Genomic DNA, 56,649 nt, shown 5'->3' with positions numbered 1-56,649 from the left:
GGAACTCGGTCTCGGCGGCTGGCCGGCCGTCGCCGAGGAGTCGGTCATCGCCCGCGACGTCCTGCTCGCCGAGCACGTCGGCTCCCGCGTGCACATCTGCCACCTCTCCACGGCCGGGTCCGTCGAGATCATCCGCTGGGCCAAGTCCCGCGGCATCGACGTGACCGCCGAGGTCACCCCGCACCACCTGCTCCTCACCGACGAGCTCGTGCGCTCGTACAACCCGGTCTACAAGGTCAACCCGCCGCTGCGCACCGAAGCCGACGTGCTGGCCCTGCGCGAGGCGCTCGCCGACGGCACGATCGACATCGTCGCCACCGACCACGCCCCGCACCCGCACGAGGACAAGGACTGCGAGTGGGCCGCGGCCGCCATGGGCATGGTGGGTCTGGAGACCGCGCTCTCCGTCGTCCAGCAGACGATGGTGGAGACCGGACTGCTCGACTGGGCGGGCGTCGCCGAGCGGATGTCCTTCGCCCCGGCGCGCATCGGCGGCCTCCCGAACCACGGACGCCCCGTCTCGGCAGGTGAACCCGCGAACCTGACCCTCGTCGATACCTCGTACCGTGGTGTCGTGGACCCCGCGCACTTCGCCTCCCGCAGCCGCAACACGCCTTACGAGGGCCGTGAGCTGCCGGGGCGCGTCACTCACACCTTCCTGCGGGGCCGGGCAACGGTCGTGGACGGGAAACTGGCGTGACACCTGCAGTGATCCAACTGGCCGCCGAGGCCGCCGGACGACAGTCGGCGGAGGTGACGGACTGGGGCGCCCGCATCGCGTGGGTGATAGGTCTGCTCGTCTTCATCGCGTTCGTGTACTGGCTGATGCGGCAGGGCTGGAAATGGCGCGGCACCCTGCAGAGCGATCTGCCGGAGCTGCCCGCCGCCCCCGGCGGGCTCCCCGAGCACCGGCTGGCCCTGACCGGCCGGTACCACGGGTCCACCACCGCCGGGCAATGGCTCGACCGGATCGTCGCCCACGGTCTGGGCGTCCGCAGCCGGGTCGAGCTCACGCTCACCGACGCGGGCCTCGACGTGGTCCGTCCGGGTGCCACCGACTTCTTCGTACCGGCCGCGCAGCTGCGCGGCGCCCGCCTCGACAAGGGAATCGCGGGCAAGGTACTCACCGAGGGCGGTCTCCTCGTCGTCACATGGGCGCACGGCGACAGGCTGATCGACTCCGGATTCCGCTCCGACCGCGCGGCGGAACACGCCGCCTGGGTCGACGCGGTCAACGCGATGAACAAGACGAACCACTCACTCACCACGACGGAAGGCGCCGAACGATGACGACCTCCACCAGGGGAGCAGACAAAGCTCCCGCCGTACTCGTCCTGGAGGACGGCCGGATCTTCCGCGGCCGCGCCTACGGCGCTGTGGGGGAGACCTTCGGCGAGGCCGTCTTCTCCACGGGCATGACCGGCTACCAGGAGACCCTGACCGACCCGTCGTACCACCGGCAGGTGGTCGTGATGACCGCCCCCCACGTGGGCAACACCGGCGTCAACGACGAGGACCCCGAGTCCTCCCGCATCTGGGTCGCCGGGTACGTCGTACGCGACCCCGCGCGGGTTCCCTCGAACTGGCGCTCGCAGCGCTCGCTGGACGAGGAGCTCGTCAAGCAGGGTGTCGTCGGGATCTCCCGCATCGACACCCGCGCCCTGACCCGCCACCTGCGCGAGCGCGGTGCCATGCGCGTCGGCATCTTCTCCGGCGAGGCCGTCGCGGACGACGCGACCCTGCTGGCCCGCGTCCTGGAAGCCCCGCAGATGAAGGGCGCGAACCTCTCCGCCGAGGTCGCCACCAAGGAGACGTACGTCGTCCCCGCGATCGGCGAGAAGAAGTTCACCGTCGCCGCCGTGGACCTCGGCATCAAGGGCATGACCCCGCACCGGATGGCCGAGCGCGGCATCGAGGTGCACGTGCTGCCCGCCACCGCCACCGTCGAGGACGTGTACGCGGTCAACCCCGACGGCGTGTTCTTCTCCAACGGCCCGGGCGACCCGGCCACCGCCGACGGCCCCGTCGCGGTCATGCGGGGCGTGCTGGAGCGCAAGACCCCGCTCTTCGGCATCTGCTTCGGCAACCAGATCCTGGGCCGCGCGCTCGGCTTCGGCACCTACAAGCTGAAGTACGGCCACCGCGGCATCAACCAGCCGGTGCAGGACCGCACCACCGGCAAGGTCGAGGTCACCGCGCACAACCACGGCTTCGCCGTGGACGCGCCCCTCGACAAGGTCTCCGAGACCCCCTTCGGCCGTGCCGAGGTCTCCCACGTCTGCCTGAACGACCAGGTCGTCGAAGGCCTCCAGCTGCTCGACCAGCCGGCCTTCTCCGTCCAGTACCACCCCGAGGCAGCTGCCGGCCCGCACGACGCCGCGTACCTCTTCGACCGCTTCACGTCTTTGATGGAAACCGCCCAGATGGAGGCCGAGCGTGCCTAAGCGCACCGATATCCAGTCCGTCCTGGTCATCGGCTCCGGCCCGATCGTCATCGGCCAGGCCGCGGAGTTCGACTACTCCGGAACCCAGGCCTGCCGCGTCCTCAAGGCCGAGGGCCTGCGGGTCATCCTGGTGAACTCCAACCCCGCCACGATCATGACCGACCCGGAGATCGCCGACGCCACGTACGTCGAGCCGATCACCCCCGAGTTCGTCGAGAAGATCATCGCGAAGGAGCGCCCCGACGCGCTGCTCCCGACCCTCGGCGGCCAGACGGCGCTCAACACCGCCATCTCCATGCACGAGCAGGGTGTGCTGGAGAAGTACAACGTCGAGCTCATCGGCGCCAACGTCGAGGCGATCAACAAGGGCGAGGACCGCGACCTCTTCAAGGGCGTCGTCGAAGCCGTCCGCGCCAAGATCGGCTACGGCGAGTCCGCCCGCTCGGTCATCTGCCACACGATGGACGACGTCATCCAGGGCGTCGACATCCTCGGCGGCTACCCCGTCGTCGTGCGCCCCTCCTTCACGATGGGCGGCGCCGGCTCCGGCTTCGCCCACGACGAGGAAGAGCTGCGCCGCATCGCCGGCCAGGGCCTCACGCTCTCCCCGACCACCGAGGTGCTCCTGGAGGAGTCCATCCTCGGCTGGAAGGAGTACGAGCTGGAGCTGATGCGCGACACCAAGGACAACGTCGTCGTCGTCTGCTCCATCGAGAACTTCGACCCGATGGGCGTCCACACCGGTGACTCGATCACCGTCGCCCCGGCGATGACGCTCACCGACCGCGAGTACCAGCGGCTGCGCGACATCGGCATCGCGATCATCCGCGAGGTCGGCGTCGACACCGGCGGCTGCAACATCCAGTTCGCGATCGACCCGGTCGACGGCCGCGTCATCGTCATCGAGATGAACCCGCGCGTCTCGCGCTCCTCGGCGCTCGCCTCGAAGGCCACCGGCTTCCCGATCGCCAAGATCGCCGCCAAGCTGGCCATCGGCTACACGCTCGACGAAGTCCCCAACGACATCACCGAGAAGACGCCGGCCTCCTTCGAGCCGTCCCTCGACTACGTCGTCGTCAAGGCGCCGCGCTTCGCCTTCGAGAAGTTCCCGCTCGCCGACGCCACCCTCACCACCACCATGAAGTCGGTGGGCGAGGCCATGGCCATCGGCCGCAACTTCACCGAGGCGCTCCAGAAGGCCCTGCGCTCGTTGGAGAAGAAGGGCTCCCAGTTCACCTTCGTCGGCCCCACCGGCGACAAGGAGGAGCTGCTCGCCACCGCGGTCCGCCCGACCGACGGCCGCATCAACACCGTCATGCAGGCCATCCGCGCCGGCGCCACCCAGGAAGAGGTCTTCGAGTCCACGAAGATCGACCCCTGGTTCGTCGACCAGCTCTTCCTCATCAAGGAGATCGCGGACGAGCTGGCCGCCGCCGACAAGCTCCACCCCGAGCTGCTCGCCGAAGCCAAGCGCCACGGCTTCTCCGACTCCCAGATCGCCGAGATCCGCGGCCTGCGCGAGGACGTCGTCCGCGAGGTCCGCCACGCGCTCGGCGTCCGCCCGGTCTACAAGACGGTCGACACCTGCGCCGCCGAGTTCGCCGCGAACACCCCGTACTTCTACTCCTCGTACGACGAGGAGTCCGAGGTCTCCCCCCGCGAGAAGCCCGCGGTCATCATCCTGGGCTCCGGCCCGAACCGCATCGGCCAGGGCATCGAGTTCGACTACTCCTGCGTCCACGCCTCCTTCGCCCTCAGCGACGCCGGCTACGAGACCGTGATGGTCAACTGCAACCCGGAGACGGTCTCCACCGACTACGACACCTCCGACCGCCTGTACTTCGAGCCGCTCACGCTCGAAGACGTGCTGGAGATCGTCCACGCCGAGTCGCTGGCCGGCCCCATCGCCGGTGTCATCGTCCAGCTGGGCGGCCAGACCCCCCTCGGTCTCGCCCAGGCCCTCAAGGACAACGGCGTCCCCGTCGTCGGCACCCCGCCCGAGGCCATCCACGCCGCCGAGGACCGCGGCGCCTTCGGCCAGGTCCTCGCCGAGGCCGGCCTGCCCGCCCCCAAGCACGGCACCGCCACCACCTTCGCCGGCGCCAAGGCCATCGCCGACGAGATCGGCTACCCCGTCCTCGTACGCCCCTCGTACGTGCTCGGCGGCCGAGGCATGGAGATCGTCTACGACGAGGACCGGCTGTCCTCGTACATCGCCGAGTCCACCGAGATCTCGCCGACCCGCCCGGTCCTCGTCGACCGCTTCCTCGACGACGCCATCGAGATCGACGTCGACGCCCTCTACGACGGCACCGAGCTCTACCTCGGCGGCGTCATGGAGCACATCGAGGAGGCCGGCATCCACTCCGGCGACTCGGCCTGCGCCCTGCCCCCGATCACCCTGGGCGGCTACGACATCAAGCGGCTGCGCGCCTCCACCGAGGCCATCGCCAAGGGCGTCGGCGTCCGCGGTCTGATCAACATCCAGTTTGCGATGGCGGGTGACATCCTCTACGTCCTGGAGGCCAACCCGCGCGCCTCCCGGACCGTCCCCTTCACCTCGAAGGCGACCGCCGTCCCGCTCGCCAAGGCCGCCGCCCGCATCTCGCTCGGCACCACCATCGCCGAGCTGCGCGAGGAGGGCATGCTCCCGAAGACCGGCGACGGCGGCACCCTGCCGCTCGACGCGCCGATCTCCGTCAAGGAGGCCGTCATGCCGTGGTCGCGCTTCCGCGACATCCACGGCCGCGGCGTCGACACGGTCCTCGGCCCGGAGATGCGCTCCACCGGCGAGGTCATGGGCATCGACTGCGTCTTCGGCACCGCCTACGCCAAGTCGCAGGCCGGCGCCTACGGCCCGCTGCCCACCAAGGGCCGCGCGTTCATCTCCGTCGCCAACCGCGACAAGCGCTCGATGATCTTCCCGGCCCGCGAGCTCGTCGCCCACGGCTTCGAACTGCTCGCCACCTCGGGCACCGCCGAGGTACTGCGCCGCAACGGCATCAACGCCACCGTCGTGCGCAAGCTCAGCGAGGGCGAGGGCGCCGACGGAGAGAAGACCGTCGTCCAGCTCATCCACGACGGCCAGGTCGACCTGATCGTCAACACCCCGTACGGCACGGGCGGCCGCCTCGACGGCTACGAGATCCGTACGGCCGCCGTGGCGCGCGGCGTCCCGTGCCTCACGACGGTCCAGGCACTCGCCGCGGCCGTCCAGGGAATCGACGCGCTCAACCGCGGCGACGTCGGCGTCCGCTCGCTCCAGGAGCACGCGGAGCGCCTGACGGCGGCCCGCGACTAGCAGCCCGCAAGGCCCGTAGGAGGGAGGGGGACACCGGACGCGCGACACGCGCCGGGTGTCCCCCTCTTCATGAGCGCACAAGGGAACCCCTCGATGTACAAACTCTTCTTCAACCTGGTCTTCAAGCGGATGGACCCGGAGCGGGCCCACCACCTGGCCTTCCGCTGGATCCGCCTCGCCGCGGCCACGCCGGTGCTGCGCACCTTCGCCGCCGCCTCCCTCGCCCCCCGCTACGAGTCGCTGCGCACCGAGGCCCTCGGGCTGCGGATGCACGGCCCCTTCGGGCTCGCGGCCGGCTTCGACAAGAACGCCGTCGCCATCGACGGCATGTCGATGCTCGGCTTCGACCACGTCGAGATCGGCACGGTCACGGCCGAGGCCCAGCCGGGCAACCCGAAGAAGCGGCTGTTCCGGCTCGTCCCGGACCGCGCGCTGATCAACCGGATGGGCTTCAACAACGAGGGCTCCGCGGCGGTCGCCGAGCGGCTGGCCGCCCGCAACCCGGTGTTCCGGACGGTCGTCGGCGTCAACATCGGCAAGACCAAGGTGGTCCCGGAGGAGGAGGCGGTCGCCGACTACGTCGCCTCCACCGAGCGGCTCGCCCGCCACGCCGACTACCTGGTCGTCAACGTCTCCTCCCCGAACACCCCCGGACTGCGCAACCTGCAGGCCACGGAGTCGCTGCGCCCGCTGCTGACGGCGGTACGCGAAGCCGCGGACCGCGTCGTCACCGACCGCCGGGTCCCGCTGCTCGTCAAGATCGCCCCGGACCTGGCCGACGAGGACGTGGACGCGGTCGCCGACCTGGCCCTGGAACTGGGCCTCGACGGCATCATCGCCACCAACACGACGATCGCCCGCGAGGGTCTCGGCCTCACGTCCTCCCCGTCCCTGGTCAAGGAGACGGGCGGACTGTCCGGAGCCCCGGTCAAGGAGCGCTCCCTGGAGGTCCTGCGCCGGCTGTACGCCCGTGTCGGGGACCGGCTGGTCCTGGTCGGTGTCGGCGGCATCGAGAACGCCGAGGACGCCTGGCAGCGCATCCTGGCCGGTGCGAGCCTGATCCAGGGCTACAGCGCCTTCGTCTACGAGGGCCCCTTCTACGCCCGCGCCATCCACAAGGGCCTGGCGGCGCGCCTGGCCGCCAGCCCGTACGCGACCCTCGCCGAAGCGGTGGGCGCCGAGACCCGAGAGGCCGCCCTGTGACCGCTGTGACCCCTGTGATCCCCTTCGGTGCCCGTCTGCGCACGGCGATGGACGCCCGTGGTCCGCTGTGCGTGGGCATCGACCCGCATGCGGCGCTGCTGGCCTCCTGGGGCCTGAACGACGACATCGCGGGCCTGGAGAAGTTCTCCCGCACGGTCGTCGAGGCGCTGGCCGACTCGGTGGCGGTCTTCAAGCCGCAGGCCGCCTTCTTCGAGCGGTTCGGGTCCAAGGGCATCGCGGTGCTGGAGCAGACCGTGGCCGACGCCCGGGCGGCGGGCACGCTGGTCGTGATGGACGCGAAGCGGGGCGACATCGGCTCGACGATGGCCGCCTACGCGGAGACCTTCCTCTCGCCCTCCTCGCCGCTCTTCTCCGACGCGCTCACCGTCTCCCCGTACCTGGGCTACGGCTCGCTCGCCCCGGCCGTCGAGCTGGCCCGCGCTTCCGGGGCGGGACTGTTCGTCCTGGCCCTGACCTCGAACCCGGAGGGCGCCGAGGTCCAGCGGGCGGTGCGCGAGGACGGCCGGACCATCGGCGCGACGATGCTCCGGCACCTGGCGGCGGAGAACGCGGGGGCCTCCCCGATGGGCTCCTTCGGGGCCGTCGTGGGCGCGACCCTCGGGGACCTGTCCTCCTTCGACCTCGACATCAACGGGCCGCTGCTGGCGCCCGGCATCGGTGCGCAGGGTGCCACGGCCGCGGACCTGCCGCGGGTGTTCGGCGCGGCCGTGCGCAATGTCGTGCCGAACGTCTCGCGCGGCGTCCTGAAGCACGGACCGGACGCGGCCGCGCTGCGCGCCTCGGCGCGCGCCTTCGCGGACGAGGTCCGCGAAGCCGTCGCGGCGTAGCCCGCCGCGGGCCCCGCCGTATCCCCGGGCCCGGGCGGAGCCCGGGGAACGGCGGGAGGGCCGGTGGGGAGGGGGACGCGCAGGCTTCGTCGCGCGGCGCCGGTTTCCTTCGCTCCTGCACATCCGGCCCCGGTTCGACCGCACTCCGCCCGCCGGGCCCTGCCCGAGGACGGCGACCCCGTCAGTCGGGCCCGGGGCCGGGATCGAGGGCTGCCGGCCCCAGTGTGACGCGGATCACCGGCGCCCCCGCGGCCCGTCCGGGCGCGGCCGGAGCGCCGCCGTCCGGTACGCGCCCGCTTCCTTCGTCGCCGGGGGCCGTCGCGCGGCGGCCGGGACGGCGCTGGTCAGGGATCCGTCCGCGCAGCCGGGGATCCCCGACGGCCCGTGTCCGGCACTCGCCGCCCGCGGAACCGGAGCGTTCGGGGACGACGTCGGGCCGGCTCGTCGCACTGTCTGACGAAATTCGAACGTCTTCCACCGGACAAAACCGGGGTACTTTGTCCGTGATGTACGGTTCAGTGGAGGCTGACCAGGACTTTTCGTCCGTTCTCGCTGACTGGAGCGGTCATGGCCGCTAGTCTCCGACCAGAGTGAACGAGCAGCGATCGAGCAACACCGCTGTTCGGGCGCTTCCCTGGTGTGGTGCCCATGTGCTCCCCACCGGTCCGTATCCGACAGTTCGACATCCGAGGTGACGTAGGCGTGGCTCTTCCGCCCCTTACCCCTGAACAGCGCGCAGCAGCGCTCGAAAAGGCCGCCGCGGCTCGCCGGGAGCGGGCCGAGGTGAAGAATCGACTCAAGCACTCCGGCGCCTCCCTCCAAGACGTCATCAAGACGGGCCAGGAGAATGACGTCATCGGCAAGATGAAGGTCTCCGCACTTCTGGAGTCCCTGCCTGGCGTGGGCAAGGTGCGCGCCAAGCAGATCATGGAGCGCCTCGGCATCTCCGAATCCCGGCGTGTCCGAGGTCTCGGTTCCAACCAGATCGCTTCTCTGGAGCGTGAGTTCGGCACTCCTGCCGGCTGACGCGTCGCCTGAAGTTCGACCGGCGTTCTCAGGCAGTCCCGAGAAGCTGGATAATCGCTCTATGGCAGCAGAGGTTCGTCCGCGGCTGACCGTGCTCTCCGGCCCTTCGGGGGTCGGCAAGAGCACGGTCGTCGCGCATATGCGCAAGGTTCACCCCGAGGTCTGGCTCTCGGTGTCGGCCACCACCCGCAAGCCGCGGCCCGGTGAGCGACACGGAGTCCACTACTTCTTCGTCAACGACGACGAGTTCGACAAGCTGATCGCCAATGGCGAGCTGCTGGAGTGGGCCGAGTTCGCGGGCAACCGCTACGGCACACCGCGCGGCGCGGTACTGGAACGCCTGGAAAGCGGCGAGCCGGTCCTGCTGGAGATCGATCTCCAGGGCGCCCGGCTCGTACGCGAGTCGATGGCCGAGGCACAGCTGGTCTTCCTGGCGCCTCCGAGCTGGGACGAGCTGGTCCGCCGGCTCACCGGCCGGGGCACCGAATCGGCGGAGGTCATCGAGCGGAGGCTCGCCAGCGCGAAGATCGAACTGGCTGCCGAATCCGAGTTCGATACGACCCTGGTCAACACCTCGGTCGAGGACGTGGCGCGCGAGCTGCTAGCCTTGATGAATGTTGTTTGATCGTTGATCGATGTTTCAGTCGATCGGTGTTCGTCAACGGATCTTTCAACCCATCTTCGGAAGGTAGAGCGTGTCCTCTTCCATCACTGCGCCCGAGGGCATCATCAACCCGCCGATCGACGAGCTGCTCGAGGCCACGGACTCGAAGTACAGCCTCGTGATCTACGCGGCCAAGCGTGCCCGTCAGATCAACGCGTACTACTCGCAGCTCGGTGAGGGCCTGCTCGAGTACGTCGGCCCGCTGGTGGACACCCACGTCCACGAGAAGCCGCTTTCGATCGCGCTGCGCGAGATCAACGCGGGTCTGCTGACCTCCGAGGCCATCGAGGCCCCGGCTCAGTAGGGCACGAGTTTTCTCTTCACCACAGGCCCGGCAGAACATCTGCCGGGCCTGTGGTGTGTCATAGGTGTCATAGGTGACTGCGGGTCCAGCCGAAGGGGCGTGTGTGGTGGGTAAGCCGAAGGTCGTGCTCGGGGTCAGCGGCGGGATCGCCGCTTACAAGGCGTGCGAGCTGCTGCGCCGCCTGACCGAGTCGGGACACGACGTACGGGTGGTGCCGACGGCGGCGTCGCTGAACTTCGTCGGCGAGGCCACCTGGGCCGCCCTCTCCGGGAACCCGGCGTCCACCGCGGTCTGGGACGGCGTCCACGAGGTGCCGCACGTGCGCATCGGGCAGTCCGCCGACCTCGTCGTCGTCGCCCCGGCCACCGCGGACCTGCTCGCCAAGGCCGCCCACGGCCTGGCCGACGACCTCCTCACCAACACCCTGCTCACCGCGCGCTGTCCCGTGGTGTTCGCACCCGCGATGCACACCGAGATGTGGGAGCACCCGGCCACCCAGGAGAACGTGGCCACCCTGCGCCGCCGGGGCGCCGTCGTCATCGAGCCGGCCGTCGGCCGGCTCACCGGCAAGGACACCGGCAAGGGGCGGCTGCCCGATCCCGGGGAGATCTTCGAGGTCTGCCGTGGCGTGCTGCGCCGGGGCGCCCTGCCCGGCGGTACCGGCGGGCCCGACCTCGCCGGCCGGCACGTGGTGGTCAGCGCGGGCGGAACGCGCGAGCCCCTCGACCCGGTCCGCTTCCTGGGCAACCGCTCCTCCGGCAAGCAGGGCTACGCGCTGGCCCGGACCGCCGTCGCGCGCGGTGCCCGGGTCACCCTGGTCTCCGCCAACGCCGCGCTCGCCGACCCCGCCGGGGTGGACGTCGTGCGGGTCGGCACCGCCCTGCAGCTGCGCGAGGCCGTTCTGAAGGCGGCCGCGGACGCGGACGCCGTCGTCATGGCCGCGGCCGTCGCCGATTTCCGGCCGGCGCGGTACGCGGGCGGGAAGATCAAGAAGAAGGACGGGCAGGACCCCGAGCCGGTCGCACTCGTGCGCAATCCCGACGTCCTCGCCGAGATCTCCGCCGACCGGGCCAGGGAGGGCCAGATCGTCGTCGGATTCGCCGCCGAGACGGATGACGTCCTCGCCAACGGGCGCGCCAAACTCCTTCGCAAGGGGTGCGACCTCCTCGTGGTGAATGAGGTCGGCGAGGCCAAGACCTTCGGTTCGGAGGAGAACGAAGCGGTCATCCTGGCCTCCGATGGGAGCGAGGTGGCCGTACCCTACGGTCCGAAGGAAGCGCTCGCGGACCTGGTGTGGGACCAGGTGGCGCCGCGCATCGGATCGCGACGCGCCTGAGTTGCGCCTCTTTCCGCCGGCAATTCCTTGCGTCAGAATGGAGTGCCGCAGGTCACACGCCTCCCACAGGGCGAGACGGGTGGTCCGGCGGACGGTGGCGACCGATAAACTGCATCCGGAACGTGATCGGGCGCAGCCTCCGATGTGGTTCCGCCAATGATTCAGCCAGCAGCCGCTGCAACCCCAGGGAGCGTTGTGTCCCGTCGCCTTTTCACCTCGGAGTCCGTGACCGAGGGTCACCCCGACAAGATCGCTGACCAGATCAGCGACACCATCCTCGACGCGCTCCTCACCGAGGACCCGACCTCGCGCGTGGCCGTGGAGACCCTCATCACCACCGGTCTCGTCCACATCGCGGGAGAGGTGACGACGAAGGCGTACGCGCCGATCGCGCAGCTCGTCCGCGACAAGATCCTGGAGATCGGCTACGACTCGTCGAAGAAGGGCTTCGACGGTGCCTCCTGTGGCGTGTCGGTGTCCATCGGCGCGCAGTCCCCGGACATCGCGCAGGGCGTCGACACCGCCTACGAGCAGCGTGTCGAGGGCGATGAGGACGAGCTCGACAAGCAGGGCGCCGGCGACCAGGGCCTGATGTTCGGCTACGCCTGCGACGAGACCCCCGAGCTGATGCCGCTGCCGATCCACATCGCGCACCGGCTCTCCAAGCGGCTCTCCGAGGTCCGTAAGAACGGGACCATCCCCTACCTGCGTCCCGACGGCAAGACCCAGGTCACCATCGAGTACGACGGCGACAAGGCCGTCCGCCTCGACACCGTCGTCGTGTCCTCGCAGCACGCCGCGGACATCGACCTGGACTCGCTGCTGGCCCCGGACATCCGCGAGTTCGTCGTGGAGCACGTCCTCGCCCAGCTCATCGAGGACGGCATCAAGCTGGAGACCGAGGGCTACCGCCTGCTGGTGAACCCGACCGGGCGCTTCGAGATCGGCGGCCCGATGGGCGACGCCGGCCTGACCGGCCGCAAGATCATCATCGACACGTACGGCGGCATGGCCCGCCACGGCGGCGGCGCCTTCTCGGGCAAGGACCCGTCCAAGGTCGACCGCTCCGCCGCCTACGCCATGCGCTGGGTCGCGAAGAACGTCGTCGCCGCGGGCCTCGCCTCGCGCTGCGAGGTCCAGGTCGCCTACGCCATCGGCAAGGCCGAGCCCGTCGGCCTCTTCGTCGAGACCTTCGGCACCCACAAGGTGGACGTGCAGAAGATCGAGGACGCCATCGGCCAGGTCTTCGACCTCCGCCCGGCCGCGATCATCCGCGACCTCGACCTGCTCCGCCCGATCTACGCCCAGACCGCCGCCTACGGCCACTTCGGCCGCGAGCTGCCGGACTTCACCTGGGAGCGCACCGACCGCGTCGACGCGCTGCGCGCCGCCGCCGGCCTGTAAGCGGCACAGCTCGTGACGGAAGGCCCCGGACCTCGCGGTCCGGGGCCTTCCGCGTGCCCGGGGAGAACCGGCCGGGCGACGCCGGGCCCGGCCGTTGTCGGTGGGGTTTGGTAAGAATGCGGGTGTGAGCAGCACGAACGAATCCGGGCATCAGGGCGGGGACGGGCCCGGCGGCCCGCCGGAGCAGCTCGCGCTGATGCGGGAGATGGTCGCCGAGGCGAAGGCCAAGGCACCCAAGGCGAAGCCGCGGACCTGGCGCGGAGCGGCCCTGGCCGATGAGCTGCCCGTCGCCCGGATCCTCGTCAACAAGGGTGTGCTCCACCTCGACCAGCTGTGGGACTACGCCGTCCCCGCCGAGCTCGCCGAGACCGCCCGGCCCGGCGTCCGGGTCCGCGTCCGCTTCGGGGCGGGCTCCCACCAGGTCCACGGCGGCCGCCGCGAGGGCGGCGGGCTCATCGACGGCTTCATCGTCGAGCGTCGCGCCGAATCCGACTACGACGGCGCGCTCGCCGCCATCGCCCAGGTCGTCTCGCCCGAGATCGTCCTGGGGCCCCGCATGCTCGCCCTCGCCCGGGCCGTGGCCGACCGGTACGCCGGCAGCCTCGCCGACGTGCTCCAGCTCGCGCTCCCCGCGCGCAGCGCCCGCGCCGAGGCCAAGCCGTCGCCCGAGCCGCTGCCCCCGCCCGCCGCCCCGGAGCCCGCGGGCTGGGAGCGCTACGGCGCCGGCCCCGCCTTCCTGCGGGCCCTGGCCGCCGGCTCCGCGCCGCGCGCCGTGTGGACCGCGCTGCCCGGCCCGGGCTGGGCCGACGAACTGGCCCGGGCCATGGCCGCGACCCTGGCCTCCGGCCGCGGCGCCCTCGCCGTGGTTCCCGACGGGCGTACGGCGGCACGCGTCGACGCCGCCTTGACCGCGCTGCTCGGCGAGGGACGGCACGCGCTGCTGACCGCCGAGTCGGGGCCGGAGAAGCGATACCGGCAGTGGCTCGCCGTCAGCCGGGGCTCGGTGCGGGCCGTCGTCGGCACCCGGGCCGCGATGTTCGCGCCCGTACGGGACCTCGGACTGGTCGCGATCTGGGACGACGGCGACTCCAGCCACAGCGACGACCACGCCCCCTTCCCGCACGTCCGGGAGGTACTGGAACTGCGCGCGGTCACCGACGGCTGTGCCTTCCTGGCCGGGAGCACGAGCTGCACCGTGGAGGCCGCCCAGCTCGTCGAGTCCGGCTGGGCGCGTCCGCTGGTGGCCGACCGCGGGACCGTGCGGGCGTGCGCGCCCCGGATCCGGACCGTCGGCGACGAGCTGCTGGCCCGGGACGGGGCGGCGCGGGCCGCGCGGCTGCCGAGCCTGGCGTGGGAGACCGTACGGGAGGGGCTCAAGACCGGGCCCGTCCTCGTCCAGGTGCCCCGGCGGGGCTACGTGCCCCGTCTGGCGTGCGAGCGGTGCCGGACGCCCGCCCGGTGCACGGTGTGCGCGGGCCCGCTGGAGGCCCCCGACGAGCGGGACCTGCACTGCGGATGGTGCGGCCGGCAGGAGAGTGCCTGGCACTGCGAGGAATGCGGGTCCTTCCGGCTGCGGGCCCAGGTGGTCGGCGCCCGGCGCACCGCCGAGGAACTGGGGCGGGCCTTCCCGGCCGTGCCCGTACGGACCTCCGGTCGCGACCACGTCCTGGACGAGGTGCCGGACCGGCCCGCGCTGGTGGTGTGCACGCCCGGGGCCGAGCCGGTCGCGGCGGGCCCCGGGTACGCGGCGGCGCTGCTGCTGGACGGCTGGGCCATGCTGAGCCGGCCCGACCTGCGGGCGGGCGAGGACGCGCTGCGCCGCTGGATCGCGGCGGCCTCGCTGGTGCGGGGCGAGGGGCAGGTCGTGGTGGTGGCGGAGCCGACCCTGCGGCCGGTGCAGGCGCTGGTGCGGTGGGACCCCGTCGGGCACGCGGTGCGCGAGCTCGCCGAGCGGTCCCAACTGGGCTTCCCGCCGGTCTCGCGGATGGCGGCCGTGGCGGGGCGCGGGGAGGCGGTCGAAGCCTTCCTGGCGGCGGCCGGCCTGCCGCCGGACGCCGAGGTCCTGGGCCCCGTCCCGCTGCCGGGGCGGCGCGGGCAGCCCTCGCCGGGGGAGCGGGCGCTGGTCCGCGTACCCCCGGGCAGCGGGGCGGCGCTGGCCGCGGCCCTGAAGTCGGCCCAGGCCGCCCGGCTGGCGCGGGGCGTCCCGCCGTCCGAGGCGGTCCGGGTCCGCATCGACCCGCTGGACATCGGCTAGGCCGTCTCGAGGAGTGGAAGCAGGTCGCGCCCCCGACCGGCTGGTGCTGTGCCCCCCCGCGGCGACCTGTCGCACCGAAGCCCCCGCCGGGGCGGGGGCTTCGGTGGGGTCGGAGCCGTCGGGGGTCGGCGTCCCGGCGGTCTCGGGTCAACCGTTGCGCGGGCCGGGCAAGGCGGCGGGACGGGCCCCGGCCGATGCGGCGTGGGATTCCTCGCGCAGCGGCTGCGGCGGGACCGAGCGGGCCGCCGGGACCGTGGGCAGGGGCCCCAGGGTCCGGGGGGCGGAGCCCTCCGCCAGCGGCTCGCGCTCGACGGTCTCGGCGCTCTGCGCCCGCCGGGCGCCGTAGCGCCGGTGCACGGCCTGCTTGGTGACGCCGAGCGCCGAGCCGACCGCGTCCCACGAGAAGCCGAGCGAGCGGTCGAAGTCCACCGCGGCGGTGACCAGCGTCTCGACGCTGTCCCGCAGCTCCTGCGCGAGGCGGACGGTGGGCGCGGGCGCCCGGCCATAGACGACGAAGCCCGTGGAGGGGCCTGAGCGACGGGGGCGGTAGACGTTGCCGAGCTGGGCGGTGAGCGTACGCAGAGCATCCACCTGCCGGCGAACCCGCTCGATGTCCCGCACCAGGAGGTGCAGGCTGGCCCGTGCTTGGGCGTCGTGGGTGGCGTGGTCGGCCATGAAGAAGCCTCTCGAACCGGTGCTGAAGAGCGGATAGGGCCGCAGACACCGTTCTGTTTCGCGGCCCGTTTCGGTCAATCTCTCTTGACCAACGCTCCACCCGGCGGGCAGGTCACGCTGTGGGGGCGTGTCGGCATATGCGAGGAGCGCGCGTGTGTGCGTACGCCCCCTCGCACGGGCGCCGCATCGCAGGTGGGGCGCCCGTGCGACAGACCATAGACTGGTGCGCTGCTGACAGCCGAGATAGCGAGGTAGACCCCAGTGAAGCTCGTCTTCGCAGGCACCCCCGAGGTCGCCGTGCCCGCCCTGGACGCTCTGATCGCCTCCGGGCGCCACGAGGTCGCCGCCGTCGTGACCCGGCCGGACGCACCCGCCGGACGTGGCCGCCGCCTCGTCGCCAGCCCCGTCGCCCAGCGCGCCGAGGAAGCCGGCATCGAGGTCCTCAAGCCCACCCGGCCGCGCGATCCGGAGTTCCAGGCCCGGCTGCGGGAGATCGGCCCGGACTGCTGCCCGGTCGTCGCGTACGGCGCGCTGCTCCCCAAGAGCGCCCTCGACATCCCCGCGCACGGCTGGGTCAACCTGCACTTCTCGCTGCTGCCCGCGTGGCGCGGTGCCGCGCCCGTACAGCATTCGATCATGGCGGGCGACCAGCTCACCGGCGCCTCCACCTTCCGGATCGAGGAAGGGCTCGACTCCGGCCCCGTCTACGGGATCCTCACCGAGGAGATCCGCGCCACCGACACCAGCGGGGACCTGCTGACCCGCCTCGCCTTCGCGGGATCCGGCCTGCTGCTCGCCACCATGGACGGCATCGAGGACGGCACCCTGCGCGCCGTCGAGCAGCCCGCCGACGGGATCTCCCTCGCCCCGAAGATCACCGTCGAGGACGCCCGGGTCGACTGGACGGCGCCCGCGATGCGCGCCGACCGGCTGGTGCGCGGCTGCACCCCGGCGCCGGGCGCATGGACGGTCTTCCGGGGGGAGCGGCTCAAGCTCATCTCCCTCGCACTGGTCGGCGACCGCACGGACCTCGCACCGGGCGACCTGGGCGTGGGCAAGAACAACGTCTACGTCGGCACCGGGTCGCACGCCGTGGAGCTGCTCTGGGTGCAGCCGCAGGGCAAGAAGCCGATGAAGGCCGCCGACTGGGCGCGCGGGGTGCGGATCGCTCCCGGCGAGCGCCTGGGCGCCGCCGACGTAGGCTGATCCGGTCCCCGTCGGGCCGAGGTCCGCGGACTTCCGCGGCAGCCGCCCCCGGCGCCGCTTCGTTCCATCCCCAGCGTTACGTAACCCCGGAGCACCTTTCACGTGAGCGAACAGCCCCGTAGCCGACCGGCAGCCACCTCGGGCAAGGGCGGCGGCAAGCCGGCCAAGTCGGGCAAGCCGTACCGCCGGCCGCAGAAGGACCCCGTCCGGATGCTGGCCTTCGAGGTGCTGCGGGCGGTGGACGAGCGCGACGCCTACGCGAACCTCGTGCTGCCACCGCTGCTGAAGAAGGCCCGTCAGGACGAGAGCTTCCAGGCGCGGGACGCGGCACTGGCCACCGAGCTGGTGTACGGGACGCTGCGCCGCCAGGGCACGTACGACGCGGTCATCAAGGCGTGCATCGACCGGCCGCTGCGCGAGGTGGACCCGCCGGTGCTCGACGTGCTCTCGCTGGGGGCGCACCAGCTGCTCGGCACCCGGATCCCCACGCACGCGGCGGTCTCGGCGAGCGTGGAGCTGGCCCGGGTCGTGCTCGGGGACGGGCGCGCGAAGTTCGTGAACGCCGTGCTGCGGAAGATCTCCGCGCACGACCTGGACGGCTGGCTCGAGAAGGTGGCGCCCCCGTACGAGGACGACGCCGAGGAACACCTCGCCGTCTACCACTCGCACCCGAGGTGGGTCGTCAGCGCCCTGTGGGACGCGCTGGGCGGCGGGCGGGCCGGCATCGAGGACCTGCTGGAGGCCGACAACGAGCGGCCCGAGGTCACGCTGGTGGCGCGGCCCGGCCGGTCGACCACCCAAGAGCTGCTGGAGGCGGTCGGCGAGGACTCGGCGCTGCCGGGGCGCTGGTCCCCATACGCGGTGCGGATGGCGGAGGGCGGCGAACCGGGCGCGCTGGAGGCCGTCCGCGACGGCCGCGCCGGCGTCCAGGACGAGGGCAGCCAGCTGGTGGCGATGGCCCTGGCGGCCGTACCGGTCGAGGGCCGCGACGCCCGCTGGCTGGACGGCTGCGCGGGACCCGGCGGCAAGGCCGCGCTGCTGGCCGCGCTGGCCGCGGAGCGCGGGGCGTTCCTGCTGGCCTCCGAGAAGCAGCCGCACCGGGCGCGGCTGGTCGAGCGCGCGCTCGCCGGCAACCCCGGCCCGTACCAGGTCATCACCGCGGACGGGACGCGGCCGCCGTGGCTGCCGGGGTCCTTCGACCGGGTCCTGATGGACGTCCCCTGCTCGGGCCTCGGCGCGCTGCGCCGCCGCCCGGAGGCCCGCTGGCGCCGTCGGCCGGAGGACCTGGAGAGCTTCGCGCCGCTCCAGCGCGGGCTGTTGCGCGAGGCCCTGTCGGCCGTCCGGGTGGGCGGCGTCGTGGGCTACGCGACGTGCTCGCCGCACCTGGCGGAGACCCGGGTGGTCGTCGAGGACGTACTGAAGGGCCGCGGCGCGGGCGCCGCCCCGATCGCGGCGGAACTGATCGACGCGCGGCCGTACATGCAGGGGGTGCCGGCGCTGGGCGACGGCCCCGACGTGCAGTTGTGGCCGCACCTGCACGGGACGGACGCGATGTACCTGGCGCTGCTGCGCAGGACGGCTTAGGCCGACTCTTCCGGACGGCCGCCGAGGCCCGGCGGCGGGAGCGGGCGGGAGGCGTACGGGCCCGCCGCCGGGCCGGTCCTCCCGCCGGGGACGGGAGTTTCGGGGTAGTGGCCGGAACCGTTCGACGGCATGGCACGCTTGGGGCATGGCCGTTCAGATCAATCCCAGCATCTTGTCCGCCGACTTCGCCCGGCTCGCCGACGAGGCGAAGGCCGTCCAGGGGGCGGACTGGCTCCATGTCGACGTCATGGACAACCACTTCGTCCCGAACCTCACGCTCGGTGTGCCGATCGTGGAGTCGCTGAGCCGGGCGACGGACATTCCGCTCGATCTGCACCTCATGATCGAGGACCCCGACCGCTGGGCCCCCCAGTACATCGAGGCGGGCGCCGGGTCGGTCACCTTCCACGCCGAGGCGGCCGCGGCGCCCGTGCGGCTCGCGCGGGAGATCCGGGCCAAGGGTGCTCGCGCCTCCATGGCGCTGAAGCCCGCGACGCCCATCGAGCAGTACGAGGACATCCTCCCCGAGCTCGACATGCTGCTGATCATGACGGTCGAGCCCGGCTTCGGCGGCCAGCCCTTTCTCGACATCATGCTGCCCAAGATCCGCCGTACCCGGGAGCTGATCGCCAAGCACGGTCTGGAGCTGTGGCTCCAGGTCGACGGCGGGGTCTCCGCCTCGACCATCGAGCGGTGCGCCGAGGCCGGCGCGGACGTGTTCGTCGCGGGCAGCGCGGTCTACGGAGCGGTCGATCCGGCGTCCGCCGTGCGCACGCTGCGTGAGCAGGCGGGTGCGGCCATCGCGGCGGCCCCCTGGGCTTGCGACCACTGAGACAAGGCTCGGTGAACAGCTCGGTGAACGGGAGCTGTCCAGGCTGATCAACGGCCGCCGTATCTGACAGGATGAACGGCGAGTCGAGAGTGTGAACAGCAGTGAGGAGAACGCGGTGTCTGCAATGTCGGCGGGACGGTCAGCCCTGCGGATGGGACCCGCGGAGCTGGTGCAGGCGGCGGCCATGGCGCGCCGCTTCTACCTGGAGGGAAAGTCCAAGATCCAGATCGCCGAGGAGTTCGGCGTGAGCCGCTTCAAGGTGGCCAGGGTCCTGGAGACCGCCCTGGAGCGCGACCTCGTACGCATCGAGATCCGGGTGCCGGCGGAGCTGGACGCGGAGCGCTCGGACGCGCTGCGGTCCCGCTACGGGCTGCGGCACGCCGTGGTCGTCGAGTCCCCGGCCGATGCCACCGAGGACGCCCCGGACCCGGAGAACCTGGGCGCCGTGGCGGCCGACCTGCTGGGGGAGCTCGTCAACGAGGGCGACGTACTGGGCCTCGCGTGGGGGCGCTCCACCATCCACATGGCCGCCTCCCTGCACCGGCTGCCCCCCTGCACCGTCGTCCAGCTGACCGGCGTGTACGACGCGGGGACGGCCGAGCGCGGGTCCGTGGAGGCCGTACGCAGGGCCGCGCAGGTGTCGGGCGGGGACGCGCACCCCATCTACGCGCCGATGCTGCTGCCCGACCCCGCGACCGCTGCCGCCCTGCGCAACCAGACGGGCATCGCGCGGGCCTTCGAGTACTTCGACAAGGTGACCGTCGCCGCGGTCTCCATCGGGTCGTGGGAGCCGGGGATCTCGACCGTCCACGACATGCTGAGCGACGAGGAGCGGGCTCACTACGCCTCGCTGGGCGTCGCCGCCGAGATGTCGGCCCACTTGTTCGACGCGCAGGGCCGCCGGGTCGGGCGGGACCTCGGCGAGCGCTGCATCACCGTGGAGGCCGATCGGCTGCGCCGGATCCCCGAGGTCGTCGCCATCGCCGGCGGGCTGCGCAAGGCGTCCGCGATCGGGGCGGTGCTGCGGTCGGGACTCGTGACCAGCCTCGTCACCGACACCGCCGTGGCGGACTACCTGCTCACGGAATCCCAGCCCGGGCTGCGGCCCGCCCTGGAGCGGGCCGACCCCGACGAGTGATTGTTCGGATTGGTCCGATTGGCCGGACGAACGGGGGCCGAACACGCGCCGCGGAGGTTCCCCGGTGCGGATGGTGCCGTAATTGAGATCCGAACGGCGGACCGTTCGACGGCCTGCGGGGCGCATACTGGGTGCAATGACAAAGTCCGCAGTACCTCGCCGCCATTTGCCGTCCAGCCCGTTCAAGGCCCCCGTGGAAGCGCCCCTCCGGCACTTCAGCGTCGGCGACCGGGTTACTCACGATGAGCACGGCCTCGGCCGTGTCGTCGCCGTTGAGGAGGGGATCGCTGTCCTCGTCGAATTCGGGCCGGAGGTCCGCAAGCGCATCCTGAGCCCGTACACCAAGATGGCCGCGCTCTGAAGAGAGCGCGCGATTCGCGGGCGAATCGGATATTTGGCACGATCGGTGCATGATCTTTCGGAACGTGCCCCGATCGTTGCTGCGTGTACTGGGGGCCGTGTTCCTTTGTGCGGCGCTGGTCGGCGCGGTGGGTTGCGGCGGGAAGAAACCCGCGCCTACCGCCGCCAACACCGGTGCCGCTAGTCCCGGCGCCCCGGTAGGTACCGCCCCGAGCGGGGCGGAGAGTTCCGCCGTGCCCGTGCCGACGCCCGGGTGGGCGAAGGGGATGGCCACCGTACGGGCCGACGCGCTGCCGCGGCAGGCCCGGGACGTACTCGCGCTGATCGACAAGGGCGGGCCGTACCAGTACCGCCAGGACGGGACGGTCTTCGGCAATTTCGAGAAGATCCTGCCCCGGCAGAAGCGCGGCTACTACCACGAGTTCACCGTGAGGACGCCCGGTGAGCGGGACCGCGGGGCCCGCCGGATCGTGACCGGCGAGGGCGGGGAGTTCTTCTACACGGACGACCACTACAAGACCTTCAAGGCGGTTATCCGATGACCCTGGACCCGCAGCCGCTCGCCCCCGCGCTCGAAGCCGCCGAAGCCGCGGGCTGGGCGACCGTCCGGCTGGACCTGGACGGCGTACGGAGCAAGGCGGAGCTGATGCGGCGGTGCGGCGGGGCGCTGGGGGCTCCCGACTACTTCGGTGGGAACTGGGACGCGCTGGCCGACGCGCTGCGCGACCTGTCGTGGCTGCCGGACGCGCCCGGCCGGCTGGTGGCGGTGACGTCCTGGCGGGGGTACGCGATCGAGCGGCCGGACGACTGGGAGACGCTGCGGGAGATCCTGGAGGAAGCCGTCGACTTCTGGCGCGAGGACGACGGGACCGCCCTGACCGTGCTGCTGGCCGAGCCGCCGGACGGCACGGTGCGTGGCAAGGCCGGCGGCGGGCACTGAGCCGGGCCCCGTGACGCCGGCGGGGCCGAGAGCGGGTGGCGGCTGGGGACGCCGCGGGCCCGGCAAGATCCGAAAGAGTCGGCCCTAGCCCTTCGGGGTCCAGGGCGGGGTCTGCCCCCAGGACCAGACGGGGATCGGGGCCGCGTCGACCGGGGGCGGGTTGGGCCCCGAGTAGATCAGGGCCATGCGGGTGCCCCACTCGATGTAGTACGCGAAGACCGCGCGGAACTCCGGGTCGCCGGGCAGGCCCACCTCGTCGGCGGTGTCCATCAGCAGGTCCACCCAGCGGCGCCGCTGCCGTTCGGTGATCGCGCGGCCCAGGTGCTTGGTGGCCATGTGCCGGTGACCGCCGTGCGAGGCCGTGTACCGCGCCGGGCCGCCGAAGACCTCCGCCAGCCAGACCGCGACGTGCCGGGCGTGCCCGGGGTCCATGCCGGCGAAGACCGGGGCCAGGACCTCGTCGCGCAGGACGTGGGCGTAGAAGGCGTCCGTGAGGCGGTTCATCGCCTCCTCCCCGCCCATCCACTCGTAGATCGTGGGCGTGGTGCCGGGTGTGGTGCTCATGAGGGGATCGACGCCTTTCCGGGGCCGGCCACCTCGGTGACGACGTAGTGCTGCATCTCCTCGATGGCCGTCACGTACGGACGGATCGCCGAGAAGAACGCCGGGAAGTGCTCTCCCTTGCGGAATCCCGTGAGGTGGGCCTCGACCGAGGTCCAGCGGATGCGCAGGATGTAGAGCTCGGGCTCTTCCTCGCAGCGGGCCAGCTCGTAGTCGATGCACTCCGGGGAGGCCGCCAGGGCGTCGGCGGCCCTGGCGTAGGCGCCCTCGAAGGCCGGTCGGTCGTCCAATGCGATCCGGTAGCGGATGTATTCGACGGAGGTGGTCATGGTGTGCGTCTCTCCCTGGGGTCGGGCGTCGATCGCCGCCGGTCCGGGTCGGCGGCGCGTGATCATGCGCGGAAGCGGAGGTGTTGCGGCGTTACGGCCCGGACTCCTCGGAGTCGGCGACGTCCGGGCCCTCGGCCCGCACCTGTCGGACCCGGTCCAGGGACTCGCGAAGGTCCGCCAGCCAGGTGTCGGTGTTGCGTCCGACCAGGCGGACGCACCAGGCCAGCGCGTCGGCGCGGCTGCGGGCGACGCCGCCGGCGACCAGGGTGTCGAGGACCTGGCGCTCGGGCTGGCGCAGGCGGGTCATGACCGGGACCGCGAGGTGGGTGAAGAGGGTCGTTTCCTCGCCCGACCGGACGGCCCAGGACACCTTGCGGCGGTAGAGCTCCTCCGCCTCCCGGGCGACCTCGACCCGTTGTTCGCGGGTGCGCTCGCGGAACGCGGCGACCGACTCGGCGGCCGGGAGGGTTCCGACGACCGTGATCTCCTCCCGGTCCACCGTGACGGACAGGAGCGACTCGTAGACGTCCACCGGCAGGCGCTCGGCGAACCACGCCCGGAGCTGTTCGTTCTGCTCGGTTGTAATCATGTAATCAACGGTGCGTCCGGTGCCGCCTTGATCGCAAGGGCCCGGGCCGTTTTCGTGGTGTTCGGGAAGCTCTTCGTCAGCGATGGCCGGATCTGGCGCCCGGTCGCCGGATGCGGCGGTGGACTCCCGATATCTGGGTAACGTGTGAGGCGAGGGCGGGCTGGTGGACTCCCCGTGTGCGGACCGCGCGGCCGCCTTCTCGATGGTCGGGCAGGTTGTCGGATCCAGCTGGTCGCGGGGGAGGCCCGGATGGCTCGCTTAGTCCTGCCGGAGGAATCCGGCAAGGAGATCGCCGCAGTGATCGACGCGTCGATCTCGCTGTTCTTCGAGTCCTTACCCCGGCGGGACCAGCGGAACTGGGCCCGCGTCTACCTCGACGGCCTCGTGCGCACCAACGGGAAGAAGACCATCCGCAACATCGCCGGATCTGGGGCCGGTTCCGTCGAACAGAGCCTCCAGCAGTTCATCAGCAAATCCCCCTGGGACTGGGCGCCCGTCCGACGCTCCCTCGCACAGCACCTCGAACGCGCCGTCCAGCTCCCGCTGGCCTGGGTGGTCCAGCCGATGGTCATCGAAAAGGCCGGCGACCGCTCGGTGGGGGTCGGCCGGCAGTTCGTCCCCCAGCTCGGCCGCACGGCCAACTGCCAGCAGGCAGCCGGCGTCTGGCTCGCCTCCGGCGACGCGGGCTTCCCCGTCGAGTGGACGCTCACCCTCCCCGGACCCTGGACGTCGGAGGTCCCGCGCCGGCGGCGGGCCGGCATTCCCGACACGGCGCGCTCGCTCACCCCCGCCCAGGACGCCGTACACGCGGTCCGCAGGATGGCCGCCACCTGGCAGCTCCAGCGCAGGCCCGTGGTGATGGAAGTGGCCAACACCGAGATCGGGCGGTGCGTCGAGTCCTTCGCGCTCCAGGACATCCCCTTCGTGTTCAAGGTGGACGGCACCCTGCCCGTCTCCTTCGCGGGGGCCGGTCGGCTCAGGCCCGGACCCCACACCGCGCCCGCCCGGGAACTCGTCGACTCCCTGCGCTCGCGGCGCCGCGCCGTCGAATGGACCCCCTACGGCCGCGCCGGATCAGCGGTGACCCTGCTCGCCTCGGCCGCCGTGTCCGCGAGCGCCGGGGAGGAGGGGCCCCTCGCGGCGCCGAACACCCCGCTGCTGCTCGTCGGAGCGTGGTCCGAGGCGGCCCCGCTGCCCTCGGAGTTCTGGATCACCAACATCGGCGACCGGCCGCTCGCACAGCTGTTCCTGCTGGCCAAGCTCACCGACCGGGTCGCGCTCGACTTCGCCGAGGTGTGCGAACCCGCCGGCATCCGGGACTTCGAGGGCCGGTCCTTCCGGGGCTGGCACCACCACGCCACCCTCGCCAGCGTCGCCCACGCCGCGATGCTGCTCGGAGTCCGCGGGCGCGGGCCCGGGCCGTACACCGGTCAGGCCCGCGGCGTCCACCCGGCCGTCGCGCGCCAACGGCCGCGCCGCTCCGCTCCGGCGGGCCGTCGGGACTAAGGTCCCGTAGGAAACGACCACACGGCCCCGTGCGTCCTGGACGATCAGCCCGGACGTGTAAACACCGGGCCGTGGGAGAATGAAGTACGTGCGTTTCCTCGGCTGCCCTGACGTGGGTAGGACGGGCTCCTCCGATTCGACTGGGATGTTCTGCACGTGCGTTTTCTCAATGACCTGAAGCCGCCGTACGACCTGACGTACGACGATGTGTTCATGGTGCCGAGCCGCTCCGCGGTGGGTTCCCGCCAGGGCGTCGACCTGTCCGCCCCCGACGGCACCGGCACCACCATTCCGCTGGTCGTGGCCAACATGACCGCCATCGCCGGCCGCCGGATGGCCGAGACGGTCGCCCGCCGCGGCGGCATCGTCGTCATCCCGCAGGACATCCCCATCGAGATCGTCACCGACGTCATCTCCTGGGTGAAGACCCGCCACCTCGTGCTCGACACCCCGATCACGCTGGCGCCCACCCAGACCGTCGCCGACGCACTGTCCCTGCTGCCCAAGCGGGCGCACGGCGCCGGCGTCGTCGTGGACTCCGAGGGCCGCCCGGTGGGCGTCGTCACCGACCACGACCTGACCGGCGTGGACCGCTTCACCCAGCTCTCCGAGGTCATGTCGAAGGAGCTCCTGCTCATCGACGCCGACATCGACCCCCGCGAGGCCTTCAACAAGCTCGACGCCGGCCACCGCAAGCTGGCCCCGGCCGTCGACGAGGACGGCAAGCTCGTCGGCATCCTCACCCGCAAGGCCGCGCTGCGCGCGACCCTGTACACCCCCGCCACCGACGCCGACGGCAAGCTGCGCGTCGCGGCCGCCGTCGGCATCAACGGCGACTTCGTGCAGAAGGCCAAGCAGCTGCTCGACGCGGGCGTGGACACGCTCGTCATCGACACGGCGCACGGCCACCAGGAATCCATGATCAGCGCGATCAAGGCCGTTCGCGCGCTCGACCCTCGGGTCCCGATCGTCGCCGGCAACATCGTCGCCGCCGAGGGCGTCAAGGACCTCATCGATGCCGGCGCCGACATCATCAAGGTCGGTGTGGGCCCCGGCGCCATGTGCACCACCCGCATGATGACCGGTGTGGGCCGCCCGCAGTTCTCCGCGGTGCTGGAGTGCGCGGCCGAGGCGAAGAAGTACGGGAAGCACGTGTGGGCCGACGGCGGCGTCCGCCACCCGCGCGACGTGGCGATGGCGCTGGCCGCCGGCGCCTCGAACGTCATGATCGGCTCCTGGTTCGCCGGTACCTACGAGTCCCCGGGCGACCTGCAGCAGTCGGCCGACGGCCGCCTGTACAAGGAGTCCTTCGGCATGGCCTCGGCGCGCGCGGTGCAGAACCGCACGTCGGAGGAGTCGGCGTACGACCGTGCCCGCAAGGGGCTCTTCGAGGAGGGCATCTCCACCTCGCGGATGTTCCTCGACCCGGCCCGTCCGGGTGTCGAGGACCTGATCGACTCGATCATCGCCGGTGTCCGTTCCTCCTGCACCTACGCGGGTGCGGGCTCCCTCGCGGAGTTCGAGGAGAAGGCCGTCGTGGGCGTCCAGTCCGCGGCCGGCTACGCCGAGGGCAAGCCGCTGCACGCCAGCTGGAGCTAGTCCCCCCGCCCGGGACCCGCGTTGCGGCCCCGGTCCCCGTCCTTCCCGGACGGGGACCGGGGCCGTCGTGGCTTCCGGGTCCGGGCTTCCGGGTCCGGGCTACGGTTCGGTCCCCAGGTCCGGTCTCCAGGTTCGGTCAGCGTCGGGGGAGCCGACCCTCCGGTGCTGAACTGTGCACTCCTGCACGGTACTTGGGAACGCGCACGGTGATCTTCATGCCGGCCCCGACGCCCGTTTCGATGACGAGCCCGTGGTCGTCGCCGTAGACCTGGCGCAGCCGCTCGTCGACATTGGGCAGCCCGACGCCCGAGGAGGAGCCCGCGTGCTCCCCGGCCAGGATCCGGCGGAGCAGCGCCGGATCCATCCCGACGCCGTTGTCCTCGATGGTGATCAGCGCCTCCGCGCCCGCGTCCCGGGCCGCGATCGTGATCCGGCACTCCTCGGTGGAGTCCTCCAGCCCGTGCTTGACCGCGTTCTCCACGAGCGGTTGCAGGCACAGGAACGGAAGCGCCACGGGCAGCACTTCGGGTGCCACCTGCAGGGTCAGCTTCAGACGCTCCCCGAACCGGGCCCCGGCCAGCGCCAGGTACTGCTCGATGGAACGCAGCTCCTCGGCCAGCGTCGTGAAGTCCCCGTGCCGGCGGAAGGAGTAGCGGGTGAAGTCCGCGAACTCCAGGAGCAAATCCCGGGCCCGCTCCGGATCGGTGCGCACGAACGAGGCGATCGCCGCCAGGGAGTTGAAGATGAAGTGGGGGGAGATCTGCGCGCGCAGCGCCTTGATCTCCGCCTCCATCAGCCGGGTCCGCGAGCGGTCCAGCTCGGACAGCTCCAGCTGTACGGAGACCCAGCGCGCGACCTCGGTCGCGGCCCGCACCAGCACCGCCGACTCGTGGGACCCGTAGGCCACCAGTGCGCCCAGCATCCCGTCCTCACCGGTCAGCGGGGCGACCACCGCCCACTTCAGCGGGCAGTGGGGCCGCTCGCACTCGGTTCGCACGCTCTGGCTGCGACCCGATTCCAGCAGGACCGCGACCCGGGCCATCACCCGCTCCTCGTGGTGGTCGGCGCCGGGGCCGTCCCAGGCGAGGACGTGTCCGCGGTCCGTGAGGCACAGGGCCTCGGTGCCGAGCAGGGAGCGCAGACGTTTGGCGGCCTTGCGGGCCGCGTCCTGAGTGAGGCCGGCGCGCAGCGGGGGAGCGGCCAGCGAGGCGGTGTGCAGGGTGTGGAAGGTGGCCCGCTCGACGGGGGTGCCGAGGTCCAGGCCGAGGGCGCGTTCGCCGCGCCGGGCCTGCCACCGGCCGCCTGCCCAGCCGGCGCCGAGCAGCAGCGCGGCGGCGGTCGCCGACAGGACCGAGAGCACCGCTCCGGTCACGGAGCACCGCCCTTGCCGCTGCCCGCGCCGCCGCCCACGCGGGCCGGCGCCTCACCCGCCACGTCCTCCGGCAGGTGGAGCCGGGCCAGGATCGCCGCCGTCCCCGCCGGGATCCGCCCGCGCGTAGCCAGCGACACCCCCACCATCGTCACGAACCCCAGCGGCACCGACCACACGGCCGGCCACGCCAGCAGCGTGTTCGCCCAGCCGGCCGGAGCCAGCCCGGCCCGCGTCGCCAGCACCGCGCCGAGTGCCGCCCCGCCCCCCGTCACCAGCCCGGCCACCGCCCCCGGCGCGGTCAGCCCGCGCCACCAGATCCCCAGTACCAGCAGCGGGCAGAACGAGGACGCCGACACCGCGAAGGCCAGCCCCACCGCGTCCGCCACCGGCACGTCCGTCGCCGCCACGCTCCCGACCAGCGGTACCAGGATCGCCACCAGCACCGCGACCCGGAAGCTGCGCACCCCCCGCGAAGGCAGCACGTCCTGGTGCAGCACGCCGGCCACCGCCATCGTCAGCCCCGACGCCGTCGACAGGAACGCCGCGAACGCGCCCCCGGCCAGCAGCGCCCCCAGCAGCTCCCCCGCCGTCCCGCCCACCATCCGGGCCGGCAGGACCAACACCGCCGCGTCGGCCTCGCCGGTCAGGGCCAGCTCGGGGGCGTAGATCCGGCCCAGCACCCCGTACACGGGAGGCAGCAGGTAGAAGGTGCCGACCAGTCCGAGCACCACCAGCGTGGTCCGCCGCGCCGTCCGCCCGTTCGGGCTCGTGTAGAAGCGCACCGCCACGTGCGGCAGCCCCATGGTTCCGAGGAAGGTGGCCAGGATCAGCCCGTACGTCGCGTACAGCCGCAGCTCAGGCCGGTCCCCGGACAGCGGCTGCGACCAGCTCGACACGCCGGGTCCGGCCTCGGTGCGGGTCTGCGGCACCGGTGAGTCCGGTGCGAAGGCCAGGCGCGTGTGCGCCCGTACGGAATGCTGCCCGGAGGCGAGGGTCACGGGCTCGTCCTCGTACGCGTGCCCGTCCACCCGGCCGGTCACCGTCACCGTCAGCGGCGCGTCCACGGACAGCCGTACGTCCTCGGCCAGGGTGACGGCGGTGTGCTCGCGGAAGACCGCTGGGGCGTCGAAGCCGGCGCGCGGCGCGCCGTCCCCCGCCCAGGCCGCCAGCAGGAAGAACACCGGGACCAGCAGGGCGGTCAGTTTCAGCCAGTACTGGAAGGCCTGCACGAAGGTGATGCTGCGCATGCCGCCGGCCGCGACCGCCGCCGTCACCACGCAGGCGACGACCACCCCGCCCACCCAGTGCGGGGCCCCGGTCAGGATCTGCAGCGTCAGGCCCGCGCCCTGGAACTGCGGCAGCAGGTACAGCCAGCCGACCCCGAGCACGAACAGCACCGCGATCCGCCGCACGGCCTGCGATTCGAGGCGGGCCTCGGCGAAGTCGGGCAGCGTGTAGGCGCCCGAACGGCGCAGCGGGGCCGCCACGAGCACCAGCAGGACCAGGTACCCGGCCGTGTAGCCCACCGGGTACCAGAGCATCTGCGGACCCTGGAGCAGGACCAGGCCGGCCACGCCGAGGAAGGAGGCCGCGGAGAGGTACTCGCCGCCGATGGCCGCGGCGTTGAGGCGGGGGCCGACCGTGCGCGAAGCCACGTAGAAGTCGGAGGTTGTCCGGGATATCCGCAGGCCCAGCGCGCCGACCAGCACCGTGACCAGGACGACGACGGTGACCGCGGTCAGCGCGTACGTGTGGTTCACCGGTCGGGTCCCTTCGGCTGGGGGCCGCGGGGCGGCGGGGCGGGGTCACGGGAGTCTACGCATGCCCCCGGGCCGCTCGACAGGCCCTCGCGCACGCCTTCCCGGCCACGGCGCCAGTGCCTGTCCGAGAGGTCGCCCCTCAGCGCAAGTCCAGCTCGCCCACTGTCTGGCCTCCGCTGGTCTCACCCGTCAGACGGAACCCGAGCCCGAGGTAGAAACCCTCGGGGCCGCCCGTGCCCGGATGCCACGTCGCGGTCAGACGGGTGCCGCCGCGACGGCGAATTTCAGCGGCGACGGACTCGACCGCGAAGCGACCGTAACCGCGAGCCTGTTCGCCGGCCGCGATGTTGAGCCGCCAGAGACCCGACCGGATGTCCGTGCCCGTGCCGTCGCCCTTCCAGTCGATGCCGTGGAAGGCCATGAGGAAACCGACCGGACGGTCACCGTCGACGATGAGGCGGGGCCAGGCCATGCCGGGATGGACATACGCCTCGGCCAGAGATTTCACGACCGGCGCGACCAAGTGCTCTTGGTCCGGACGGACCCGCAGAGCGATTGCGACGTCGAAGTTGGCCGGGGTGATCTCCCGCAGAGAGAGTGTGGTCGTCATGCAGGAACCCTAGGCCAGTAGATCAACTGGATTCTGCGGCCGCCTTGAGGCTGCCGGGGACGACCCGTATCCATGAACGGGCGCGCCCCATCGGACAGCTCCCTGGTGCCGTGACCGTCAGAGCGCGGGGTCGCGGTGCTCCGCGCAGTCGCGCAGGGCGATCTCCAACTCCACGTACGACTCCTCGGCGCGCCGGAAGGCCAGCGTCAGTGCCGCCTCCGCCCGGGGCGGCACCTGCCCGCGCACGCCCTCGTGGGCCTCGTACAGTACGTCCGCCCAGCGGGCGGCCGCGCTGCGCAGGCGGGCCAGCAGGGCCTCGGCCTCGACGGGCCCGGCCGGACGTGTGCGGGGAAGCCCGGTCAACGTGTCGAGCAGCGCCTGGATTTCGGACATCTGCTACCTCCCGGGGCGGAAGATCCACGATACGCGCGGCCGGCCGGCCCCGGCGCCGGCCCCGCGACCCCTGCGGCCGACGGCCCCGGCGGATCGCCGTACGCCCCTCCCGGAACGGTGAACGGGCGGCATGAGCGCCGGACGGTCGGCAAGACCCGCCCGCCGGCCCCCGGCCCCCGCCCGCCGGCCCCCGGCCCCAACCTCAGCGCACGGCCCGGCGCATCAACAGGTCCCGCAGTTCCCGCGCGTGCCGTCGGCTCACCTGGAGTTCGGCCGGTCCGACGCGCACCGTGGTGGTGCCGGCGTCCAGGCGCAGTTCGTCGATGCGGCCCAGTGCCACCAGATGGCGGCGGTGGATGCGGACGAACCCGCGCGCGGCCCACCGCTCCTCCAGCGTGGACAGCGGTATCCGCACCAGGTGGCTGCCGTCGTCGGTGTGCAGCCTGGCGTAGTCGCCCTGGGCCTCCACGTACGCGATGTCCGCGATCGCCACGAATCGGGTGACGCCGCCCAGTTCGACGGCGATCTGGTCGGGGGCGCGGTCCGGACCGTGGTCGGCGGCCGCGGACGCGGGGCCCGCCACGGGGGCCGGCGGACGCGGCGCCGCTTCGAGGAGGGCGGACTCCGGCGGCAGCTCTGCCCGGCCGGACTGCGCGCAGGCCCGCCGCACGGCCTCGGCCAGCCGCTCCGGCCGCACCGGTTTGAGCACGTAGTCCACGGCCTTGAGGTCGAAGGCCTGTACGGCGAACCCCTCGTGGGCGGTGACGAACACGATCAGCGGCGGCCGCGCGAACCCGGCCAGCAGCCGGGCGATGTCCAGCCCGGTCAGTCCCGCCATGTGGATGTCGAGGAAGACCACGTCGATGCCGTCGGCCCCGTCCGGGCCGCTCTCCAGCGCGCGGGTGATCCGGCGCAGCGCCTCGGTGGCGTCCGAGGCACCCTCGGCGCTGCGTACGCGGGGGTCGGAGCGCAGCAGGTAGAGGAGCTCTTCGAGCAGGGGCTTCTCGTCGTCGACGGCCAGAACGCGCAGCATGGCGCGGAGTCTAGTGCTGTGGCCGGGCAGGTCCACCGGGGGCGACCCGTGGACCTCCCCGGCCACAGCACGGGCGGTATGGTGCGCGGCCCCTGCCTCGGGGGGAGGAGAGGCAGGGGCCGCGCCGTCAGGTGGTCAGGGGCCGCGCCCTCCCGGGGCGCGGAGGTGCGGCTACTTGCCGGTGATGAGCTTGCCGTCGGGGGCGACCGCGTACCAGGTGCCGCCGACGCCCTGGCCGTTGGTGTCGCCGGCCTTCTTGTCGCCGCTGAAGGTGTAGACGGGCCAGCAGTTCACCGTCTGCTGCTTCTTGCCGTCGGGGCGGTCCAGGACCAGGTAGTTCTTCTCGATGATTCCCTTGGCGTTCGCCTGGTCCACCGGCGGCACGACCGGCCACTTGGCCTCGCAGTCGCCCTCGCACTTGGAAACCATCGGCCAGGCGGTGTCGGGCTTGAACCGGTAGACGGTCATCCCGTTGCCGTCGACGATGTGGTCGCCCAGCTTGGGGTCCTTGGCCACGGTCAGCGCGCCCTCGGCCTGGTCCGCGCCGGCCGGAGGGGCGGCCGGAGCCGCGGCGGCCGGCTTCGCCGCCTTCTTGCCGTCGGGAGCGGCCGCGAACCAGGTGCCGCCGACGCCCTGCCCGTTGGTGTCGCCCGCCTTCGTGTCCTTGGAGTACCGGTACACGGGCCAGCCGGCCACCGTCAGCTGCTTGCTGCCGTCGGTGCGGACCACCTCGCCCAGGAGCGCCGGGTCGGTGCCCGCGGCGGCGGTCGCGTCACCGGCGGCGACCACCGGCCACGTCTTCGCGCAGTCCCCGTCGCAGTTCGACTTCGGCGGCTTCGCGGTGTCCTTGTCGAAGCGGTACAGGGTGAAGCCCGCGCTGTCGGTGAGGACCGGGCCCAGTTGGTCGTCCGGTGTGACGGCCAGCTGGCCCGCGGGCTTGGCGGCGCCGTCCAAGGCCGAGCCCGAGCCGGAGCCCGAGCCCGCGGCTTCGCCGTAGCCGTACCCGTCGCCGTTGCCGGAGGTCTGGGCGGAGGCGACGGCGCCGGCCGGCGCGGTGGTGTCGCCTGCCTTGTCGCCCCCGCCGCAGGCGGTCGCGCCGAGTGCGACGACGACCGCCACGGCCGCCAGGGTGGTTCCGCGCTTGATACCCATGGTGAACTCTCCCACGTGTGGTCCCGGTGTCCGCCGCTGCGCCCGTCGGTGCGGAGCGGCGGCAACTGTGTGCAGGACACGCCTCGTTGGAGTCGTTGCGTTCAACGCGTGCGGTGTGGGCTGTTTCACTCACCCCGCGTCGAACCCGGCCCGCCGCACGGCCGTGGCCACAGCGAGGCCGAGCGTGTGGTGACCGGAGTCGTTGGGATGCAGGCCGTCCGCCAGGTGCTCGGGGCCCAGCAGGTCGCGCCCCGGCAGCAGGGCGAGGCGGTCGTCCCCGGCGGCGATCCGGTCCCGGGTGGCGCGCTCCATCGCGTCGCGCAGTGCGCCGAGGGTGGCGCCCAGCTTGTTCGGGGTGCGCTCGGCGTCGGGGCGCAGTACGGGGGAGAGCAGCAGCAGCGGTGTCCGGGGGTGGCCCTGGCGGACCAGTTCGATGAACGCGCGGGTGGTCTCGTACAGCAGCGGCGCCGAAAAGGGCACGCGGGACCAGCAGTTGGTGCCGAAGGCAAGGGTGAGGGCATCGGCGGGGAGCCCGGCGATCTGCTCGGCGGTGGCAAGCTCTCCGCGGGCCGCGCCCGCGTAGCCGAGGTTGACCGTGTCCCAGCCGAGGGCCCGCCCGGCGATCGCCGGCCAGCCGTGTGCGGGCCGCGTGGACCACCAGCCCTCGGTGATCGAGTCCCCGTGCACCACCCAGCGCGGGGCGGGCGGCGCGGGGTCGACCTCGCCGCCGACCCCCCGTACGCCGAGGATCAGCGGGGACTGCGTCTCGGGCGGATGGACCGTGAACGGGCCGGAGCCGCCGGGCAGCTCGATGCGTACGACGGCTTCCGGAGCCGGCTCGGTGTACAGCTCGCGCACCACCCCGTGCCGGTCCCAGAGGGCGAAGCCGTGCGCCAGGTCGCGCAGCGCGTCGGTGGGACCGGGCACGGTCGCCCGGTAGCGGATCTCCACCGCCCGCGCGCCCCGGGCGGTGAACTCCAGGCGCACCCCGATGGGCAGGGTCGCCCGTTCGCCGGTGTCCCAGGGCAGCCGCATCGTGTCGGCGGGGTCGGCCCGCACCGGGCGGCCCCCGTCCAGCCAGGCCACGCCGCGCAGGAAGGGGCCGGGGTCCAGCCACTGCCCGCCGACGGCGCTCTCCGCGCCGGTGGCGGTGTCCGGGTGCTGCGGGATCATGCGCAGCGGGGTCCGCTCCCGGTCCGCGTCCTCGGTTTCGCGCGTGCTCACTGCTCGCCTCCGATCGTCGGGTACGGGAACTTCACGCCGACCCCGCCATCCACCACGAGCGTCTGCCCCGTGATGTACGCGGACTGCGGCGACGCCAGGAAATACAGCGCGGCCGCGATGTCCGCGGTCTCGGCGACCCGGCCCAGGGGGGCGTTCCGCGCGTTGCGCAGCCGCCCCTCGGTGCCCAGCAGCGCGGCGACCCGCGGGGTCCGCACCACACCCGGTGCCACCGCGTTGACCCGTACCCCGCGCGGGCCCAGTTCGACCGCCGCCGAGCGCACCAGTGACATCAGGCCGGCCTTCGCGGCCCCGTACGCGGCGTGCAGCGGAGCGGCGGTGAGGCCGGAAACGGAGGCGACGAAGACGAGCGGACCGCCGCCGGCCGCCGCCACGGCCTCGCCGCCGTACTGCACGGCCAGCCAGGCGTGCCGCAGCACCAGGTCGAAGTGCCAGTCCCAGTCGGCGTCGTCCAGCTCGGTCAGGGCGGCGTAGCGTGCCATGCCGACGACGTCGACGACCCCGCCGACCGGGCGGCCGCCGAGCAGCCGCGGGGCTTCGGCGAAGAGCTCCCGCATCGGGTCGCGGCGGGTGACGTCGGCCGTGTGGGGGACCCCGCCGGTCTCGGCGGCGACCGCCCGGGCCCGGTCGCCGTCCACGTCCACGCACAGCACGCGGGCGCCGCCGGCGGCCAGCGCGTGCGCGGTCTGGCGGCCGATGCCGTTGCCCGCGCCGAGCAGGACGAGGCCGCGGCCGTCGAGGCGGTGCAGGGCGGCGTAGTCGGGGACGGGGGAGGTGTCGAGGGGTGCGGGGGCGGCGGAGGTGTCGAGGGGAGCGGGGGCGGGGGAGGCGTCGAGGTCCCGCGCTTCCCCGGGCTCCGCGGTCATGCCCGCTCCCGGCGGGGCTCGTAGCGGGCCAGCTCCGGGATGACTTCCTTTCCGAGGATCTCCAGGGTCCGCAGGATCTCCCGGTGCTCCAGGTACCCCCACTGGACGTAGCAGATGAGCTGGTCGACGCCGAGGTCCGCGTACCGCTTGGCCTTGGTGACGATCGTCTGCGCGTCCCCGATCAGGATCATGTCGCCGTCGCCGAACTCCCTTACGGGTACGTTTCCCTCGAGGATCGGCGTGAGCAGCGGGAAGGTCCGCTCGCGTTCCTCGGGGCTCAGGTGCGGCAGCTCCCACTCCAGGGTGAACCGCGCGAGGTTCGAGTACCACCAGGCGACCGACTCCCATACGCGGGCGTCGGCGGCGGTGCGCGGCGGCGTCGCGTGGACCAGGGTGTAGGCGGCGACCCGGTCCGTGGTGACGTCGGTGAGCGGGCTCGCAGCCGCGGCCGCCGCCCGGTACGCGGCGACCTGGGCGGCCATCGCCTCCAGCGGCTGCATGATCGAGAAGGAGAGCAGCCCGAGGCCGTGCGCGCCCGCGACCTCTGCGGACCCGGGGGAGGTGGCCGCCATCCAGGCGGGCGGGTGCGGGTCCTGCACCGGCTTGGGGGTGACCATGCGGCGCGGGAAGCGGAAGCGCGGCGACTCGTGGGCGAAGTACTCCTCGCGCCACATCCCGGTCACGATCTCGATGGCCTCGCGCCAGTCGTCCCGCGACTTCTCGCGGTCCACCCCGAAGGCGGTCTGCTCCATGGGCGTGGAACGGCCGGTGCCCCATTCGACGCGGCCGCCGGAGAGCACGTCGACGGTGGCGACCTTCTCCGCGATGCGCTGGGGCGGCGTGAAGCCGAAGGGGGTGAGGGTCACGCCGAAGCCGAGCCGGATGCGCTCCGTGAGCCCGGCCAGGTGTCCGAGGAGCACCTCGGGGGCCGGGCAGTGCGAGCGGCCCTCGCGGAAGTGGTGCTCGACCGCCCACACGGTGCGAAAGCCCATCCGGTCGGCGAGCCGGATCTGCTCGACGGCCTCCCGGTAGGCCCGCTGCTCGGCGGTCCGCTGGCCGTGGGGATGGGCACCCGGCCAGGGCCTCGGTACGTCGATCTCGTAGAGCACGTCCAGATCCATGACGGCACGCTGCGGCAGATCTGACGAAGTGTCAATAAACGGGGTCTCGGAGGTGCTGCGCAGCGATCGATCATCCGTACGCAACAAAGGACCATCTAGGACAGATCCACGCAACGATCGTGCGCCAATGTGCAAGGATGGTGCATTACGGGCGGTATCCCTCAGCTCGTAGGCTCACTCGCTGTACGTGGAGTGGCGTGGACCGCCCGCTCGGCGGTCCCCCATGCCCAGGCAGGCTCCAGCGCTGCCTGCTCCTGCTCCGGGACCGCTGCGGTCGACGCCGACACCCCACCCGCAGTGACAAAGGAGTCCCCTCGTGCTCGATCACGGCCAGGCGCCACCGCTCACCCCCGAGCTCCGCAAGCCTGCCCACCCCCTGCTCCGCCGCAAGCCGGTGGAGCAGCTGGTCGCCGAGGGCGGCCAGGGCGAGGGCGGCGCGCTCAAGCGGTCGCTCACCATGTGGCAGCTCACCATGATCAGCATCGGCGCGACGCTGGGCACCGGCATCTTCGTCGTCCTCGGCGAGGCCACGCCGATCGCCGGCCCCGCCGTCTTCATCGCGTTCATCGTCGCGGGCCTGACGGCGCTGTTCTCCGCCCTCTCCTACGCCGAGCTGGCCGGCTCCATACCGGTCGCGGGCTCCTCGTACTCGTACGCCTACGCCACCATGGGCGAGCTCATCGCCTGGGTCTGCGGCTGGTGCCTGGTCCTGGAGTACGGCGTCTCGGTCGCGGCCGTCGCCGTCGGCTGGGGCCAGTACCTCAACGAGCTGCTCGACGGCACCCTCGGCTTCACCATCCCCCAGGGCTTCTCCGCCCCGCTGGGCGAGGGCGGCTACATCAACCTGCCCGCCCTGGTCGTGGTCCTGCTCTGCATGGTGTTCCTGCTGCGCGGGGCCAAGGAGAGCGCCCGGATCAACTCGATCATGGTCGGCGTCAAGATCGTCACGCTCGTGCTCTTCTGCGTCATCGGCTTCATGGGCATCAAGGCCGGCAACTACACCCCGCTGGCCCCGCTCGGCGTCACCGCCATCAGCACCGCCGCCTCGATGCTGTTCTTCTCGTACATCGGCTTCGACGCCGCCTCCACCGCCGGTGAGGAAGCCAAGAACCCGAAGCGGGACCTCCCGCGCGCGATCATGCTCTCGCTGCTGATCGTCACCGCCCTGTACTGCCTCGTCGCCCTGGTCGCCGTCGGCGCCATGCCGTGGCAGGACTTCGAGGGCAGCGAGGCCGCCCTGGCGCAGATCATGGAGAACGTCACCGGCCACGCCTTCTGGAGCGTCATCCTCGCCGCCGGCGCGGTCGTCGCCATCGCCAGCGTCGTCTTCGCCGTGCTGTACGGCCAGACCCGCATCCTGTTCGCGATGTCCCGCGACGGCCTGATGCCGAAGGCCTTCGCGAAGGTCGACCCGAAGACCGGCACCCCGCGGATCAACACGATCCTCGTCTGTGCCTTCTGCGGCCTGCTCGGCGCCTTCATCCCGCTCGGCGAGCTCGCCAACGCCACCAGCATCGGCACGCTCTTCGCCTTCGGCCTCGTCAACGTCGCCGTGGTCATCCTGCGCTACACCCGCCCCCACATGAACCGCACCTTCAGGGTCGCCCTCTTCCCGGTCACCCCGATCGTGGGCTTCCTCCTGTGCGGGTACCTGATGACGGAGCTGCCGGGAATCACCTGGCTGGTCTTCGGTGGCTGGATGGCGGTCGGGCTCGTGATCTACTTCTTCTACGGCATGCGCCGCTCCAGCCTGGCCACTGTGGCCGCCCCGGCCGCCCCGGCCGCGGAGGCCGCTGAATAGAAGCGATTCACCCCGTGCGACTGAACGATCTCGACGAACGCATCGTGCACGCCCTCGCCGAAGACGCCCGCCGCTCCTACGCGGACATCGGCTCCGAGGTCGGTCTCTCCGCCCCCGCCGTGAAGAGGCGCGTGGACCGGCTGCGCGCCGAGGGGACCATCACCGGCTTCACGGTCCGCGTGGACCCCGCCGCCATGGGCTGGGAGACCGAGGGCTTCATCGAGATGTACTGCCGTCACAACACCTCGCCGGACGACATCCGGCGCGGGCTGGAGCGCTACCCCGAGGTGGTGTCCGCGTCGACCGTCACCGGCGACGCGGACGCCCTCGTCCAGATCTTCGCCTCCGACATGAGGCACTTCGAGCGGGTCCTGGAGCGGATCGCGGGCGAGCCCTTCGTGGAGCGCACCAAATCGGTCCTCGTCCTGTCCCCGCTGCTGCGCCGCTTCACATCCGGTGCGCCGGCGTAGCCTCCCGGTCCGGCACGGTCGCCGCACTCCTCCCGCCCCGGACAGGGCGGGGGAGCGCGCGGCGCTCCTCCTCGGTCAGGCCGCCCCACACGCCGAAGGGCTCCTTCGTGCGCAGGGCGTAGTCCAGGCAGGCCGCGCGGACCGGGCAGCCGGCGCAGACCCGCTTCGCGGCCGCGTCGCGCTGCTCCCGGTCCTCACCCCGCTCACCGGCCGGGTGGAAGAACCGGGTCGAACCCAGGTCGCGGCAGGCCGCGCGCGACTGCCACTGCCAATGGTGGAGGGCGGAACCGGGCAACCGGGTCACGTCGGCCTTGGGTGTCCCGTGAGACGCGGGGGACACGGGGGGCGTGGCGGTCTGGGCGTTCCTGCCGGTCATGTGTTTCTTTCCCTTCGCGTTGCGGTCGACGCTCTCTTCCGCGTGTGACCGCTCCGCGCAGTGCCAAACCCTCCGTGCGCGAAGGTCTTTGTGCCACACACGGATCTCTGCCGCCCGGCCCGGAACGGTCCCGCGCCCGGTGGCAACCCGCCTCGACCGGGTCGGTCGCTCCGCGGCAACCCGCCTCGACCGGTCGGTCAGTCCTCCCTGCCCGGTGTGCGCAGCCCGATGAAGAGCGGCTCCCGGCGCAGGGTGAAGCCCATCGCCTCGTACAACCCGATGGCCGAGGTGTTCGAAGCGGCCGCGTGCAGGAACGGGCTGTCGCCGCGCTCCTCGACGGCGGCCACGACCGCGCGGATCAGCCGCCCGGCCAGCCCCTGGCCCCGGTACCCGGGGTGCGTGCACACCGCGCTGATCTCCGACCAGCCCGGCGGGCGCATCCGCTCACCGGCCATCGCGACGAGCCGGCCACCGCGGCGGATCCCGAGGTACGTGCCCAGCTCGATGGTGCGGTCGCCGAACGGGCCGGGCCTGGTCAGCCCCACCAGCTCCATCATCTCCGGCACGTCGGCGGGGCCCAGCAGCACCGCCTCGGGCTCCTCCTCGCCCCGCACCGGCCGGCCGTCCAGCTGCACGCCCGGCAGGGACAACAGGGTCTCCCAGCCGGCCGGCGGCGTCGGCAGGCCGGTCAGCCAGACCTCCTGCCCGGGGCCGACGAGCGCGGCCAGATCGGCCCAGGCGTGCGGGTCCTCGGGATCGCAGAGCGCGCCGAAGGGCGACACGCCGGAGGCGTAGCGGGCGGCCAGCCCGGCGGGGCCGGTCTCGGCGAAGCCCCGGTGCGGGCCGTCGAGCGCGGCCCAGACGGGATTGTCGAGGACCGCGTCGGGCCGGGACTCACGGGACATGGGGGTGATTCCTCCGTACGGCGCGGGCGGTCCGGACGGCCCGGGCGGCGGCGTGACCTTGTGATCATCGCCAGCCTAACCGGGGCCCGCGAGACGATAAGGACCCGGTGGACCCGGTGGGCCGGCTCGTCACACCACCCGCGTCCCCTCCCGCCCGAGCCGGTCCCGGGACCTTCGAACGGCGCCCGCGCGCAACGAATCGCCGCACCGGTCCCGCAACACGCAACGAATCGTTGCGGAGCGCAACGGTCACGGCTTGTCGGCGTCGAACGCGCGAACGTACCGTTGAAGGAACCCCCACCCCTTCTGTCACAGAGGTACGCCCATGCCCCCGCTGCGCACCGCCCTCCTGCAGAGCTCCGGACGGCTCGGCGACACCGCCGACAACCTGAAGGCGCTCGACGAGGCAGTGGCCCGCGCCGCGCAGGCGGAGGCCGGGATCCTCGTGACCTCGGAGATGTTCCTGACCGGCTACGCGCTGGAGATCGAGGACATCGCCCGGCTCGCCGAACCGGCCGACGGCATGTCCGCGCGCGCCATCGGCGAGATCGCCCGCCGCCACGGCGTGGCCGTGCTCTACGGCTACCCCGAGCGGGACGGCGAGGCCGTCTACAACGCGGCGCAGCTCATCGGTCCCGACGGGGAGCGGCTGGCGAACTACCGCAAGACCCACCTCTTCGGCTGCTTCGAGCAGGACGCCTTCACCCCCGGCGACACCGCCGTCGTCCAGGCGGACCTGCACGGTCTCCGCGTCGGCGTCATGATCTGCTACGACGTGGAGTTCCCCGAGAACGTACGGGCGCACGCGCTCGCCGGCACCGACCTCCTCCTGGTGCCGACCGCGCAGATGCACCCGTTCCAGTTCGTCGCCGAACAGCTCGTCCCCGTACGGGCCTTCGAGAACCAGATGTACATCGCGTACGTCAACCGGACCGGCCCCGAGGGCGAGTTCGAGTTCGTCGGCCTGAGCTGCCTGGCGAGCCCCGACGGCGTCACCCGGACCCGGGCCGGCCGCGGCGAGGAGCTGGTGTTCGGCGAGGCCGACCCCGAGCTGCTGCGCGTCTCGCGCGAGACCAACCCGTACCTGCGCGACCGCCGCCCCGGCCTGTACGCCTCCCTCGTCTGACCGCGGCCGCGCCGCCCCCCGCTTGCCCTTCCCCCCTGCCCCACCCGCTAGGAGTCGTACCCCATGACGTCCACGGTGCCCACCACCGCCGTCCCGCACAGCGACGGTCAGCCGCCGATCACGATGTTCGGTCCGGACTTCCCCTACGCGTACGACGACTTCCTCGCCCACCCGGCGGGCCTCGGCCAGATACCGGCGACCGAGCACGGAACCGAGGTCGCCGTCATCGGCGGCGGGCTGTCCGGCATCATCTCGGCGTACGAGCTGATGAAGATGGGCCTCAAGCCCGTCGTGTACGAGGCGGACCAGATCGGCGGCCGGCTGCGCACCGTCGGCTTCGAAGGCGCGGGCACCGAGGAACTGACCGCGGAGATGGGCGCCATGCGCTTCCCGCCGTCCTCCACCGCACTCCAGCACTACATCGACCTCGTCGGCCTGGTCACCGAGCCCTTCCCGAACCCGCTCGCCGAGGCAACCCCCTCGACGGTCGTCGACCTCAAGGGCGAGACCCACTACGCCGAGACCATCGCCGACCTCCCGCAGATCTACCGCGACGTGGCCGCCGCGTGGAACGACTGCCTCGACGAGGGCGCCGACTTCTCCGACATGAACACCGCGATGCGCGAGCGGGACGTCCCGCGCATCCGCGAGATCTGGGCGAAGCTCGTCGAGAAGCTCGACGACGAGACCTTCTACGGGTTCCTCTGCAAGTCCGAGGCCTTCAAGTCCTTCCGCAAGCGCGAGATCTTCGGCCAGGTCGGCTTCGGCACGGGCGGCTGGGACACCGACTTCCCGAACTCGATCCTGGAGATCCTGCGCGTCGTCTACACCGAGGCCGACGACCACCACCGCGGCATCGTGGGCGGCTCGCAGCAGCTTCCGCTGCGCATGTGGGACCGCGAGCCCGAGAAGATCGTCCACTGGGCGCAGGGCACCTCCCTCTCCTCGCTCCACGGCGGCGCGCCGCGTCCGGCCGTGACCCGCCTGCACCGCACGGCCGGCAACCGCATCACGGTGACGGACGCCTCGGGCGACATCCGCACCTACCGCGCGGCGATCTTCACGGCCCAGTCGTGGATGCTCCTGTCCAAGATCGCGTGCGACGACTCGCTCTTCCCGATCGACCACTGGACGGCGATCGAGCGGACCCACTACATGGAGTCGTCCAAGCTCTTCATCCCCGTGGACCGGCCGTTCTGGCTGGACAAGGACGAGGACACGGGCCGCGACGTCATGTCGATGACCCTGACCGACCGCATGACCCGCGGTACGTACCTCCTGGACAACGGGCCGGACAAGCCCGCCGTCATCTGCCTCTCGTACACGTGGTGCGACGACAGCCTGAAGTGGCTGCCGCTGTCCGCGAACGAGCGGATGGAGGTCATGCTGAAGTCCCTCGGCGAGATCTACCCCAAGGTGGACATCCGCCGCCACGTCATCGGCAACCCGGTGACCGTGTCGTGGGAGAACGAGCCCTACTTCATGGGCGCGTTCAAGGCCAACCTGCCGGGCCACTACCGCTACCAGCGGCGCCTGTTCACCCACTTCATGCAGGACCGCCTCCCCGAGGACAAGCGCGGCATCTTCCTCGCGGGCGACGACATCTCCTGGACGGCCGGCTGGGCGGAGGGCGCCGTCCAGACGGCGCTGAACGCGGTCTGGGGCGTGATGCACCACCTCGGCGGTTCCACGGACTCCACCAACCCGGGCCCGGGCGACGTCTACGACGAGATCGCCCCGGTCGAACTCCCCGAGGACTGACCCTCCCGGGCCCCTGCCCCACGGCCCCCCCCGACCACGGGCCGCCCCCGCGCACGAACGCGGCGGCGGCCCGTTCTCACGCCCGGGCCGTGCCCGCCCTGGCGGCCCGGTCTCAGCCCGTCGGGGTCAGTAGGCAGCGGCCCACCAGGCCGACGCCCGCGTCGAGGGATTCGGTGAACTCCTCGGCCAGATCGGGGGAGCGGCGCAGCGACCACAGCAGTCGGGCCGAGGCCCAGGCTCCCGCCCGGGCCCGTTCCAGGCTCCAGGCGCCCAGCAGGTGCGTCAGCGGGTCCGCGATCTCCAGGACGTCCGGACCGGGCATCAGGTCCTCCCGGATGTGCTCCTCCAGGGACACCAGGGTGTCGCCGACCCGGTCGAAGTCCGCTTCGAGCGCGGCCGGCTCGCACTCCAGGGAGCGGCACGTGGAGACCACCGCCAGTGCCAGGTCGTGGCCGATGTGCGCGTTGATCCCGGCCAGCGCGTGCTGGAGCGGCCGGATTCCCGGATGGCGGCGGTACTGCAGCAGCGGCCGCCAGCACGCCGGGGCCCGGTCCGTCTCCACCGCCGTGAGATAGCGCTCGGCGAAGCGGACGCTGAGCGTCTGCGCCCTGCGCGGCGAGGGGAAGGCCCCGTACGCGATCCGCTCGTGGAGCGTCTGGGTCACCGTGAGGTACACCCGGTTGAAGACGGCGACGCCGTCGCGCTCGGGGAGCCGCTCGTCCAGGGCGCGCATCCGCGCCAGCACCGCTTCCATGGGGACCATGGGAGGCAGCGTCCCAGCCGCGGGCCGGGATCAGGGGAACTTGGCCGTACGCTTCGCCGGTTCGGGCGAAACCGCGTCAACCCCGCTTGTCCCCGGAGTCTTCGACGGTCCCGGAGGGCCGGCCGTTCCTACCGGCCCCGTCCCCGTCCCCGTCCCCGCCGCCGTCGTCCCCGCCCTCGCCCTCGCCCTCGTCGTAGTCGGAGGTGCCGGCGTCGAGCAGCGGCTCCTGCCGCTTCAGGTGCGCGGGGGCGAAGTACCGCAGGACGTGGTAGCCGACCATGACGACGATCGTGCCGAGTGCGATCCCGCCCAGCTCGAAGCTGTCGGTGATGTCCAGCTTGACCCCGCCGATGCCGATGATGATGCCCGCCGCGGCCGGCACCAGGTTCAGCGGGTTGCGCAGGTCCACCCCGCCGTTGATCCAGATCTGCGCGCCGAGCAGGCCGATCATGCCGTACAGGATCACGGTGATGCCGCCCAGCACCCCGCCGGGGATCGCGGCGACGACCGCGCCGAACTTGGGGCACAGGCCGAAGAGGAGCGCGAAGCCGGCCGCGGCCCAGTAGGCCGCCGTGGAGTAGACGCGGGTGGCGGCCATGACGCCGATGTTCTCGGAGTACGTGGTGTTCGGCGGGCCGCCGACCGCGGTGGAGAGCATCGACGCGGCGCCGTCGGCCGCGATGGCGGTGCCGAGCTTGTCGTCGAGCGGGTCGCCGGTCATCTCGCCGACGGCCTTGATGTGTCCGGCGTTCTCCGCGATCAGCGCGATGACGACCGGCAGGGCGATCAGGATCGCCGACCACTCGAAGGCCGGCGCGTGGAAGGCCGGCAGCCCGATCCAGTCGGCCTCGGAGACCGCGGACAGGTCGAGCCGCCAGTGGTCGACGGCCGCCGTCCCGCCCGCCGTGGAGTGGATCTTGCCGAAGAGCAGGTCGAACAGCCAGGAGATGCCGTACCCGAAGATCAGGCCGAGGAAGATCGCGATCCGCGACCAGAAGCCCGGCAGGCAGACCACGGCCAGCCCGGTGAACATCATGGTCAGCAGCGCCGTCCACTGGTCCTGCGGCCAGTACGTGGACGCCGTCACGGGCGCCAGGTTGAAGCCGATCAGCATCACGACCGCGCCGGTCACCACCGGCGGCATCGCCGCGTGGATGATCCGCGCCCCGAACCGCTGGACGGCCAGACCGGCCAGGAACAGCGCCGCGCCGACCACGAACACCGCGCCCGTGACCGTCGCGCTGTTCCCGCCGCCCGCCCTGATGGCGGCCGCGACGCCCACGAAGGAGAGCGAGCAGCCCAGGTAGGAGGGGACCCGGCCGCGCGTCGCGAGCAGGAAGATGACGGTGGCGACGCCCGACATCATGATGGCGAGGTTCGGGTCCAGGCCCATGAGGACCGGGGCGACGAAACTCGCCCCGAACATCGCCACGACGTGCTGGGCGCCCAGCCCGGCGGTCCGCGGCCACGACAGCCGCTCCTCCGGCCGCACCACCGCGCCGGGAGCCGGGGTCCGCCCGTCTCCGTGCAGGGTCCAGCGCACGCCGAGGCCCATGTTCCACCGCTTTTCGTTCGTCAAGGTCCGGTAGGGCTACGTGGCCGCGGGCGGCCAGGCACCGGGCGCCATGTTACGGCTGGATAGCGGCGGGTTCGTCCTGGTTGACGGCGCCGGCAGGGTCGGCCCCCGGCGGCGGCTCCGCACCGCTCGCGGCCGCCACCGGCCGGGACCGCAGTACGGCCGCCCCCGCGATCAGCGCGAACGCCAGCAGCGTGACCAGGCCGAACGACACCACCAGCGAGGTCGCGTCGGCCACCGCGCCGATCGCCGACGGGGCGATCAGCCCCGAGGTGTACGTGATCGTCGCGACACCCGCGATGGCCTGCGCCGGGGCCGGACCGCTGCGCGCGGCGGCCGCGAAGGCCAGCGGGACCACCACGGCGATGCCGAGTCCGATCAGCCCGAAGCCGGCCAGGGCCGCCCCCGGACTGCGCACCGTGACCACCAGGATCCCGCCCGCGGTGGCCAGTACCCCGCCCGCGCGGACCGTGCGCACCGGCCCGAACCGGTCCACGACCCTGTCCCCGGCGAGCCGGGCCAGCGCCATGGTGAGCGCGAAGGCGGTGGTGGAGGCCGCGGCGAGCCCGGCGTCCGTGTGCAGCACGTCCCGCAGGTACACCGCCGACCAGTCCATGCTCGCACCCTCGGCGAAGACCGCGCAGAAGCCGATCGCCCCGATGAACAGCGCGGACTTGGGCGGCAGTGCGAAGTGCGGCGGCGCCTCGCCGTCCCCGTCGGTGCGCAGGTCCAGCACCCCCCGTACGGCGAACAGCCCGGCCGCCGTCAGGGCGAGCGCGGCGATCAGGTGGTGGAGGCGGGCGTCGGCGCCGGTGTGCGCGGCGACCGTTCCGGCGGCCGAGCCGATCAGGGCGCCCACGCTCCACATGCCGTGCAGGGAGGACATGATCGAGCGATTCAGCCGGTTCTCGGTCTCCACGCCCAGCGCGTTCATCGCCACGTCGGACATGCCGGCCGTGGCTCCGTAGACGAAGAGGGCGAAGCAGAGGGTCGCCAGGTTCGGGGCGAGGCTCGGCAGGGCGAGCGAGAGCGTCCACAGGGCCAGCAGCAGCCGCAGCGCGGTGCGCGCGCCGAGGCGGTGGTTGATCCGCCCGGCCAGCGGCATCGCCAGCGCGGCGCCGAGGGCGGGGAAGGCGAGGGCCAGGCCCAGGGTGCCCGCGCTGAGCTGCGCGTGGTCCTGGATCCAGGGGATGCGGGTGGCGAAGGAGCCGGTGACCGCGCCGTGTGCGCAGAAGACGCCGGCGACGGCGAAGCGGGCATGGCGCAGTCGCGCCGGGCTGAGGTCGGGTTCCCCGGTCATGACGCACAAACTATCAGGGACCCTGCCTGATAGTTAATGCCCGGGGAGCTCTTAAGATGACGCCGTGACTCCCGCCAACGCCCCGACCCGCGCCGCCGACGCCCCGGCCCCCGGCCCGTCCCCGTCGCCGGCCTCCCCGAGCACGGCCCGGGCCATCAACGACCGGCTCGCCCTGGGGCTGCTCCAGGACGAGGGCGCCCTGACGGCCACCCAGCTCAAGAAGCTCACCGGCCTGTCCCGCCCCTCCGTCGCCGACCTCGTCGAGCGGCTCACCCGGGCGGGACTGATCGAGGTCGTCGGGGAATCCGGCGAACAGCGGCGCGGACCCAACGCCCGGCTGTACGGGATCGTCGCGCGGCGCGCCTACCTCGCGGCGCTCGACGTCCGGACGGACAGCGCGACGGCGGTCGTAGCCGACCTCCTCGGGCGGCCGCTGGCGCAGGCGGCGCTGCCGGTGGACGCCGTGGACGAAGCGGTGGACCGGCTGGAGGAGCTCGCGCGGGAGGCGGGCGCTGACCGGCTGCACACGGTGGTGATCGGCGCGCCGGGACTGGTGGCGCCCGGCAGCGGCGAACTCGGCAACACCATCGGGCTGCCGGCCTGGCACCGGGACCTGGTGGCGGCCCTGCAGCGGCGGCTGCCGGCGGTGGTCGTGGTCGAGAACGAGACGAATCTGGCGGCCCTCGCCGAGCAGCGGGTCGGGGCGGCGCGGGACGTGGAGTCCTTCGTACTGCTGTGGCTCAGCGAAGGGGTCGGCGCCGCGGTGGTCCTGGACGGCAGGCTGCGCCGCGGCGCCTCCGGCGGGGCGGGCGAGATCGGCTTCCTGCCGGTGCCCGGCCCGAACGGGCTGCCATCGGCCACGGACTGCGCGGGCGGCTTCAACTCGCTGGCCGGGCGCGACGCCGTGGCCGCCCTCGCGGCCTCGTACGGATTCCACGGCCCGGTGGAGGAAGCGGCCGCGGGCGCGGCGGGCGACGCCTTCCTGGACGCCCTGGCCGACCGGCTCGCGCTGGGCGCGGCGGCCGTCGCGGCCCTCCTGGACCCCGGCTGCGTCGTGCTCGGCGGCGAACTCGGCCGCGCGGGGGGCGCGGCCCTCGCGGACCGGGTCGCGGGCCGCCTCGCCGCGATGTCCCCGGTCCCCACGGAGGTCCGGGCGACCGCCCTCGGGGATCCCGCGGTCCTCACGGGAGCCCGCCTGGCCGCCCGCGAGGCGGTCCAGGCGGTGCTGTTCGGCTGAGCCGACCCCGGATCGGCCGGGCCCTCAGCGGCCGTCAGCCCCCGCGAGGAACTCGGCGAAGGTCACCGTGCCCACGGCGTGCGCGGGCGTCAGGTGCCCGCCCCGCTTGAAGCCCGCGTAGGCCTTCCCGGCGAGCGGCAGGGGCACCACCCGCCGCCGTCGGCCGGTCGCCGCCAGGTACGCGCGGCCCAGCTCGGCCAGCGTGCGGATCTCCGGGCCGCCCATGTCCGCGACCCGGCCGGCCGGGGCCGGGACCGCCAGCTCCGCCAGCCGTGCCGCGACCTCCTCGACCGCGATCGGCTGCACCCGGACGCCGCTGGGCAGCGGCGCCACCACCGGGACCTTCGCCGCCGTTCCCACCAGCCGCGCCACCAGGTCGTGGAACTGCGTCGTGCGCAGGATCGTCACGCCGAGCCCCGACCGCTCCAGGATGCCTTCGACCTCCAGCTTCGCCCTGTAGTAGCCGAGCGGCACCACGTCCACCCCGACGATCGAGATGTAGACGATGTTCGTGACGGTTCCGGCCCGCCGCGCCGCCGCGACCAGGTGTCCCGCGGCTACCTCGTCACCGCCGCTCGGGCTGCTCGCGCAGTGCACGACGACCCGCACGCCGGCCATCGCGGCGTCCAGCCCGCTGCCGTCGCGCAGGTCGACGGGGTGGTCGGCGGAGTGCCGGCTCAGGACGCGCACCTCGTGGCCCGCGTCCCGCAGGCGCCGTACGACCGACGCGCCCAGGTTTCCGGTGCCGCCGGTCACGAGGATGGGGTGCTCGCTGCTCATGGTGTCCGTCCTTCGCTGAAGAGTGGGTTCACCAGCTGGGACCGGACAGGCCCCCGGAATGTGACAACTGGCGCCGGAGGAATCCCAGCTTCTCCGGGTTGAGCACCGTCCACAATCCGCTGACCAGCCCGTTCTCGAAGCGCACGAACAGGACCGCCGCCTCGCCGAGGACCAGTGCGGGTTCGCCGTTGACCTCGGCGCAGGAGACGGGGAGGTCCGCCGCGAACTTGCGCAGCACACCCAGCAGGAAGCGGGCCACGGCCTCCCGGCCGACGACCGGACGCCGCGCCGAGTTGACGACGCCGCCGCCGTCCCCCACGTACCGGGCGTCGGCCGCGAGCAGGCACTCCAGCCGCGCCAGTTCCCCGCCGCGCGCGGCCGCGAGGAAGGTCTCCACCAGGCTCCGCCACTGGGCGGGGTCCGGTGCGAAACGCCGTTCGGGCGCCGCGAGCCGTCCGGCCGCCCGCCGGTGGAGCTGGCGGCAGTTGGCCTCGGAGAGGTCCAGGAGTCCGGCGATCTCACGGTGGCCGTACGCGAAGGCCTCACGCAGCACGTACACCGCCCGCTCCACCGGCGTGAGCCGCTCCAGCAGCACCAGCAGCGCCATCGACACGCCGTCCCGCTGCTCGGCGGACTCCAGCGGACCGAGCGTCCCGTCCCCGGTCAGCACCGGTTCCGGCAGCCACGGGCCCGCGTACTCCTCGCGCCGGGCCCGTGCCGAGGTGAGCCGGTTGAGACACAGACGGGTGACGACCTTGGCGAGCCAGGCGCCGAGGTGCGCGATGGAATCGCGGTCGGCGGCCGAGTTCCAGCGCAGGTAGGCGTCCTGGACGGTGTCCTCGGCCTCCGCGGCCGACCCGAGCATGCGGTAGGCGATGCCGAAGATCCGCGGCCGGTGTTCCTCGAAGTCCGCGGCGGGGGCGGCGGGGTGTGCCATCACGGGGACCAGCCTACGGAGGGCTCACGCACGCACGCGCGAGGACCCGGTGGCCGCCGGGCCACCGGGTCCTCGCCTCCCCCTTCACGGGGGTCCTTCATCCGTGCGGCGTTCCCGCAGGGGTGTCAGCAGGCGCCCTGGTCCTTCCAGACGCCCCACTCGCCGGTGCTGCCGGGCTCCTCGTTCTGCGTCCACCACTGGGCCTTCCAGTGGTGGCCCTTGTGGGAGACGAGGCTGCCGCTGTTGTAGACCGTGCCCGCCACGTACGCCGGGCCGGTGCAGGCGCCACCCGTCGGAGGCGTGGTCGTGGGCGGCGTCGTGGTGGGCGGGGTGGTCGTGGGCGGAGTCGTCGTGGGCGGGGTCGTGGTCGGCGGGGTGGTGCCGCCAGGCTGGACCACGGCGACGCCGCGTGCCAGGTCACCGGCGAGCGCGTACGTCGTACCGGAGATGTTCACCGTCCAGTTGGAGGGTGTGGAGACCGGCAGGTAGTAGTTGAAGGCCAGGTCGACCGAGGCGCCCGGGGCCAGCGTCTGCCATGCCGGCAGCTTCAGCGAGACCCGGTGGAAGTCGCCCTTCAGGCCGCCGGCGTTGCCGCCGGTGTGGTCGCTCTTGATCACCTTGGTGCCGAAGCCCGACTGGTCGGAGGCGTTGGCCGGAGCCGAGGTCGAGTAGTCGAACTGGAACTCCGTGCCGCCCGGCAGCGTCGCCTGCGTGTTGTTGGTGATCTTGAGCTTCGGGGTGATCGGGTAGTTGGAGTCGCCCAGCTTGAACTCGGTGAACTCCGTCTTGATGTCCACGGCCTGCGTCGGCAGCACGGCGTTGGACTTCTTGGCGCCGTACGGGGAGGCCGCCTTGAACTTGTCGTACATCAGCGAGGTGAGCGTGTCGCCCATCTCGTACTGGCCCTTGGCGGCGTTCCAGCCGTAGTCGCCGGCCATCTCCCAGACCATGGTGCCGCCGATGCCGCGGTCGACCACGTAATCGGCCTTGGCCGCCACCGACTGCTCGTCCTCCGTGGAGAGGAAGACCTTCTTCTGCGCGTTCCACAGCCACGGCGCGACCAGGGTCGCGTCGTACTTGCGGACGTAGGTGCCGGTCAGGGTGGTGTTCGCCGGGAAGCCGTACCTGGTGACGTAGTCGCCGACGATCCCCTTCTCCAGGTTCTTGGCGTGCCACATCGGGTTGGAACCGGCCGGCGACTCGACGCCGTTGGTGTCCTTGTCGTGCCACAGGTTGTCGATGCCGACCGCGCCGTCACCGCACTTGGTCAGGCCCGCGCCGGCCGGGCAGGTGGTCGCGGAGGCCTTGCCCCACAGCCCGTCGGTGCCGCCCTGCACGTTCTTGTGGCCGCGCGTGTAGTACGGCAGGCCGATGTTGATGCGGCCGGCCGGCATGGAGCCGCGGAAGTAGTGGTAGGCCCAGTCGGTGTTGAGGTATCCGACGCCGCCGTACTGCGAGCTGCCGTAGACGTTCGCGGCGGCCAGCTCGGCGTCCTTGCCGTCGTCGAACAGCGAGGCGTTCGGGCCGACGAACTCGTTCCAGGCGCCGTGCAGGTCGTAGGACATGATGTTGACGTAGTCCAGGTACTTCTGCATCTGGAACGTCTCCATGCCCCGCAGCAGGTAGCCGGAGGAAGGGGCGGCGACGGTCAGCAGGTAGTGCTTGCCGTCGGTGGCGCCGGCCCGGTCGAGCTTCTCGCGCAGGCTCTTCATCAGGGCGTCGTAGCCCTTGACGAGACCGGCCCGGCGGGCGTTGGACAGCTGCCAGTCCAGCGGGTTGCCCGCGTCCTTCATGGTGGTCGGGTACTCGTAGTCGATGTCGACGCCGTTGAACCCGTACTTGCGGATGAACTCGACCGAGGAGTCCGCGAAGGTGTCGACGCCGGCCTGGTTGACCGAGCCGTCGGCGTTGGTGGCCATCGAGTAGAAACCGCCGGAGGCGACGCGGTTGCCGTCGTCGCCGAAGTAGCCGCCGGTCTCGGCCCAGCCGCCGACGGAGATCAGCGTCTTGACGTTCGGGTTCTGCTTCTTGAATTTGTTCAGCAGGTTGAAATTGCCCTTGTACGGCAGGGCGGGGTCCATCTCGGCGCCCGCGACGCCCGGCCAGGTCATCCCGGTGGCGGAGTTGTTCGCGTTGTCGGCGCCGACGGAGATCTTGTTGTCGCCGCCCACGTGGGCGAAGGCGTAGTTCAGGTGCGTGACCTTGGACCACGGGATGTTGTGGGGCAGGTAGGCGGGGGTGCCGTCCTTGCCCGTGCGCCAGCCGGTGAAGTAGCCGATGACGCGCCGCTGGTGGTCGGCGCCCATCTTCTCGCGGCCCTCGGTGTCGTAGACCGAGCAGTACGGGACGTCGACGCCCGCGGTCTTGTACAGACCGTCGGGGCGACAGGACTCGTTGTCGGCGGCGTGCGAGACGCCTGCCGAGAGGCCCGCTACCAGCAGGCCGGCGATTGCGGCGCCGGACGTCAGGAGCATGGCTCTCATCCGGGTGGGGGACAGCATTGTGCCTCCTGGGGAGGGGAGGATGGCAGGACACAACAGGCATGGAAGTGGTGCGTGTTGGCCCGTGACGTGCGCACATCTGACGGGCTGTCTCCCGGGGAAGACGAGGGGAACGTTAAGAGGACTAGACCAACCCGTCAATAGGTCTGGACCAAAGTGGAGGCCCGGCGGCCCCCGGCCCCGGCCCCCGCCGATCCGGATCCGGGCGGGGCCGCGCGGCCCCGCGGGCGGGATCCCCCAGGCCGGCCGTGGGCGGCCGAACGGCGCAAGGGCAGCGCCGGAGGGTGACCGGGTGTGTGACCCAGGCCACATTGACTCACTCGCATGGCCGCCGATCACCCGTGGCACACTGGCTCCAGTACCAGTAGCAGCGCACTCCGGGGTCGGTGTAATTCCGAACCGGCGGTATAGTCCGCGACCCGTCCGCAGCCAGCGGCCGGTTGACCAGGTGAAATTCCTGGACCGACGGTTAAAGTCCGGATGGGAGGCAGTGCGCGGCGGGCCAGTCACCGGTACGCCGCCGTCGGCGGTCCATCGGCGTGTCCCTCGGGACGCGTGATCGAGCGGACCGTTTTCCGGCCTCGGCGTCCCCGCGTGTGCTACCCGCTTCATCTGTCGTATCCCGACAGGCCCCGGAGTCCGTGCCCGATGAGGCAGGAGGACCCGGTGGCGACACACGCCGACGCGCACGACAGCGGCAACCCCGTCAACGGTGCCGACGACGCGGACACCCGCGGCGCAGACACCCGCGACGCGTCCGCCATGGCCCGTGCCATCGAGCTGGCGGCCCGCGCAATCGGCTCCACCCGCCCCAACCCGGTCGTCGGATGCGTGATCACCGACGCCGCGGGCACCGTCGTGGGCGAGGGCTGGCACGAGCGGGCCGGCGGCCCGCACGCCGAGGTCCACGCCCTGCGTGCGGCGGGCCCCGCCGCACGCGGCGGCACCGCCTACGTCACCCTCGAACCCTGCAACCACACCGGTCGTACGGGACCCTGCGCGCAGGCACTCGTCGAGGCCGGCGTCGCCCGCGTCGTCTACGCCGTCGCCGACCCGAACCAGCAGGCCAGTGGCGGCGCCGACACCCTGCGCGCCGCCGGGATCACCGCCGAGGGCGGGCTGCTGGCCGCCGAGGCCGAAGAGGGCAACGCCGCCTGGCTGACCTCCGTACGGCTCGGGCGCCCGTACATCCTGTGGAAGTACGCCGCGACCCTCGACGGCCGCGTCGCCGCCGCGGACGGCACCAGCCGCTGGATCAGCTGCCCCGAGTCCCGGGCCGACGTCCACCGGCTGCGCGCCGAGGCCGACGCCGTCGTCGTCGGTTCGGGCACCCTGCGCGCCGACGACCCGCACCTCGCGGTGCGCGGCCGGGACGGCTTCGCCGCCGCCGACCAGCCGCTGCGCGTCGTCCTCGACACCCACGCCACCATCCGGCCGACCGCCCGGGTCCTCGACGACGCGGCACCCACCCTGGTCGCCGTCGCCGAAGAGGCCGACACCCGGCACCTCGCCGGCGTGGAGCTGGCCCGCCTGCCCCACGACAAGTACGGGATCTCGGTCGACGCCCTGCTCGCCGAACTCCACCGGCGCGGCATCCGCTCCGTACTCCTCGAAGGCGGCCCCACCCTGGCCGGTGCCTTCGTCGCCGCCGGAGCTGTCGACAAGGTCGTCGGCTACCTCGCCCCGGTCCTCCTCGGCGCCGGCCCGAACGCGTTGGCCGACGCCGGCATCTCCACCCTCACCGAAGCGCTCCGGCTCGAGATCACCGAGACCGCCCGCATCGGCACGGACATCCGCGTCACCGCCGTACCCGCGGTGCGCCCCGTCCCCACCCTCCTGACCTCCCACACCGCCCTCAAGGAGCACTGAGTGTTCACCGGAATCGTCGAAGAACTGGGCGAAGTCACCGCCGTCGAGGAACTCCCCGAGGCCTCCCGCTTCCGCCTGCGCGGCCCCCTCGTCACCGAGGGCGCCAAGCACGGCGACTCCATCGCCGTCAACGGCGTCTGCCTGACCGTCGTGGAGAGCGCCGACGGCGAGTTCACCGCCGACGTCATGCAGGAGACCCTGAACCGCTCCAGCCTCGGCGCCCTGAGCGCGGGTTCCCGGGTCAACCTGGAGCGCCCGATGGCGCTGGGCGGACGCCTCGGCGGCCACCTGGTCCAGGGCCACGTGGACGGCACCGGCGAGATCCTCTCCCGCACCCCCTCGGAGCACTGGGAGCTCGTCAAGGTCGCGCTCCCGGCGAACCTCTCCCGCTACGTCGTGGAGAAGGGGTCCATCACCGTCGACGGCGTCAGCCTCACGGTGGTCGAGGCCGCGGCCGACTGGTTCACCATCAGCCTCATCCCCACCACCCTCGCGCTGACCACGCTGGGCCTCAAGCAGCCCGGCGACCCGGTCAACCTGGAGGTGGACGTCCTCGCCAAGTACGTCGAGCGCCTGCTCGTCGCCGGCACCGACCCGCTGAACCCTCAGGAGACGGCCCAGTGAGCGCCCTGACCTGGCTCAACACCGACGCCTTCGAGGTCTTCGGCCAGAAGGTCATCTGGTCCGACATGATCGGCAACCTGATGGGCCTGGGCGCCCTCGCCCTGGGCTGGCGCCGCTCCATATGGACCTGGCCCGCACAGCTCCTGTCCGGCCTGATCCTCGTCGGCGCCTACGCCTCCGCCCACCTCGCCGGCGGAGTCGGCAAGCAGCTCCTCGTCATCGGCGTGGCCGTCTTCGGCTGGCAGGCCTGGCAGAAGGGCAAGAAGCGGGCCCAGGACGGCTCGATCGCCGTCCGCACCGCCACCTGGAGGGAACGCGGCGTCCTGCTGGCCGGCGCGGCCGCCGGGACGCTGGCCGTCGGCGGCCTGTTCACCCTCTACCCGAGCCTGTCCTGGAGCCCCTGGGCCGACGCCTACATCTTCGTCGGCACCATCGTCGCGATGGTCGCCCAGGCCCGCGGCCTCGTCGAGTTCTGGTTCGCGTGGCTCCTGGTCGACCTGGTCGGCGTCCCCCTCGCCTTCAACAGCGGACTGGCCTTCTCCGGCCTCGTCTACGTCGTGTACTTCGCCCTCGTGCTGTGGGGCGCCTACGACTGGTACCAGCGCTCGCGCACCACCCCCGCCCCGGCTCTGGAAGGAGCAACGGCATGACCTCCCTGAACCCCGTCCTGAAGCCCGTGCCCGACGTCGAGCCCGAGGAGACCTTCCGCCTCGACCCCGTCGAGCAGGCCATCCGCGACATCGCGGCCGGCCGCCCGGTGGTCGTCGTGGACGACGAGGACCGCGAGAACGAGGGCGACCTCGTCATCGCGGCGGAGAAGGCCACCCCGGAGATCATCGCGTTCATGATGAGCGAGTGCCGCGGCCTGATCTGCGCCCCGATGGAGGGCCCCGAGCTCGACCGCCTCGAACTCCCGCAGATGGTCCAGCACAACACCGAGTCCATGCAGACCGCCTTCACGGTCTCCGTCGACGCGAGCGGCGCCCACGGCGTCACCACGGGCATCTCGGCCGCCGACCGCGCCACGACCCTGCGGCTGCTCGCCGACGGGGTCTCGGGACCCGCCGACTTCGTCCGCCCCGGCCACGTCTTCCCGCTGCGCGCCAAGCCCGGCGGCGTCCTGGTCCGCAACGGCCACACCGAGGCCGCGGTCGACCTCGCCCGCCTCGCGGGCCTGCGCCCGGCCGGCGCCATCGTGGAGATCGCCGGCGAGGACGGCGTCATGCTGCGGCTGCCCGAGCTGATCCCCTTCGCCCGCAAGCACGGCCTGACGATCATCTCGATCGAGGATCTGGTCGCCTACCGCCGCTCCGCCGAGCCGACCGTGCGCCGCGAGGCCCAGGTCAGCCTGCCGACGTCCTTCGGCCACTTCACGGCGTACGGCTACCGCTCCACCGTCGACGGAGTCGAGCACGTCGCCCTGGTCCACGGCGACATCGGCGACGGCGAGGACGTCCTGGTCCGGATGCACTCCGAGTGCCTGACCGGAGACATCTTCCAGTCGCAGCGCTGCGACTGCGGCCCCCAGCTGCACACCGCCATGGAACGCGTCCAGGCCGCGGGCCGCGGTGTGATCGTCTACCTGCGCGGCCACGAGGGCCGCGGCATCGGACTGCTGTCGAAGCTGCGCGCCTACGAGCTCCAGGAGCTCGGCCGCGACACCCTCGACGCCAACCTGGAGCTGGGCCTGCCCGCCGACGCCCGCGACTACGGGGCCGGCGCGCAGATGCTCGCCGACCTCGGCGTCCACAGCGTGCGGCTGCTGACCAACAACCCCGGCAAGGCGGCCGCCCTCGTGAGCCACGGCATCGAGGTCTCCGACCGCGAGTCGATGCCCATGGAGGCGGGCGAGCACAACCTGCGCTACCTGCGCACCAAGCGGGACCGGATGGGCCACGACCTGCCCTGGCTGGACGCGGCCGTCACCACGTCCGCCTGCGGCAACCAGTAGCCGGACCCACCCACCACACACCTTCCTTCACCTTTCACCCACCAACACGGAAACACCGAGGAGCAGAGCTGTGAGCGGCAAGGGCGCACCCGAACTGAGCGTGAAGAACTGCGGAGACCTGCGAGTCGCCGTGATCGCGGCCCAGTGGCACGAGAAGGTCATGGACGGCCTGGTCGACGGCGCCCTGCGGGCCCTGCACGAGCTGGGGATCGACGAGCCCACCCTCCTGCGCGTCCCGGGCAGCTTCGAGCTCCCGGTCGTGGCGAAGGTACTGGCCGGTCGCGGTTACGATGCCGTCGTCGCCCTCGGCGTGGTCATCCGCGGCGGCACCCCGCACTTCGACTACGTCTGCCAGGGCGTAACCCAGGGCCTGGTGCAGGTGTCGATCGACACCGGAGTCCCCATCGGCTTCGGCGTACTGACCTGCGACAACGACGAGCAGGCGCTGGACCGCGCCGGCCTCGAGGGGTCGAACGAGGACAAGGGGCACGAAGCGGTCACCGCCGCCGTCTCCACCGCCATGACCCTGCGCACCGTCAGCGAGCCCTGGCGCTGATCGGCGGCCGCGCACCCCGTATTCTGAGGACCATCATGGCGAACAAACCCCCCAAGAGCTTCGAAGAGCTCTTCACCGAGCTCCAGCTCAAGGCCGCCAACGGCGACCCCAGCACCTCCCGCACCGCCGAGCTCGTCGCCCAGGGCGTCCATGCCATCGGCAAGAAGGTCGTCGAGGAGGCCGCCGAGGTCTGGATGGCCGCCGAGTACGAGGGCAAGGAAGCCGCCGCCGAGGAGATCTCCCAGCTGCTCTACCACGTCCAGGTGATGATGGTGGCGCGCGGCATCTCCCTCGACGACGTCTACGCGCACCTCTAGGCCGGAACAGTTCCGCGCGGGCCCCGGCGCAACGGCGCCGGGGCGTCCGTGCGCCCGTACCCGTACCAGCACACCCTTTCGCCCCTACGCACCAAAGGAAGACCCATGCTGCGCATCGCCGTCCCCAACAAGGGTTCACTCTCCGGA

54 protein-coding genes and 1 riboswitch (2 of these 55 only partly in view) are annotated in these 56,649 nt (G+C 72.3%); of the genes, 33 read left to right on the top strand and 21 right to left on the bottom strand.

The window, feature by feature from the left end:
- The 12 genes from ACFWBY_RS33585 to ACFWBY_RS33530 form a co-directional block, all read left to right on the top strand.
- A protein-coding gene (locus ACFWBY_RS33585) for a dihydroorotase (protein ID WP_385344279.1) crosses the window boundary here: on the top strand, window positions 1-700 show its 3' portion. The gene continues 587 nt to the left of window position 1, outside the view; only the last 700 of its 1,287 coding nucleotides appear in the window; its start codon lies off the left edge, out of view; its stop codon occupies window positions 698-700.
- Window positions 697-1,290 (top strand): hypothetical protein, encoded by a 594-nt coding sequence (locus ACFWBY_RS33580; protein WP_385344282.1) that lies wholly within the window; start codon window positions 697-699, stop codon window positions 1,288-1,290. The genes ACFWBY_RS33585 and ACFWBY_RS33580 overlap by 4 nt, the downstream gene beginning before the upstream one ends.
- A complete protein-coding gene (gene carA / locus ACFWBY_RS33575; RefSeq protein WP_385344285.1) occupies window positions 1,287-2,444 on the top strand; it encodes a glutamine-hydrolyzing carbamoyl-phosphate synthase small subunit in 1,158 nt (385 codons plus the stop codon). The genes ACFWBY_RS33580 and carA overlap by 4 nt, the downstream gene beginning before the upstream one ends.
- Window positions 2,437-5,745: a carbamoyl-phosphate synthase large subunit gene (gene carB / locus ACFWBY_RS33570; protein WP_385344288.1), complete on the top strand. Its 3,309-nt coding sequence runs from the start codon at window positions 2,437-2,439 to the stop codon at window positions 5,743-5,745. Before carA ends, carB begins: the two co-directional genes overlap by 8 nt.
- 93 nt (window positions 5,746-5,838) lie before the next feature.
- Window positions 5,839-6,948: a quinone-dependent dihydroorotate dehydrogenase gene (locus ACFWBY_RS33565; protein ID WP_385344302.1), complete on the top strand. Its 1,110-nt coding sequence runs from the start codon at window positions 5,839-5,841 to the stop codon at window positions 6,946-6,948.
- A 5-nt stretch (window positions 6,949-6,953) separates the two neighbouring features.
- Window positions 6,954-7,796, top strand: coding sequence for an orotidine-5'-phosphate decarboxylase (gene pyrF / locus ACFWBY_RS33560; RefSeq protein WP_385344290.1), 843 nt, complete (start codon window positions 6,954-6,956; stop codon window positions 7,794-7,796).
- A 702-nt stretch (window positions 7,797-8,498) separates the two neighbouring features.
- The gene (locus ACFWBY_RS33555; RefSeq protein ID WP_112452485.1) at window positions 8,499-8,822 is read left to right on the top strand and encodes an integration host factor; all 324 of its coding nucleotides are present in this window, start codon (window positions 8,499-8,501) and stop codon (window positions 8,820-8,822) included.
- A 61-nt stretch (window positions 8,823-8,883) separates the two neighbouring features.
- The gene (gene gmk, locus ACFWBY_RS33550) at window positions 8,884-9,447 is read left to right on the top strand and encodes a guanylate kinase (RefSeq protein WP_385344293.1); all 564 of its coding nucleotides are present in this window, start codon (window positions 8,884-8,886) and stop codon (window positions 9,445-9,447) included.
- A gap of 70 nt (window positions 9,448-9,517) precedes the next feature.
- Window positions 9,518-9,790, top strand: coding sequence for a DNA-directed RNA polymerase subunit omega (gene rpoZ, locus ACFWBY_RS33545; protein ID WP_004948662.1), 273 nt, complete (start codon window positions 9,518-9,520; stop codon window positions 9,788-9,790).
- Between the two features lie 106 nt (window positions 9,791-9,896).
- Window positions 9,897-11,126: a bifunctional phosphopantothenoylcysteine decarboxylase/phosphopantothenate--cysteine ligase CoaBC gene (coaBC, locus tag ACFWBY_RS33540; protein ID WP_385344296.1), complete on the top strand. Its 1,230-nt coding sequence runs from the start codon at window positions 9,897-9,899 to the stop codon at window positions 11,124-11,126.
- A gap of 195 nt (window positions 11,127-11,321) precedes the next feature.
- Window positions 11,322-12,530 carry a methionine adenosyltransferase gene (gene metK, locus ACFWBY_RS33535; RefSeq protein ID WP_385409742.1) on the top strand — a complete coding sequence of 403 codons (1,209 nt, stop codon included), beginning with the start codon at window positions 11,322-11,324 and terminating at the stop codon, window positions 12,528-12,530.
- Between the two features lie 124 nt (window positions 12,531-12,654).
- Window positions 12,655-14,784 (top strand): primosomal protein N', encoded by a 2,130-nt coding sequence (locus tag ACFWBY_RS33530; protein WP_385344390.1) that lies wholly within the window; start codon window positions 12,655-12,657, stop codon window positions 14,782-14,784.
- Between the two features lie 147 nt (window positions 14,785-14,931).
- On the opposite strand, the gene ACFWBY_RS33525 is transcribed toward ACFWBY_RS33530, so the two are convergent.
- Complete coding sequence (locus ACFWBY_RS33525) at window positions 14,932-15,459, bottom strand: hypothetical protein (protein WP_385344392.1); 528 nt, start codon at window positions 15,457-15,459, stop codon at window positions 14,932-14,934.
- A 261-nt stretch (window positions 15,460-15,720) separates the two neighbouring features.
- Between ACFWBY_RS33525 and fmt the strand changes: the two genes are divergently transcribed.
- The 7 genes from fmt (at window position 15,721) to ACFWBY_RS33490 (ending at window position 21,519) form a co-directional block, all read left to right on the top strand.
- Window positions 15,721-16,665: a methionyl-tRNA formyltransferase gene (gene fmt / locus ACFWBY_RS33520; protein ID WP_385344395.1), complete on the top strand. Its 945-nt coding sequence runs from the start codon at window positions 15,721-15,723 to the stop codon at window positions 16,663-16,665.
- 102 nt (window positions 16,666-16,767) lie between these two features.
- Window positions 16,768-18,249, top strand: a complete 1,482-nt coding sequence (locus ACFWBY_RS33515) for an RsmB/NOP family class I SAM-dependent RNA methyltransferase (protein ID WP_385344398.1) — start codon at window positions 16,768-16,770, stop codon at window positions 18,247-18,249.
- 145 nt (window positions 18,250-18,394) lie between these two features.
- Window positions 18,395-19,081 carry a ribulose-phosphate 3-epimerase gene (rpe, locus tag ACFWBY_RS33510; protein WP_385344400.1) on the top strand — a complete coding sequence of 229 codons (687 nt, stop codon included), beginning with the start codon at window positions 18,395-18,397 and terminating at the stop codon, window positions 19,079-19,081.
- Window positions 19,082-19,172: 91 nt separating this feature from the next.
- The gene (locus ACFWBY_RS33505) at window positions 19,173-20,219 is read left to right on the top strand and encodes a sugar-binding transcriptional regulator (RefSeq protein WP_214948230.1); all 1,047 of its coding nucleotides are present in this window, start codon (window positions 19,173-19,175) and stop codon (window positions 20,217-20,219) included.
- Window positions 20,220-20,355: 136 nt separating this feature from the next.
- Window positions 20,356-20,580 (top strand): hypothetical protein, encoded by a 225-nt coding sequence (locus tag ACFWBY_RS33500; RefSeq protein WP_112452447.1) that lies wholly within the window; start codon window positions 20,356-20,358, stop codon window positions 20,578-20,580.
- Window positions 20,581-20,629: 49 nt separating this feature from the next.
- Complete coding sequence (locus ACFWBY_RS33495) at window positions 20,630-21,121, top strand: ribonuclease domain-containing protein (RefSeq protein ID WP_385344405.1); 492 nt, start codon at window positions 20,630-20,632, stop codon at window positions 21,119-21,121.
- A complete protein-coding gene (locus ACFWBY_RS33490) occupies window positions 21,118-21,519 on the top strand; it encodes a barstar family protein (RefSeq protein ID WP_385344407.1) in 402 nt (133 codons plus the stop codon). Before ACFWBY_RS33495 ends, ACFWBY_RS33490 begins: the two co-directional genes overlap by 4 nt.
- 84 nt (window positions 21,520-21,603) lie before the next feature.
- Here the strand turns inward: ACFWBY_RS33490 and ACFWBY_RS33485 are convergent, their stop codons facing one another.
- The 3 genes from ACFWBY_RS33485 to ACFWBY_RS33475 all read right to left on the bottom strand — a co-directional run bounded on the left by ACFWBY_RS33485 (window position 21,604) and on the right by ACFWBY_RS33475 (window position 22,998).
- A complete protein-coding gene (locus tag ACFWBY_RS33485; RefSeq protein WP_385344410.1) occupies window positions 21,604-22,083 on the bottom strand; it encodes a group II truncated hemoglobin in 480 nt (159 codons plus the stop codon).
- A complete protein-coding gene (locus ACFWBY_RS33480; RefSeq protein ID WP_385344413.1) occupies window positions 22,080-22,409 on the bottom strand; it encodes a putative quinol monooxygenase in 330 nt (109 codons plus the stop codon). Before ACFWBY_RS33480 ends, ACFWBY_RS33485 begins: the two co-directional genes overlap by 4 nt.
- Before the next feature lie 91 nt (window positions 22,410-22,500).
- Complete coding sequence (locus ACFWBY_RS33475; protein WP_385344415.1) at window positions 22,501-22,998, bottom strand: hypothetical protein; 498 nt, start codon at window positions 22,996-22,998, stop codon at window positions 22,501-22,503.
- Between the two features lie 249 nt (window positions 22,999-23,247).
- Between ACFWBY_RS33475 and ACFWBY_RS33470 the strand changes: the two genes are divergently transcribed.
- Both ACFWBY_RS33470 and ACFWBY_RS33465 read left to right on the top strand, forming a co-directional pair.
- Window positions 23,248-24,504, top strand: a complete 1,257-nt coding sequence (locus tag ACFWBY_RS33470; protein ID WP_385344418.1) for an IS701 family transposase — start codon at window positions 23,248-23,250, stop codon at window positions 24,502-24,504.
- Between the two features lie 156 nt (window positions 24,505-24,660).
- Window positions 24,661-26,103 carry a GuaB1 family IMP dehydrogenase-related protein gene (locus ACFWBY_RS33465; RefSeq protein ID WP_385344421.1) on the top strand — a complete coding sequence of 481 codons (1,443 nt, stop codon included), beginning with the start codon at window positions 24,661-24,663 and terminating at the stop codon, window positions 26,101-26,103.
- 136 nt (window positions 26,104-26,239) lie between these two features.
- Here the strand turns inward: ACFWBY_RS33465 and ACFWBY_RS33460 are convergent, their stop codons facing one another.
- The 9 genes from ACFWBY_RS33460 to ACFWBY_RS33420 form a co-directional block, all read right to left on the bottom strand.
- Window positions 26,240-27,475 (bottom strand): histidine kinase, encoded by a 1,236-nt coding sequence (locus ACFWBY_RS33460; protein ID WP_385343543.1) that lies wholly within the window; start codon window positions 27,473-27,475, stop codon window positions 26,240-26,242.
- A complete protein-coding gene (locus tag ACFWBY_RS33455; RefSeq protein ID WP_385343540.1) occupies window positions 27,472-29,235 on the bottom strand; it encodes a cation acetate symporter in 1,764 nt (587 codons plus the stop codon). Before ACFWBY_RS33455 ends, ACFWBY_RS33460 begins: the two co-directional genes overlap by 4 nt.
- A 139-nt stretch (window positions 29,236-29,374) precedes the next feature.
- Window positions 29,375-29,845 carry a GNAT family N-acetyltransferase gene (locus ACFWBY_RS33450; RefSeq protein ID WP_385343537.1) on the bottom strand — a complete coding sequence of 157 codons (471 nt, stop codon included), beginning with the start codon at window positions 29,843-29,845 and terminating at the stop codon, window positions 29,375-29,377.
- A gap of 117 nt (window positions 29,846-29,962) precedes the next feature.
- Window positions 29,963-30,238 (bottom strand): hypothetical protein, encoded by a 276-nt coding sequence (locus ACFWBY_RS33445; RefSeq protein WP_214948238.1) that lies wholly within the window; start codon window positions 30,236-30,238, stop codon window positions 29,963-29,965.
- A 202-nt stretch (window positions 30,239-30,440) separates the two neighbouring features.
- Window positions 30,441-31,271 (bottom strand): LytR/AlgR family response regulator transcription factor, encoded by an 831-nt coding sequence (locus ACFWBY_RS33440; RefSeq protein ID WP_385343534.1) that lies wholly within the window; start codon window positions 31,269-31,271, stop codon window positions 30,441-30,443.
- A 171-nt stretch (window positions 31,272-31,442) separates the two neighbouring features.
- A complete protein-coding gene (locus ACFWBY_RS33435) occupies window positions 31,443-32,423 on the bottom strand; it encodes an SCO0930 family lipoprotein (RefSeq protein ID WP_385343531.1) in 981 nt (326 codons plus the stop codon).
- A gap of 129 nt (window positions 32,424-32,552) precedes the next feature.
- On the bottom strand, window positions 32,553-33,596 hold the full coding sequence (locus tag ACFWBY_RS33430) for a GDSL-type esterase/lipase family protein (RefSeq protein ID WP_385343557.1): 1,044 nt from the start codon (window positions 33,594-33,596) through the stop codon (window positions 32,553-32,555).
- Between the two features lie 47 nt (window positions 33,597-33,643).
- Window positions 33,644-34,531 carry an SDR family NAD(P)-dependent oxidoreductase gene (locus ACFWBY_RS33425; RefSeq protein ID WP_385343529.1) on the bottom strand — a complete coding sequence of 296 codons (888 nt, stop codon included), beginning with the start codon at window positions 34,529-34,531 and terminating at the stop codon, window positions 33,644-33,646.
- The gene (locus ACFWBY_RS33420; protein ID WP_385343526.1) at window positions 34,528-35,652 is read right to left on the bottom strand and encodes an LLM class flavin-dependent oxidoreductase; all 1,125 of its coding nucleotides are present in this window, start codon (window positions 35,650-35,652) and stop codon (window positions 34,528-34,530) included. The genes ACFWBY_RS33425 and ACFWBY_RS33420 overlap by 4 nt, the downstream gene beginning before the upstream one ends.
- Before the next feature lie 316 nt (window positions 35,653-35,968).
- Between ACFWBY_RS33420 and ACFWBY_RS33415 the strand changes: the two genes are divergently transcribed.
- Both ACFWBY_RS33415 and ACFWBY_RS33410 read left to right on the top strand, forming a co-directional pair.
- On the top strand, window positions 35,969-37,453 hold the full coding sequence (locus ACFWBY_RS33415) for an amino acid permease (RefSeq protein ID WP_385343523.1): 1,485 nt from the start codon (window positions 35,969-35,971) through the stop codon (window positions 37,451-37,453).
- 14 nt (window positions 37,454-37,467) lie between these two features.
- Entirely contained in the window at window positions 37,468-37,923 is a 456-nt protein-coding gene (locus ACFWBY_RS33410; protein WP_385343520.1) for an Lrp/AsnC family transcriptional regulator, read from the top strand.
- Here ACFWBY_RS33410 and ACFWBY_RS33405 read toward each other — a convergent pair.
- Both ACFWBY_RS33405 and ACFWBY_RS33400 read right to left on the bottom strand, forming a co-directional pair.
- Window positions 37,901-38,263 (bottom strand): WhiB family transcriptional regulator, encoded by a 363-nt coding sequence (locus ACFWBY_RS33405; RefSeq protein WP_385343554.1) that lies wholly within the window; start codon window positions 38,261-38,263, stop codon window positions 37,901-37,903. The genes ACFWBY_RS33410 and ACFWBY_RS33405 overlap by 23 nt on opposite strands.
- Before the next feature lie 233 nt (window positions 38,264-38,496).
- Window positions 38,497-39,204, bottom strand: coding sequence for a GNAT family N-acetyltransferase (locus ACFWBY_RS33400; protein ID WP_385343517.1), 708 nt, complete (start codon window positions 39,202-39,204; stop codon window positions 38,497-38,499).
- Between the two features lie 325 nt (window positions 39,205-39,529).
- Here ACFWBY_RS33400 and ACFWBY_RS33395 point away from each other — a divergent pair, with 325 nt between their 5' ends.
- Window positions 39,530-40,330: a carbon-nitrogen hydrolase family protein gene (locus ACFWBY_RS33395; RefSeq protein WP_385343514.1), complete on the top strand. Its 801-nt coding sequence runs from the start codon at window positions 39,530-39,532 to the stop codon at window positions 40,328-40,330.
- A 63-nt stretch (window positions 40,331-40,393) separates the two neighbouring features.
- Window positions 40,394-42,091, top strand: a complete 1,698-nt coding sequence (locus ACFWBY_RS33390; RefSeq protein WP_385343512.1) for a flavin monoamine oxidase family protein — start codon at window positions 40,394-40,396, stop codon at window positions 42,089-42,091.
- A gap of 112 nt (window positions 42,092-42,203) precedes the next feature.
- Here the strand turns inward: ACFWBY_RS33390 and ACFWBY_RS33385 are convergent, their stop codons facing one another.
- From ACFWBY_RS33385 to ACFWBY_RS33375, 3 genes are all read right to left on the bottom strand, one after another.
- Entirely contained in the window at window positions 42,204-42,854 is a 651-nt protein-coding gene (locus ACFWBY_RS33385) for a DUF5995 family protein (protein ID WP_385343509.1), read from the bottom strand.
- Window positions 42,855-42,930: 76 nt separating this feature from the next.
- The gene (locus ACFWBY_RS33380; protein WP_385343551.1) at window positions 42,931-44,409 is read right to left on the bottom strand and encodes a uracil-xanthine permease family protein; all 1,479 of its coding nucleotides are present in this window, start codon (window positions 44,407-44,409) and stop codon (window positions 42,931-42,933) included.
- 73 nt (window positions 44,410-44,482) lie between these two features.
- The gene (locus ACFWBY_RS33375; RefSeq protein ID WP_385343506.1) at window positions 44,483-45,730 is read right to left on the bottom strand and encodes an MFS transporter; all 1,248 of its coding nucleotides are present in this window, start codon (window positions 45,728-45,730) and stop codon (window positions 44,483-44,485) included.
- Between the two features lie 154 nt (window positions 45,731-45,884).
- On the opposite strand from ACFWBY_RS33375, the gene ACFWBY_RS33370 reads away from it, so the two are divergent.
- Window positions 45,885-46,967, top strand: a complete 1,083-nt coding sequence (locus tag ACFWBY_RS33370) for an ROK family transcriptional regulator (protein WP_385343548.1) — start codon at window positions 45,885-45,887, stop codon at window positions 46,965-46,967.
- Window positions 46,968-46,991: 24 nt separating this feature from the next.
- Here ACFWBY_RS33370 and ACFWBY_RS33365 read toward each other — a convergent pair whose 3' ends face one another.
- The 3 genes from ACFWBY_RS33365 to ACFWBY_RS33355 all read right to left on the bottom strand — a co-directional run bounded on the left by ACFWBY_RS33365 (window position 46,992) and on the right by ACFWBY_RS33355 (window position 51,185).
- Window positions 46,992-47,747 (bottom strand): SDR family oxidoreductase, encoded by a 756-nt coding sequence (locus tag ACFWBY_RS33365; protein WP_385343504.1) that lies wholly within the window; start codon window positions 47,745-47,747, stop codon window positions 46,992-46,994.
- Between the two features lie 28 nt (window positions 47,748-47,775).
- The gene (locus tag ACFWBY_RS33360) at window positions 47,776-48,684 is read right to left on the bottom strand and encodes an RNA polymerase sigma-70 factor (RefSeq protein WP_385343545.1); all 909 of its coding nucleotides are present in this window, start codon (window positions 48,682-48,684) and stop codon (window positions 47,776-47,778) included.
- 125 nt (window positions 48,685-48,809) lie between these two features.
- On the bottom strand, window positions 48,810-51,185 hold the full coding sequence (locus ACFWBY_RS33355) for a chitinase C-terminal domain-containing protein (RefSeq protein WP_385340666.1): 2,376 nt from the start codon (window positions 51,183-51,185) through the stop codon (window positions 48,810-48,812).
- Window positions 51,186-51,553: 368 nt separating this feature from the next.
- Window positions 51,554-51,683, top strand: a riboswitch (FMN riboswitch).
- 168 nt (window positions 51,684-51,851) lie between these two features.
- On the opposite strand from ACFWBY_RS33355, the gene ribD reads away from it, so the two are divergent.
- The 7 genes from ribD to hisG form a co-directional block, all read left to right on the top strand.
- Window positions 51,852-53,054 carry a bifunctional diaminohydroxyphosphoribosylaminopyrimidine deaminase/5-amino-6-(5-phosphoribosylamino)uracil reductase RibD gene (gene ribD, locus ACFWBY_RS33350; protein WP_385340664.1) on the top strand — a complete coding sequence of 401 codons (1,203 nt, stop codon included), beginning with the start codon at window positions 51,852-51,854 and terminating at the stop codon, window positions 53,052-53,054.
- On the top strand, window positions 53,055-53,678 hold the full coding sequence (locus ACFWBY_RS33345; protein ID WP_385340662.1) for a riboflavin synthase: 624 nt from the start codon (window positions 53,055-53,057) through the stop codon (window positions 53,676-53,678).
- Window positions 53,675-54,328: a nicotinamide riboside transporter PnuC gene (locus ACFWBY_RS33340; protein ID WP_385340660.1), complete on the top strand. Its 654-nt coding sequence runs from the start codon at window positions 53,675-53,677 to the stop codon at window positions 54,326-54,328. Before ACFWBY_RS33345 ends, ACFWBY_RS33340 begins: the two co-directional genes overlap by 4 nt.
- A complete protein-coding gene (locus ACFWBY_RS33335) occupies window positions 54,325-55,629 on the top strand; it encodes a bifunctional 3,4-dihydroxy-2-butanone-4-phosphate synthase/GTP cyclohydrolase II (RefSeq protein ID WP_385340658.1) in 1,305 nt (434 codons plus the stop codon). The genes ACFWBY_RS33340 and ACFWBY_RS33335 overlap by 4 nt, the downstream gene beginning before the upstream one ends.
- Before the next feature lie 70 nt (window positions 55,630-55,699).
- Window positions 55,700-56,185: a 6,7-dimethyl-8-ribityllumazine synthase gene (ribH, locus tag ACFWBY_RS33330; RefSeq protein ID WP_384543560.1), complete on the top strand. Its 486-nt coding sequence runs from the start codon at window positions 55,700-55,702 to the stop codon at window positions 56,183-56,185.
- 35 nt (window positions 56,186-56,220) lie between these two features.
- Window positions 56,221-56,502, top strand: a complete 282-nt coding sequence (locus ACFWBY_RS33325) for a phosphoribosyl-ATP diphosphatase (protein ID WP_383812494.1) — start codon at window positions 56,221-56,223, stop codon at window positions 56,500-56,502.
- Between the two features lie 105 nt (window positions 56,503-56,607).
- Window positions 56,608-56,649, top strand: partial view of an ATP phosphoribosyltransferase gene (gene hisG, locus ACFWBY_RS33320; RefSeq protein ID WP_385340656.1) — the start only. It continues 807 nt past the right edge of the window; only the first 42 of its 849 coding nucleotides appear in the window; it begins with the start codon at window positions 56,608-56,610; its stop codon lies off the right edge, out of view.

Source organism: Streptomyces sp. NPDC060049, assembly GCF_042736715.1.
Taxonomy (GTDB): Bacteria; Actinomycetota; Actinomycetes; order Streptomycetales; family Streptomycetaceae; genus Streptomyces.
This window is presented reverse-complemented; position numbering and strand designations above follow the sequence as displayed.

Coding starts and splice junctions, on each gene's coding strand:
- ACFWBY_RS33395 (WP_385343514.1), top strand. CDS start 39,530: ATGCCCCCGCTGCGCACCGCCCTCCTGCAGAGCTCCGGACGGCTCGGC.
- ACFWBY_RS33335 (WP_385340658.1), top strand. CDS start 54,325: ATGACCTCCCTGAACCCCGTCCTGAAGCCCGTGCCCGACGTCGAGCCC.
- gmk (WP_385344293.1), top strand. CDS start 8,884: ATGGCAGCAGAGGTTCGTCCGCGGCTGACCGTGCTCTCCGGCCCTTCG.
- ACFWBY_RS33325 (WP_383812494.1), top strand. CDS start 56,221: ATGGCGAACAAACCCCCCAAGAGCTTCGAAGAGCTCTTCACCGAGCTC.
- ACFWBY_RS33435 (WP_385343531.1), bottom strand. CDS start 32,423: ATGGGTATCAAGCGCGGAACCACCCTGGCGGCCGTGGCGGTCGTCGTC.
- ACFWBY_RS33375 (WP_385343506.1), bottom strand. CDS start 45,730: ATGACCGGGGAACCCGACCTCAGCCCGGCGCGACTGCGCCATGCCCGC.
- ACFWBY_RS33480 (WP_385344413.1), bottom strand. CDS start 22,409: ATGACCACCTCCGTCGAATACATCCGCTACCGGATCGCATTGGACGAC.
- ACFWBY_RS33380 (WP_385343551.1), bottom strand. CDS start 44,409: ATGGGCCTCGGCGTGCGCTGGACCCTGCACGGAGACGGGCGGACCCCG.
- ACFWBY_RS33450 (WP_385343537.1), bottom strand. CDS start 29,845: ATGACGACCACACTCTCTCTGCGGGAGATCACCCCGGCCAACTTCGAC.
- ACFWBY_RS33440 (WP_385343534.1), bottom strand. CDS start 31,271: ATGCTGCGCGTTCTGGCCGTCGACGACGAGAAGCCCCTGCTCGAAGAG.
- ACFWBY_RS33425 (WP_385343529.1), bottom strand. CDS start 34,531: ATGACCGCGGAGCCCGGGGAAGCGCGGGACCTCGACGCCTCCCCCGCC.
- ACFWBY_RS33365 (WP_385343504.1), bottom strand. CDS start 47,747: ATGAGCAGCGAGCACCCCATCCTCGTGACCGGCGGCACCGGAAACCTG.
- ACFWBY_RS33495 (WP_385344405.1), top strand. CDS start 20,630: ATGATCTTTCGGAACGTGCCCCGATCGTTGCTGCGTGTACTGGGGGCC.
- ACFWBY_RS33490 (WP_385344407.1), top strand. CDS start 21,118: ATGACCCTGGACCCGCAGCCGCTCGCCCCCGCGCTCGAAGCCGCCGAA.
- carA (WP_385344285.1), top strand. CDS start 1,287: ATGACGACCTCCACCAGGGGAGCAGACAAAGCTCCCGCCGTACTCGTC.
- rpe (WP_385344400.1), top strand. CDS start 18,395: ATGGCCGTTCAGATCAATCCCAGCATCTTGTCCGCCGACTTCGCCCGG.
- ACFWBY_RS33485 (WP_385344410.1), bottom strand. CDS start 22,083: ATGAGCACCACACCCGGCACCACGCCCACGATCTACGAGTGGATGGGC.
- ACFWBY_RS33475 (WP_385344415.1), bottom strand. CDS start 22,998: ATGATTACAACCGAGCAGAACGAACAGCTCCGGGCGTGGTTCGCCGAG.
- ACFWBY_RS33525 (WP_385344392.1), bottom strand. CDS start 15,459: ATGGCCGACCACGCCACCCACGACGCCCAAGCACGGGCCAGCCTGCAC.
- ACFWBY_RS33430 (WP_385343557.1), bottom strand. CDS start 33,596: ATGATCCCGCAGCACCCGGACACCGCCACCGGCGCGGAGAGCGCCGTC.
- ACFWBY_RS33355 (WP_385340666.1), bottom strand. CDS start 51,185: ATGCTGTCCCCCACCCGGATGAGAGCCATGCTCCTGACGTCCGGCGCC.
- ACFWBY_RS33385 (WP_385343509.1), bottom strand. CDS start 42,854: ATGGTCCCCATGGAAGCGGTGCTGGCGCGGATGCGCGCCCTGGACGAG.
- ACFWBY_RS33470 (WP_385344418.1), top strand. CDS start 23,248: ATGGCTCGCTTAGTCCTGCCGGAGGAATCCGGCAAGGAGATCGCCGCA.
- ACFWBY_RS33500 (WP_112452447.1), top strand. CDS start 20,356: ATGACAAAGTCCGCAGTACCTCGCCGCCATTTGCCGTCCAGCCCGTTC.
- ACFWBY_RS33565 (WP_385344302.1), top strand. CDS start 5,839: ATGTACAAACTCTTCTTCAACCTGGTCTTCAAGCGGATGGACCCGGAG.
- ACFWBY_RS33390 (WP_385343512.1), top strand. CDS start 40,394: ATGACGTCCACGGTGCCCACCACCGCCGTCCCGCACAGCGACGGTCAG.
- ACFWBY_RS33445 (WP_214948238.1), bottom strand. CDS start 30,238: ATGTCCGAAATCCAGGCGCTGCTCGACACGTTGACCGGGCTTCCCCGC.
- ACFWBY_RS33400 (WP_385343517.1), bottom strand. CDS start 39,204: ATGTCCCGTGAGTCCCGGCCCGACGCGGTCCTCGACAATCCCGTCTGG.
- ACFWBY_RS33360 (WP_385343545.1), bottom strand. CDS start 48,684: ATGGCACACCCCGCCGCCCCCGCCGCGGACTTCGAGGAACACCGGCCG.
- ACFWBY_RS33420 (WP_385343526.1), bottom strand. CDS start 35,652: ATGGATCTGGACGTGCTCTACGAGATCGACGTACCGAGGCCCTGGCCG.